Source organism: Pseudomonas sp. QLc11A, from assembly GCF_052112305.1.
GTDB classification, from domain to species: domain Bacteria; phylum Pseudomonadota; class Gammaproteobacteria; order Pseudomonadales; family Pseudomonadaceae; genus Aquipseudomonas; species Aquipseudomonas laurylsulfatiphila.
The window spans coordinates 1-57,671 of the sequence record NZ_JAVAJJ010000026.1 but is presented as its reverse complement, the minus strand read 5'-3'; the positions used below and the strand labels follow the sequence as shown (position 1 = coordinate 57,671).

Below are 57,671 nucleotides of genomic sequence, written 5' to 3'. Positions count from 1 at the left end.
ATGGTCGCCCGCAACTCGGCAGTTTCGACCAGGACGTCCTCAAGCAGCTTGCCTCAACGCTGGATGCCCCGCTGGGCAGCCTGACCCTCAACGATGACGATCTGGACTGGATCGAACTGCATGCCGAGCAGCACTACCAGTCAGCCAGCGACGAACAGCGTGAGTTGCACTGGAAAGACGCCGGCTACTGGTTGTGCTGGCCCCTGCTGCTGTTAGCCTTCTTCAGTGTGCGCAGGGGCTGGAGCGTGAACTGGATGGCTGGACTGCTGCTGGCGGTGGGCCTGGGCCTGCAACCGGCGCCGGCACAGGCCAACGCGCTGACCGATGCCTTTTTCACCCGCGACCAGCAAGGCCGCTGGGCCTTCGAACACCAGCACTACCCTCAGGCGGCGGCGCTGTTCGTCGATCCCTACTGGAAAGGCGTGGCCGCCTACAATGCGGCCGATTTCGACCTGGCACTGGCCAGTTTCGCGCGCCTGAACACACCGCAGGCGTATTTCTACCTGGGCAATATCTACGTGCGCCGGTTCAAGTTCGATCAGGCCATCGCCGCCTATAACCAGGCGCTGAAGTTGCAACCGCAGTTCCCCGAAGCCACGGCCAACCTGGCCCTGGCCATCGCCTTGCAGAAAGACACCGAAAGCGCCGAGAAGAACACACCAGAGGTCAAACCCGACGAAATCAAGATGGACAAGGCGCCGGGTAAAGGGCAAAGCAAAAAGATGGAAACCCAACAAGCGGCCTCGGATGAGCAGTGGCTGCAGAACCTGACCACGTCGCCGGCGAAGTTTCTCAAGCAGAAGTTCAGCTTGCAGGATCAGGCGGGGGCCAAGCCATGAGCTGCCTTCAAGACCGAGTCGCGGCCTTCGCGAGCAAGCCCGCTCCCACATTTGATCCGCGCCCACCACAAATCCCCTGTGGGAGCGGGCTTGCCCGCGAAAGGGCCAGATCGCTCACCACAAAACTCGGCACCTTGCTCCTTTGCCTGATCAGCACTGGCACCCTCGCCGCCGAACCCCAGCTGCGGGTCAGCGCCACCCTGCAACCTGCCGACCCCGTCATGGTCGGCAGCCTGGTCGAACTGCAACTCGATGTCTTCACCGACACCTGGTTCACCAGCGCCCCCACCCTGCCCGACCTGAAGTTACCCGGCGCACTGGTGATGCCACCGGACGGCCATGCCGAGCACATCAACCAGACGATCGACGGCCAATCCTTCAGCGGCATGCGCTACAGCTACCTGATCACGCCGAACCTGGCCCAGGGCTTCGACATTCCGGCGCTGAGGGTACAAGCCACACCGAGCCAGGCCAGCCACGAACTCAGCGCCCAAAGTCAGCCATTGCACTTCAACGCCGCACAGCCGCCGGGATTCCAGCCCGGGGAGGCGGTGCTGGTGGCTCAAGGGCTGCGGTTTACCCAAAAGACCATCCATTCGGCCACGCCGCTGAAGGTCGGCGACAGCATCACCCGGGAACTGACGCTACAGGCCGACGGTGCCCTGGCCATGTCACTGCCGACTCCGACGCTGGACAACATCAAGGGCCTGAGCCGCTACCCGAAAGCAGCGCAAATCCGCAATCTGGATGACGGTCGCGGCAACTTCATCGGCGGCCAGCGCATCGACAGCGTGACGTATCGAATCGATACCGAAGGCCACTACAGCCTGCCGGCCGTCGAACTGAAATGGTGGGATGCCAGCAGCCAGCAAACCCGCACGGCTATGGTGCCTGGCGTGACCTTCGACGCCGCGGCCAACAGCGCCTACAAGCCAGTATTTTCAATCACCGAAGACCTGAAAAAACTCGGCCAGCACAATCGTTTGCACCTTTCCGGGCACTGGTTCGGACTATTGGCACTGGCGTTGGCGGTGGGGGCCCTGGGCTGGTTCAGTCGCCCGCTCGTACGCCGCGCGCACCTCAAGTGGCAGGCCCGCCGCCGCGCCCGGCACGCCGTCTGGCTCGAGTCCGCCGACTACGCGTGGCAGCAGATTCCGGCACAACTGGGGAGCAAACCGACGCAATTGAGCGCCCTGTACCTGTGGACCCGACGCAGCCGCCAGGGCCTGAAACTGACCGGTCTCGGCCCGCGCCTGCAAAGCTTCCTGCGGGCCTGTTACGGCCGCGAAACGGACAAAGAGCAGGCCCTGCGCCAAATCAGGGAATCCTTGTCTACGCTGCATAGTCAGGCCGAGTGCAACAGAGAATCAGTCTCCTCTGCTCTTCATCCGCTCAACCCCGTTCACAAGAAGGGTTTCCCATGACGAATTCGATATCGTTACGCCATCCTCGCGTATTCAGCTTCCTGCTGACCCTGGCCTTGAGCCTGCCGCTGCTGGTCCAGGCAGCCGAACCGCTGCCCTCGTGGAACGACGGGCCGTCGAAAAAGCAGATCATCGAGTTCGTGCAGGCGGTGACCGATCAAAGCAGCAAGGACTTCGTCAAACCTGAAGACCGAATTGCCGTGTTCGATAACGACGGCACCTTGTGGAGCGAGCAGCCGATGTACTTCGAATTGCTGTTCGCCCTCGAAGAAGTCAAACGCACCGCGGCGCAGCACCCGGAATGGAAAACCACCCAACCGTTCCAGGCCGTGCTGGAAAATGACCACAAGGCACTGGCCGCCAGCGGCCTGGAAGGCATGATGAAGATCTTCGGTGCGACCCACACCGGCATGACCAGCGAAGCGTTCGATGACTACGCCAAGACCTGGCTGAGTCAGGCCAGGCATCCGAAAACCGGCAAGCCGTACACCGAAATGATCTTCCAGCCGATGCTGGAGATGCTCGACTACCTGCGCGGTAACGCTTTCAAGACCTACATCGTCTCCGGTGGCGATACGGGGTTCATGCGTGCCTTTGCCGAGAAGGTCTACGGCATTCCACCGGAACAAGTCATCGGCACCACCTTCGTCACCGCGTTCCAGTACAAGGACGGCCAGGCGTCGATCTTGCGCACGCCAAAACTGGCCCACAATGACGATGGCCCAGGCAAGCCGGAAAGCATCGACGCGGTAATCGGTCGTCGTCCCATCCTCGCGTTCGGCAATTCCGACGGTGACCTGCAAATGCTCCAGTGGACCGCCGCCGGTCCCGGCAAACGATTCATGGGACTGGTGCACCATACCGACGCCAAGCGTGAATGGGCTTACGACCGACAGTCGCAGATCGGTCGCCTGGACAAGGCCCTGGACGAAGCGAACAAGCGTGGCTGGACAGTCGTCGACATGGCGTCCGAATGGCGCCGGATCTATCCGTACGACGCCGCCACACCCGAGCAAGTGCAATAAAAAAGCGTGACGCAGGACCGCAATAAACGTTTGTCGCATTCAGCGACGCAGTGAAAAGGAGCCAGTCAGATGACTCGCATAGGTAAGTGGCTACCGAAACTCGCCCTGGTGGCAGCCTCGGTGATGGCGATTTCGGCAACGGCCGGAGCCGCTGAAAAACCCAACATTCTGGTGATCTTCGGCGATGACATCGGCCAGACCAACATCAGCGCCTATTCCATGGGCGTGGTCGGCTACAAGACGCCCAACATCGACCGCATTGCCAAAGAAGGCATGATGTTCACCGACTACTACGCGGAGAACAGCTGCACCGCCGGCCGGTCTTCGTTCATCACTGGCCAGACGCCTTTGCGTACCGGCCTGTCGAAAGTCGGCATCCCAGGCGCACCGGTTGGCCTGCAAAAGCGTGACATCACCATCGCCCAGGCCCTCAAGTCCCAGGGCTACGCCACCGGCCAGTTCGGCAAGAACCACCTGGGCGACAAGGATGAATACCTGCCGACCAACCACGGTTTCGACGAGTTCTTCGGCAACCTGTACCACCTCAACGCCGAAGAAGAGCCTGAGCGTCCGTACTGGCCAAAAGACGATGCCGAGTTCGTCAAGGCCAACACCCCGCGGGGTGTGATCCACAGCTTCGCCGACGGCAAGATCGAAGACACCGGTGCGCTGACCACCAAGCGCATGGAAACCATCGACGATGAAACTACCGCTGCGGCGCAAGCGTTCATCGAGAAACAAGCGAAGGCCGATAAACCGTTCTTCGTCTGGATGAACACCACACGCATGCATTTGTTCACCCACGTGCGCGATTCGATGAAGGGCCAGAGCGGCATGCCCGGCAACGATTACGCCGATGGCATGCTGGAACACGACGGCGATGTCGGCAAACTGCTGAAGACCCTCGATGACCTGAAAATCACCGACAACACCATTGTCGTTTACACCACCGACAACGGCCCGAACCAGTTCTCCTGGCCGGACGCAGCGACCACGCCGTTCCGTAACGAGAAGAACTCCAACTGGGAAGGCGCCTACCGCGTGCCGGCCATTGTGCGCTGGCCGGGCAAGATCAAGGCCGGTGAAGTCTCCAACGAGCTGTTCTCGGGCATGGACTGGTTCCCGACCTTGCTGGCAGCCGCGGGCGAAACCGACGTGAAGGAAAAGCTGCTCAAGGGGTGGGCACCGACCTCGGGTGGCAACAACTTCAAAGTGCACCTGGACGGTTTCAACCAGCTGCCCTACCTGACCGGCCAACAGCCTAAAGGCGAGCGCAAGGAGTTCTACTACTTCAACGACGACGGCGTGCTGGTGTCGATGCGCTTCGGTAACTGGAAAGTGGTGTTCTGCGAACAACGCGAGCCCGGTGGTTTTAAAGTCTGGAGCGAACCGTTCGTGTGCCTGCGCGTACCGAAAATCTTCAACCTGAGGATGGACCCGTATGAACGGGCCGACGTGGTTTCCGACCAGTATTACGATTGGCAGACCAAAAACGTCTACCTCGCCGCGCAAGCCGTACAAAAAGCGGCCGGGTTCCTGCAAACGTTCATCGAATACCCGCCAAGCCAGAAACCGGCGAGCTTCAGCATCGACCAGATCCGCGCTGCGGTAGATGCCAAGATCGCTGAAAAAATGAAAGCTGCACAGTAAGACCGCCAGACCGCCGCTCGCCCTCACCGGCGAGCGGACTTTTTTGTGGCAAACACTATTCTGTGGCGAGGGGGCTTGCCCCCGTTGGGCTGCGAAGCAGTCGCAAACCAGGCGATTTGATTTGCCTGAAACAACGCATGGGGCTGCTTCGCAACCCAACGGGGGCAAGCCCCCTCGCCACATTGGTTTTTGTAAGGTTTGAAATTATCTGACTGACTCAGATCCAGCAGTCACTGTTTTAACGTACCAGTACAAGGCAATCTGCAATGACCTCACGTGTCGCCAGCAAGTCGTCGGCCATACCTGCCCCGCAAGTCGCCTCCCCGGCGCTGTTGATCCCCGCCCTGCTGCTGTTTGTCTCCGGCGCCGCGGCGCTGGTGTATCAGGTGCTGTGGATCAAGCAGCTGTCGTTGGTCGTAGGCGTCGAGGTCTATGCCATCACCACCGGGATCAGCGCGTTCTTTGCCGGACTGGCCTTGGGCGGCTTGCTGTTCGGCCGCTGGGCGGACCGGATGCAGCAACCGGTTGTGCTCTACGCCGGTCTGGAAGTGCTGGTGGCGCTGCTGGGCGTCGCTGCGACCTTCGCCATGAGCCTGGCGGCCAGCCCGTTTGCCTGGCTGGAAGCGCACGTGGGCTTGCTGGCCTGGGTACTGCCGTTCGCATTGGTGGGTATTCCCGCGTTGCTGATGGGCGGCACCTTGCCGGTGCTGGTTCGCTCCCTGGCCGCTGACCCGCAACACCTGGGCAAGGCCGGCGGGCAACTGTATGCGGCGAACACCGCCGGGGCCATCGCCGGCACCCTGCTCGCCGCGTTCGTGCTGGTTGCCACCCTCGGCGTGCGCGGCAGTGCGCTGGCCGCTGCCATGCTGAACCTGCTGGCCGCCGCCGGAGCCCTGTGGTTCCAGCGCCGGCGCGTGGCCCCCGTTGATACGGTAGCGAAACATCACGTTCAAAAAGCCCCCGACCGCCTGGCCCTGTGGCTGTACGCCATTGCCGGTGGCGTAGCGCTGGGCTACGAAGTGGTGTGGTCGCAATCGATCGTGCAATTCATGAGCACCCGTACCTACGCCTTTGCCGTGGTGCTGGCAACCTACCTTACCGGGTTGTTCCTGGGCAGCATGCTGCTGGCCCGTCGGGTCGATCGACTGCGCGATCCCTGGGGGGTGTTCGGTTTGCTGATTGCCGCAGCCGGGGCGATTGCCTTGCTGGAAGTGGCGTTGCTGGGACGCTGGCTGGTGCTCGCCCAGACCCTGGCTGAATCCTGGGTATTGTCATGGGGCGGCAGTGAACTGGCGGGCATGAGCACGCGCTTTGCGGTGGCGGCCTTGAGCATTGTATTTGTACCGACCCTGTTGCTGGGTGCGGCGTTCCCCTTGGCCCTGCGCTTGAGCGTCGGCGGCGCACAGGTGGGGCGCAACGTCGGCGAAGTCGTCGCATTCAATACCCTTGGCGGGATCATCGGCGTGATGCTCTGCGGCTTTGTCCTGATCCCGATGCTGGGCCTGGTACGGACCCTGGGCCTGCTGGCGATGATCGCCGCCGGAATCGCGTACCTCGCCGTGCGCAAGGGTCATGGCGTGAAGAAAGGCCGGCGTCAGGCGGTGGTTGCCATTGGCCTGGTGTCCTTGGCACTGGCTGTGTTCACGCCGGTCAACAAGCTGGCCAGCCTGCTGCCGGGCGCGCGCAATGGCACGCTGACGTTCTACGAAGAAGGCCGTGGCGGGACCGTCGCCGTGGTCACCCAGGGCAAGGGCGAACGGGCGTTCCAGCGTTTGTATATCCAGGGCGTGTCCAATACCGGCGACGCCATGCCGTCCCTGCGTTACATGCGGATTCAGGCGCTGCTGCCCTTGCTGATCCACAACGGTGAACCGCGTTCGGCGCTCGTGATCGGGTTCGGCACCGGCATCACCGCCGGCGCCCTGACCCGCTACCCCGCCCTGGAACATCGCGTGGTCGCCGAACTGCTGCCCTCGGTGGTCAAGGCGGCCCCCTTGTTCAAGGGCAATTTCAATGCCGCGGCCGATCCGGGTGTCGATGTGCGCTTGCGCGACGGTCGCCAGGAACTCTTGCGCAATCCCCAGCGCTACGACCTGATCACCCTTGAACCGCCACCGCCCTCCGCTGCCGGCGTGGTCAACCTGTACTCCCGGGACTTCTACCAACTGGCCGCCAGCCGTTTGCAAAAACAGGGCCTGGTCGCCCAATGGCTGCCGCTGCCGACGCAGAACATCGACGACTCGCGCTCATTGGTGCGCAGCTTCCTCGACGTGTTCCCCTACGCGACCCTGTGGACCAGCGAGTTCCACGAGATGCTGCTGGTGGGTTCGATGGAGCCGATTGAGCTGGATGCAGCGAAGATCAACGCTCGCTTCCAGCAGGACAGCGTCCGCAGCACCTTGCAGGATGTCGGCATCGGCTCGGCTGCGGCGTTGCTCGCCACCTGGGTGACTGATCGCGCGGGGCTTGAACGCTTCGCTGGCGACGCACAACCGGTGACGGACGATCAGCCGCGCATCGAATACGCGCCATGGGTGCGGGCCAAGGAGATCACACGGGTACTGCCGGCCCTGCTCGACTTGCACCAGCCACCAGCACTGCTGAACGCCGATGCCGGGTTCATCGAGCGCATGAACAATCAGCAACAACGACTGATGCAGTTCTACCGGGCGAGCCTGCATGCCTATGAGGGTGACCGTGAGGGTTGGGCCAGGGAGATGCGCGAGGTGATGCGCGGGGATTCCGGGAATCCGTATTACCGGTGGTTTGTCGGGGAGTGATTGGGTGCCTTGGCGGGCAAGCCCGCTCCCACAGGGGACTTGTGGCGCTCACAGATCCAGTGTGGGAGCGGGCTTGCCCGCGAAGGGGCCATCTGCCTCAAAACAATGCCATTTGACAGACGCCGACCCTCCGGCAAAGCTGCATCAAGCCTCAACGCGCGCCTGACGGCAATCGCACCTGGACCATGGAAGTCGTAATGCCGAAAAATAAAAACAAAGCTGCACAGCCAAACCCTGATTCGCAACCGACCCTGATCAACCGTTATCTGTTCCCCGTCACCATCGGCATCCTGTTGCTGACTGTGGCGGGTATTGGCTGGTTTTTGCTGAGCAGTACACCCACGCCGCCCAAGCCGGTCACCGTCAGCCCCCCTGCTGTTCAACCGGCCAAACCGCAACCCGTCGCCATCGCGCCTGCAAAAATGGTCGACGAGCAACAATGCCAGGGTTGCCACGGCGAGCAGGTCAAGGACTGGCAAGGCTCCCATCACCAGTTGGCGATGCAGCAAGCCAACGCGGACACGATGCTCGGCGACTTCAACAACGTCACCTTCAAGGCCGAAAAGGAGACCACGGTGTTCTCGCGCAAAGGCGACGAATACTGGGTCAACACACCGGGCATCGATGGCAGGAATGCCGATTTCAAGGTGGCCTATGCCTTTGGCATCGCCCCCTTGCAGCAGTACCTGATCGAGGTCGGCGAAGGCCGGTTGCAGGCCCTTGGCATTGCCTGGGATACCGAAAAGCACCGCTGGTTTCACCTCTACCCGGGCCAGGGCGTGAACTTCAAGAACCCGCTGCACTGGAGCAAACCGAGCCAGAACGCCAACTTCATGTGCGTCGAATGCCATACCACCGGCTTCAAGCGCAATTTCGACGCGGCAAAAAACACCTTCGACAGCCACTGGAACAGCCTGGGTGTCGGCTGTCAGGCCTGTCATGGCCCCGCATCCAGTCACCTGGAATGGACGGTGAAGAAGACCGATCTGATCCATGCTGGCTTTGCCGTCGACCTCAAGGACAAGAACGCCACCGTCGAACTCGAAACCTGCGCCCGCTGCCACTCGCGCCGCGCGCCTCTGGATGACGGTTACACGGTCGGCAAACGGCTGATGGACGACTACCTCCCGAGCGTCCTGACCCGCGAGCTGTACGCGCTGGATGGCAAGATCAAGGACGAAGTGTTCGAACACGGCTCCTTTGCCCAAAGCAAAATGTTCGACAAGGGCGTGCGTTGCAGCAACTGCCACAACCCGCACAGCACGCAATTGAAAGCGCCAGGCAACGGTGTCTGCCTGCAATGCCACAACACCGCCGGCAAAACCACCGTGGAAGGCGTCGACGGCAAAGGCCTGCAAGCGAAAAACTACGACTCCGTCGAACACACCCGCCACACCATGGGCCAACCGGGTTCGCAGTGCGTGGATTGCCACATGCCCGGCAAGTTCTACATGGGCAATGACTTCCGGCATGACCACAGCTTCAGCATCCCCAACCCTGAGCGGGCAAAGAAACTCGGTACGCCTGATGCCTGCCTGACCTGCCACCAGGGCAAGGCCGGCGACAAGGTCACCGAGCAGTTCAAGCTGTGGAACACCGCCAACGCCAGCGCGGTACAAGCCCCTCGCTACGACGAAAGCCTGTGGCTGATTCGCAACGGTCAGGCCGGTGCCGCACAGGCCTTGATCGAACAACTGCAACGCAGCAACCTGCCGGCGATCCAGCGCGCGACGCTGCTTGGCGAATTGGCGCAGTATCCGAGCGAGCAAGCGTTGAAACTGGCCACCAGGGACCTCAACAACCCGGCGCCGCAAGTCCGTGAGAGCGCCATCCGCGCACTCAGCGCCTTCCTGCCGCCAGCGGAACGTGCGCCACTGCTGACACCCTTGTTGAGTGACCCTGTGAGGGCCGTGCGCATCGCCGCCGCCCGTGACCTGCTCAGTGTCGCGCACAACGGCCTGGGCACGGCCCAGAACAGCTGGGATGCCGCCATCGCCGAATACGAGGCGGTGCAGAAAAACCTGCTCGAACGCGCCGAAGCGAACCTCAACCTGGCGATGCTGTATCAGGCCAGCGGTCGCAACGCAGAAGTCGAAGGATTCCTGCGCACGGCCCTGCAGCGCGATCCGGACTTCTACCCGGCGCTGGTCACCCTGGTGCAGTGGCTGGAGGCCAACGGTCGCAGCCAGGAAAGTCATGCCCTGCTGGCGCAAAGCCTCAAGGACCATCCTGACTCGGGCCTGCTGCAATACACCCAGGGCCTGGCACTGATTCGTGCCGGCCAGGCGGCTCAAGCCATGCCGTACCTGCGCCAGGCCGCGAAGCTGGAACCGCAGAGTGGGCAATTCGGCTACGTACTGGCAGTGGCCCTGCATGACAGCGGCAAGATTGACGAAGCCTGCGCCGAACTGGAACGGCTGTTGAAAGAGCAACCGGCCAACCGTAATGCCCGCTTGTCGCTGATCCAGTATTACCTGGCCAACGGCCAGGAGCCCAAGGCCCAGGTGCTGTTGCAGGGCTGGAAGAAAATGAACATGGGGGATCCGGCGTTGAAATGATCGGGGGGCTGGCTCAAAGGCCTCTCGCGGGCAAGCCTCGCTCCTGGGAAATCAATGTGATCTCCGTAGGAGCGAGCCATTTTGCGGTGTAACAGCCAATCCATTCACTGATCCGCGGATCCCGCAACGGCGAGAATGTTGCAGGGCACTTGATACAGGACATGCTCCGTCGTACTGCCCACCCATTTGCCCAGTCCCTTGCGATGCGCATTTCCCATGACGATCACATCGGCCCGGTGATGCGCTGCAAAGTCGGCCAGTGCTTTGCCAGGTGGCCCTTCAACGAAGTGTTGTCGCTCAGTGGGCACGCCGTAGTGGTCGGCCAGTGCGATAAATGACTTTTGCAGTGACTTGCGCACATCGCTGCTGAAGCCCGGCATCGTCACTGCACCAGCACCTGCGTCGGATATATGTGTCAGCGATAGATCGTAGGCATACAGCAGATGCAGCTCCGCGCTGCATTGCATCGACAATCCGTTCGCCGCCTGGATGATGCGGTCGTTGATGCCAGTGATCTGAGTCTCGGGTTGTGACGGATCGACTGCCGCCACTACCACTCGCGGAAGTGGGCACCTGACTTCGCTGACCAGATGCACAGCCACCGGACATTCGCGCAACAGGTGCCAATCCAGAGGCGTAATGAAAACGCGTTTGAGCGCCGACTCGTGTTGCACGTCCTTGATAACCAGATCCGGCTGCATTTCTGCCACATGCACAAGTATTTCTTGCAGCGCGGTTCGCGTAACAAGCACTTCGGTACTCACCTTGACCCCGTGCCCGCGAATTAGCTCGGCCTCATCCTTGAGCCACTTTTCGTTCTCTTGCTGACAGGCCTCACGAAAACGCGCACCTGCGCTCATCAAACCCAAGAGGTTGGAGTCTTCGATAAACACCGTGATGTGCAGCGCTGCACCAGTGGCTTGGGCAATGGCGATAGCTCGTTCCAACGCCGGGGTGTGGCGCATGGCTGGACCTGCTATCAGAAAGAGTCGTTGATACTGGCTCATGTAACACCTCCAAACGTTCCGGGATATCCAATTCCCCCAGCGCTCTGGCCTGTCACACCACCGACGATTTACTATCGCCTCAACTGTCTGGATCGACACTATCAATATACGCCTGGATTCAATCAATCCCCCACTTCACCGAGTCGACTTTTTCAAAAGCGGCGACGCCATGAACACATTTACTTACAAATACTTCATTTGCATAAAATCGATCTTGCAACTATAGGTGATAAGTTATGGCCCTCGATCGGGCCAAGAGATGCCTAGCCTCAAATGCGCATCAAGCTACCCAGTATTCCTGCCCTCGGTGTTTATCTCGCACTGTCTTGCCTGTTTGTGACCGCATGGTTACTCAATCCTGCCCACACGCATTCGTCCTTTGCGATGAATCCAGTGAAGGCTGTGACCGATCAAGTGGCCAGGCCCATTTATACCAGCCGTTTCGCCTCGTCCGGGCTGGTGGACTTCGTGCACTCCTCGGCCGTAACAGCCTTGCCTGACGGTAGTTTGATGACAGCCTGGTTTGCCGGCTCTCGCGAAGGCGCAGCCGATGTGCAGGTGCGTTCCGCCCGCTTCGACGCGAAAACCGGCGAATGGGGTGCTGAACGGGTATTGGCGACACGGAATTCGACCCAACAGGGCACCCAAAGATACATTCGCAAGCTGGGCAACCCGGTGATTGCACTGGCGCCGGATAAACGCCTGTGGTTGTTCTACGTATCCGTGTCCATGGGCGGCTGGGCCGGCAGTGCAGTCAACGTGATGGTTTCCGACGACTTCGGTGAAAACTGGTCCGCTCCGCGCCAACTGATCACGTCCCCCTTTCTGAACATCAGTACCCTGGTCCGGTCCGCCCCCGTGTTTCATGCCGACGGCTCCATCGGTTTACCGGTCTACCACGAGTTCCTGGGCAAGTTTGCCGAGTACCTCTACTTGAGCGCAGACGGTGATGTGATCGACAAATACCGCATCAGCCACGGCAAGAACTCATTGCAACCCACGGTGGTTCCGCTGGATGGGCAGCGCGGCATCGCCTTGTTGCGTTATGCCGGCAACACCCACCACCGTGTTCTGGCAACCCGCACTGAAGATGCCGGACAAAACTGGAGTGAACCTTATCCGCTCGAGCCATGGAATCCGAACTCCTCGCTGGCGGCCGTCGCAACCCCCGAGCATGGGTTGCTGGTAGCGCTCAATGACCTGCAAGAGGGGCGCTTCAAGCTGAGCCTTTATGGCACCGACGAAAAAATGGACGATTGGCGCTCGTTGCGTGACCTGGACAAATCACCTGATCCGGAAGGAGATCCGTTTTCACCCCAGGCCTACAAAAAAATCATAGGCAATGAGTTCCGCGGTTCCAGTGGCGCGCTGCGCCAACCTCTGGAGGCGCAATTCCTGAACAATCTCGACACACGTGTCTGTAACCCCCGAGGCTGCGAGTTTGAATATGAATATCCATATTTCATCCGCAGCCCGGACGGCATGTATCACCTGGTTTATTCCTGGAACAACACTTTCATCAAGCACGTTACTTTCAACGATGCGTGGCTGTCCGAGCGACTCAAATGATTAACCTTTGGCAAGCCCATGTCTGCTTCGCGATGATCATCTTCCTCTTGCTGCCGTCTTTCGGTTTGAACAGGAGCTGGCGTATCGCGCTGCTGGCCGCCTTGCTGGCCGCCAGCTTCATACCGCTGGACGGGTTGTCGTTGGCCACGTATTTGCGCAGCCACATCGATGACCTTGCGATCACGTCACTGGTGTTCATGGCATGGGGCTGTTTACGTCGGCTGGGCTACCTGCCGCCTGCGCGGCAGGGTAAAACCTGCATTCTGATCATGTTCGCCCTGTTGGCCCTGGTGCTGTACCCGGCAACCCTTGGTCTGAGCGATCTGGATCCTTATCGACTTGGATACAGCCCGCGCCCGATGTTGATTTTCTTCGCACTGCTCACTCTGGGCCTGTTTTACCTGCGCAACAGCCTGGCCGTCGTGATGCTGTCCAGCGCGACCCTGGCCTTCATCGCCGGGATAAAACCTTCGCAAAACTATTGGGATTACCTGATTGATCCACTACTGGGTCTGTTTTGCTGTGCGGCACTTCTGATGCTTTTCACACGCTGGACGTATGGTTGCCTGAACAAACAACCCAGCCCAGTGTTTAAAGCATCCCGAACCGTTTGAGCTTGAACGACAAATTTAACAGGGGAACTTGGATGGGTTGGCTGCAATCGAGACGTTTGCACTATTGGCTAGGCGCAACAGCGATTCTGTTTGCGTTGTTTGCCCTGCTACGGGTGGTGTTCTTTTTCGGCTATTCCGGTTTCGACGCTAATGCCCTGATCAAGGACGAGGCCGTACGGGAAACCCTGGGCATCGGCTTTCGTTTCGATCTGCGCCTGGCCATTCTGGTAATGCTGCCGTTGGCTTTGTTTGCCTGGATTCCTCGCTGGAACCTCATCACAAGCCGCTTGCTGCGCTGGATCGCACGCCTTTACATTTTCGCGGCTCTAGGCGCCCTGCTGCTGATCTACATCATCGATTTCGGGCATTACGCTTACCTGGGCATGAGGATCAACGCCACGGTATTGCGCTTCATCGAGGATGCACAAATATCCCGTGACATGGTCTGGCAGACCTACCCGGTCATCTGGATTTCTCTGGGTTGGCTGGCAACGGTAGCGTTGACGACACTGGCCCTGGTGCATCTGGAGCGTGTGACGCTGGACCGCCCTCGCAAACCGATTCACCCGTTCTCTGCCACATGGGGCGGCGCGTTGATGGTCATGGTGGTATTGCTGGGCATTTTAGGCCGTGTCGAGAACATGAACCTGGAAAACCCTGTGCCATTGCGCTGGAGCGATGCCTTCTTCTCGGGCAATAACCAGACTGCTGCACTGGGGCTCAACCCGGTGATCTTCCTGTATGACACGCTCAAGGTCGGCCAGTCGCGCTATGACGAAGCACAGGTGCGCGAGAACTATTCAGTCATGGCCAACTACCTGGGCGTTGACCAGCCCGATCCGCAAACGCTTAATTTTGTTCGCCACCAGGCACCACAACCCTACAAAGTATCGGGATCACGACCGCCGAACGTGATGTTTGTCATGCTTGAATCCCTGGGCACCAGTGCCGTCGGGGCTTACGGCAACCCGATCAATCCGACCCCCAATCTCGATCGCCTGGCCACGCAGAGCTGGTTCTTCGAGCACTTCTATGTGCCGGTGACCGGCACCGCAAAAACCGTATGGGCCAGCATTTCCGGGGTCCCTGACGTCACGCGTCAAGAGACTGCGACGCGTAACCCGTTGATCACCCGGCAGCACTCCCTGGTCAATGCCTTCACCGGCTACGAGAAGATCTACACCATCGGCGGCAATTCCGGCTGGGCCAATATGAATGCCTTGATTCGACAAAGCATCGACGGCGTTCGCCTGTACGAAGAGCGGGACTGGAAATCCCCGGTGGTGGATGTCTGGGGCATTTCCGATCTGGACCTGTTCAAGGAGACCGACCAGCTCCTGCAGGCGCTGCCCAAGGACAAACCGTTCTTTGCGTATGTACAGACTGCCGGCAACCATCGTCCCTTCACGATTCCCAAGACCAATGATGGATTCGAGGTCAAGCGCCCTACCCTCGAGGAAGTCCAGGCCGCAGGGTCGCGCAGTGTCGAGCAATACAACGCCGTGCGCCTGCTGGACTTCAACATCGGCCGCTTGATGGAAATCGCCAAGGCCGGCGGCTACTACGACAACACCATCTTTGTGCTGTTTGGCGACCACAACACCCGTATCGCGCAGATCCCTTTCCTGGCCCCGGCCTATGAGCAACTGGGCCTGGAAAGCAATGCGGTGCCGATGATCATCCACGCCCCGGGCTTGCTCGGGACACGCAAGGTCCAGGAGGCGGTTGGCTTGGTGGATTTGCTGCCAACAGTGGCGGGCATGGCCGGTCTTGAGTTCCGCAACAGCGGCATGGGTCGTGATATTCAGCAGCCGGCGCCCGAGGGTGAACGCGTGGTACCGCTGGTATTGCGCGAAGGAACGTTCCCGCTGATTGCCGGCGTGACTCAACATTACATGGTGCAAATGGAGCACGACGGCAGCTCGCCAACGCTCCACGACCTTGCCTCGAAGACGCCCCTGGACAACGTGGCCGAGCAAAACCCTGAAGAGTTCAAACGCCTGGTGCAGTTGACCCGCGCCATGCATGAAACCTCAAGGTTAATGCTGTATCAGAACGTGCGACAGTAACTGCTGGCGCCAGCGAGCCCGCGTCTATGGTGCAGATAGACGCGGGTCGCCCTGACCTATGACATCAGCTGCGCTCGCGGGGAATCAGGCTCTGCAGCTGTTGCGCCAGGAAGTTTGCATCGAACTCAAAGGTATCCGGGTCCTTCAAGCCATTGGTCTTGCGCCACTGCCAACCAGTGGATGGCGGCAGGCACACCAGTGACACGCTGCCATAACGCGCTGCGGTAAATCCCATCACGGCAATGGAAATCTGCCCGCCGACACCCATCACCTCCGGCACGAATTCCACCGGCTTGCCAGCAATCACAATGGACAGCTTTTCGCTCTTGAACGTCGATGCCTCGACTGGCACGCTCGGCCCCGATGCAACATAGGCCTCACGGCTTACTTCCAGCAGATGCGGTACCAGCACTGGCTCCAGCCACTGCTGGATCTGATCGAACAGTTCAGCAATGCGCGCCGCCCATTGTGCCGATTGCGACTCGAACAGCTGTTTCTTGTGCGCTTCACTTTCTGCGTAGTGACGAAGCATCTCGCCCAGTTGCTGTACATCGTCCATTGCGGTGATCCTTTGGTTGAAGCAGTACTGCGGACTTTCAGAATGGCAGATGCGCGCTGCCAGCGTACGACTAAAAGCGCGAACGGTATTGGAGGTGGGCTTGCTGATCTGACCCGAACAAAGCACCCTGCCCTTGCTCGACACCACCGAGCTGCAAGCGCAAGCTGCGGTGGCGTTCGCCCTGGGCGAATGACTCAGCCGGCCCTGGGCGGGCGACGCAGGCGCGCCATGCTCAAGGTGTCCACCAGTACACCGTCGCGAACGGCGTAATCACGAAACAGGCCCTCGGTTTCGAAGCTGAACTTGCGGTACAGGGCAATGGCCGCTTCGTTATCGGCATACACCGAAAGCTCGACGCGCTGCAGGTTCATCCAGTTGTCGGCGATATCCAGCGCCGTCGCGAGCAGCTTCGACCCCACGCCCTTGCCCTGCCACCCGACCGCAACACCCATGCCAAAACTGCCGGCATGGCTGCGACGAATGCGTGAGAACTGCTCCAGGCCAATATTGCCGATGACCGTGCCTTGATGCAGGGCCACTACCTTCACCAGGCGTTCGTTATCCGGCGCCAGGCGACTGCGCCAAAGCTCGGTGGACTGGAACGGCATTTGCAGGGTCTGCCGGGCGATGGCGGGATCGTTGTACAGCGCCGTAATGCCTTCGATATGGGATTCGTTGAAGCGCTCGAACGTGATAACGGGTTCGGTGGTCGGCATGGGTGAATCATCCTTGAAGCAGACATGGCCGTTCACTCTATCCCGAACGAAACCTTTGTGGCGAGGGGGCTGCCCCCGTTGGGTTGCGTAGCGACCCCCGACAATCCAATACTCGTTTTCATCCTGCAAACCGCAGTACCCGTTATTGCAGCTTCTACGCAGCCCAACGGGGGCAAGCCCCCTCGCCACAGGGGTAGCAGTCTATTCAAGCCATCTTCACTCGAACCACTCCCGACGCTCGCTGAAGGTGTTCTCGATCAACTCGACGATCATCCGTACCTGCGCGTCCTCCTCGGAACGGGCATTGACCGCCATCCACACCTGACGTCGCATCGGCCGCTCGAACAGGCCCGGCAAGCCCACCAGACCACGGTCGAAATGGCTCATGTAGTGCGGCAGCAGACCGACGCAGGCGCTGCAACGGATCATCTCCAGCATCAGTTCGTAGGACTGTAACTGCACAGCTCCCGCCAGGCGTTGGTCCACCAGCGCATTCCATGGCCGGAAGCTTTCAACCTGGCAGTCCTGCTGCCATTGCACCAGGAGGAAATCGGCCAGTTCCTCCAGGCACTCCGGCCTGGAAGCCACCCGTGAGTAACGCTTGGCAATGTGCGGCAGGTACTCCAGTTGCGCCAGAGACCGGGGTTCGGTGGTGGCAAAGCTCGGCCCCGGTAACGGTGATCCGGTTTCACCCAGCCACACCACCACGTCGGCGCTGACCGCTTGCAGGGACAGTTCGCTGTCGAGGGTCTTGATGTCCAGGCGCACGCTGGCATTGCGCCGCAGCAACGCCACCAGGTCACGCCCGAGAATGTCATGCAGGATCGAATCGGCCACGGCCAGCCGAATCAACGGCTGTTCGATCACCGGCAGATCGCGCTCATGGGCCAGGGCGATCAATTGTGCGTGCAGGCGCAAGCCATCGCGACTGAGGCTCAAACCATTGTCTGACGGGTTGAACAGTGAGCAGCGCAGCTGTGTCTCCAGCAGCGCCAGTTGCCTGCGCAGGCGGGTGGCCTTGATGTTCAGGCTGCGCGCGGCCTGCATGAAACAACCGCAACGGGCACTGACGGTGAAGCACAGCGCCAGTTCGGGGTCGATACCCGCAGCCAACTGGCGCCAGGACGCATTTTTATCGATGACTACACGATACTCGGTAGCGCCCCGGTGGGCGCCGGTTTCCATGACTGACATCGAGGACTCCCTGTCGACATGACACTGACAGTTCCATCCTGCGGATCATTGATGAACCTGCCGTGACAATGGCTCAGGCGCTGGGTGTCTGGCGAAAGCTCACGGCCAGGCGATTCCAGCTGTTGATGGTGGTGACGGCGATGGTCAGGTCGACCATTTCGCTTTCACTGAACTGCTCCCTGGCCAGCGCGTAAACATCGTCTGGTACGTGGCTTTGCGAGAGCAAGGTCACCGCTTCGGTCCAGGCCAGCGCGGCTCTTTCCCGCGGATTGAAAAAGTTGCTGTCGCGCCAGACCACAATGGAATACAGACGGCGGTCGCTTTCGCCGAGGCGCCTTGCATCCACCGAGTGCATGTCGGTGCAGAAGGCACAGCCGTTAAGTTGCGAGGCGCGAATCTTGATCAGGTGCAGCAGGCCCTGCTCGATGCTCAGGCTGCTGGTCAGGGCCTCCATGGCGATCATGGCCTTCATCGCTTTGGGGGACGCGCTGTAGTAATCCAGGCGGGGCTTCATGGCGTTCTCGTGCGGCCTTGAGTTGATTTTCACGGTAAGCGCTGGCGCGCGAGCATGACAGATCCAATTTCGCGATTTCCCCGTGGACCACGGCCTGCAGACCAATTGACGGTTTTTCCACCGCGCAACTTCTGCCGACCGAGCGGATAAGGGTAATCTTGCGCGACGCACACGCGCCTCAACAGCCCCGGAGTCTCGCCGACATGGAACTGCATGTTGTCATCAATGGCCGCAAGGACCTGGCCGGCCAGTTGTATAACCAACTGCGCAGCGCCATCGAGTCCGGACGCCTGGCCGCCGGGACGCAACTGCCGCCCAGCCGTTTGCTGGCCGAACAATTGGGCATTTCACGCAAGACCATTTCCGATACCTACGCCCAGTTGACCTACGAAAACTTCCTCACCGGCGTGGTCGGCAAAGGCACCTACGTCAATGCGCGCTCGTCGAAGGTGCAGCGTAAACAGAACTACACAGAGCTTGGCGGCTTTGAGGTGATCGAATCCTGGCGCAACCTGCCGGTATTCCTGCGTCATCCGACCCTGGAAGGCTCGCTGCGCTACGACTTCATTGGTGGCGCCACCAGCAAGGGCCAGTTTCCCCAGGATGACTGGCGACGCTGCACCTCCCACGCGCTGCGCCAGATTGCCGGCTCCAAGGGCTTGTACAGCCAGCCTGAGGGCTTGCCCGCCCTGCGCAACGCCATTGCGCGGCACATCGCGTTCTCCCGCGGGGTCAATTGCCAGGATGAGGATGTGGTGGTGTGCAACGGCGCGCAGCAGGCGCTGGACCTGATTGCGCGGGTGCTGATCAGTCCGGGCAGCCTGGTCGCCATGGAGGACCCCGGCTACCCGCCGGCGCGGCTGCTGTTCGGCACCCATGGTGCCACGGTGATTGGCGTGCCGGTGGACGCCGAAGGCATTGTGGTGGACCAGATTCCTCGCGGCACGCGCCTGATCTACGTCACCCCGTCGCACCAGTTCCCGCTGGGCATGCCGATGAGTCAGGCGCGCCGGCAAGCACTGCTGGCCAAGGCCCATGAGCTGGGCGCGATCATCATCGAGGACGACTACGACAGCGAATTCCGCTACGAAGGTCGCCCCACCGATTCCCTGCAAAGCATGGATGAACGGGGGATCGTCGCTTACGTCGGGACCTTTTCCAAAACCCTGCTGCCGGAACTGCGGCTTGGCTATGCGATCCTGCCGCCAGCGATCCTGGAGGCCGTGGTGCGCGCCAAACAGCTCACCGACCTGCACACCTCAACCCTGCCGCAATGGGCGCTGGCCAAGTTCATCGCCGAAGGCTGCCTGCTTAAGCACATCCGCCGCTGCCATACGGTCTATGCCGGGCGCCGTGAACGGATCCTGACGCGCATGGCCGGCGACCTCTCACCCTGGCTGGAGGCGGTGCCGTCCACCGCCGGCTTCCACATGGTGGTGATGTGCAAAGTGCCCATGGATATTCCATTGGTGATCGAACTGGCGAAAAAAGTCGAAGTCGGGCTCTATGCCATCGACGGCTTTTTCTATCAGCAAGCGCCCAAGGCCGGGTTTTTCTTCGGTTTTGGCGCCATCGAGACCCTGGACATCGACACCGCCCTGGACCGTGTGCGCGACATTTTGCAGCAGGTGGCCTGACGGATTGGCCTGGGGTTTTATCCGGCGATTGGCTATTGGCGGTCCGCAGGGTCAGGCCTATCCTGCATAGGCGTTAACCCTCAATGAGCAGGATTCGTCCGGCCTGATTCAGGAGTGTGAGCAATGTCCCATGAAGTGATCAATACCGTACAGGTACAGGCCGCCGCCGGCCGCTCGGATGAACTGGGTAAGCAACTGCAAAAGATTGTCGAAACCCTGCGTGAACTACCGGGCTGCGAATCCTATATGGTCGACCGCTGCCCAGAGGACAGCAATCGCTGGACCGTCAGCGCCCGCTGGCAATCGGAAGCGGCCATGAAATCCCATTTCAACTGCCCCGAAGTCCAGGGTTTCATTAGCCTGATCGACAGCCAACTGGCCAATGCCGTGGACTTCAACAGTTTTCCGATCGTCTGAAAACAAGATCAAAGGATCGCAGCCTGCGGCAGCGCCTGCACGGGCTGCGATCTTTGCTTTGGTCCCCTCGCCTTCCGCAATATTGGCTGTTTAACCGCTACCGCTTGCGCACTACTGTGGTTTGCAACAACTAACCACCGCAGGTAAAGAACCATGAACATGTTGCGTTGCTGTGCTGCCTCCCTCGCCGCTCTGGCCATGATTGTGTCCGCTTCGGCCTTTGCCCATGACCCTTCGGAAAAGGTCACCGTTTTGCAGGACCAGATGCTGAAAAATGCTCCCGGCAAAAAGGCTTTGATGATCGAAGTTGACTACCAGCCAGGCCAATCGTCCATCGCCCACAAGCACGACGGCACGGCCATGGCCTATGTGCTTTCGGGGTCGATCACTTCTCAGGTGAAAGGCGAAAAAGCGGTTACCTACAAGGCCGGTGAGTATTGGTACGAACCCGCAGGTTCGGAACACCTGGTCTCGAAAAACGCCAGTACAACCAAACCGGCGAAGCTGTTGGTGTTCATGGTATTGGCCCCCGACGAGAAAGTGTTGATCCCACTGGAAAACTGATGGCTGAACGTACAGCCATAAATAAAAAGGCTCGAATGGCGAATTCGGGCCTTTTTATTTCCCGAGGCAATTAACCGCAAGCTGTTAAGCCAAACAAAACTATTGGCCACCGGATAAGTTCGAACATTGGCTATTTCAATAAAACATCCAGGGTTTAGTCTTGAGTCACTGTCGACACAACGCCGGCAACTTCAACTGTCGACCAAACTGTCTCACTGGAGAAACACCATGAAACTTGCACTTGTCAGTACGTTGACCATAACGGTAGTTTTAACTGGTTGCTCGATCCCGACTGCGCCAACGTCGGTCTCTTCGCTCAATGGCATGTTCACCGAACCGGTAGGCCGCAGTGGTGCCACCCTGATTACCAACGGCAGCCATGTCTCGCTGGGCATCATCTACAGCCAGAATACCCAGACGAACCGTGCCTATCTGCGGGACTACCAGGCCAACGCCGGCACCGGTTTCGGCCAGAGCCTGCTGGTGCAGCCGATTCATGACGCCTATGTAGCCACCTCCAGGCCAGACCTGGCCGTGGATTGGGTCAAGGCCTCCCTGCAACGGCAATTCGGTTCGGTGACTGTGTATCCGGACATGCAGAGCCTCAGGGCAGCGAAACCGGACGTGATGGCGGTGGTCGACACCCGCAGCCAACTGATGACATCGCGCAGTTCAGACATCCAGTCAGATGTCAGTGCAGATTTTTACGACAAGAATTTTAACTATATCGGTACTGCACAAGGGCATGACGCCAAAGCACTCAGTCCCGTGTGGGCTGACTACAAACGTAGTGAAGACATAGTTGCCGACATCCATGAACAACAGAATGTGCAAGTCAGGGCGCTGCAGAAGTTTGACCAGTCGCTCAATAGTTTGCTGAGCAAACCGACTAGCCTGTCGATGATTGACAACACGCCAGAGCAGAACCGCTACTGATGTTATCGCCCCCCCAGACTTTCTGACGCCTAAAGGCACGCTCAAGCTCGCTCCCACAGTAGATCAGGAAATGGGAGCGGGCCGTGTAGCACTGCGAAACAAATAACCAAGGTAAAACAAACCAATTAAAGTTATTTTAAGTTCTGCACGGAACAGCCACCTTTTTAACTTTAAATAATGGATTGATATATGAGCAAAGATCAGGAAAGATCCTTCATAGCGTGCTTGACCTGCGAAGGGAGCCCCATGACTTTTTTCGAAAGGGTATTAAGCGACAGGCATTTTCAGCATGACGACGAAGATGGCCCGCACAAACACTTGATTACGACTGCAGAAGTCTACTTCGCTGATTTACAGAAAATGGTACCCTTGGGCGTCACCCCTAAAAATAAAAACAGCATAGGGATAGTGGTGCATTTCAGGTGCTATGACGACTATTACAACCTGCAAATCCTAAGCGAATCCTACTACAACAACTACTTCAGCAAGAGCACCCAAGGTTTCCTCGGGGCGCTTCCGGCGGCGGGCGATACGACTTCTTTTAACTTACTGAATGACAGCTTCAAGATTGTCACGCTCGATGACTTCGACAGCGATAACCTGACTGTTTACTTGCAAGCACGCAATGCAGGCCTTATCAAAAAAACCCTATGGGGTGGGGAGGTGAACCGTTATTGCTTCCACGACCAAATCGGTCACCAGGTTTCGTTCAAACTGCAAATTCTTGAAAGAAACGTGGCCACCCCTCAAAGCACTACGCCCTACACTTGAAATAGCAGTGTGTGGTGATTTGAACCATTAAAAAAAAGCCCCACATCCTTCGATGCGGGGCTTTTTCATTCAACGCCTGATCAGGCCGCCGGTTCCAGCTCGGCGGCGACGGCGGCAGGCACTACCGCTTGACCGCTCAACGCCAGGTCCAGCAGTTCGCGGTTGGCCACCGCGTACATGGCGTAGTCAGTGCCGCTGGCGGCACGGATTTCCACCAGCATCGCGCGCCAGCGTTCGATCATGCCTTCGTGCTGCGCCATCCACAGGGAAAGCCGTGCTTCCACGTCCTGGGTGCCGTCGCCCTGTTGCAGGACCGAGATGGTGATCGCGCGTTGCTGCCAGTCGACGTCATCGCGGAACGCTTCACGGGCCAGGGCCTGCCAGTTGTTTTCAACCGGCAGAGCGCTGATCTGTTGCATGTACCAGGTGATGTCCAGCGCGCTACCCACGGCGAAGTAAGCCTTGGCCACCTCAGCCGGATCCTGGCCAGTCACGTCGGAAGCCTCGATGATCGGCAGCAGGGTGTACAGGTGCGAGGTACCAGCCACCATACGCGCCAGCAGCTCCGGCACACCGGCTTCGACGTAGGCCTGATAACGGCGCTGCCAGGTTTCACGGATCTCGCCACTGAGCAGCTCGTCGAGCTTCAGGCCCAACTCTTTCAAGTGCGGACCAAAGTGCGCGACGTCACGGGCAGCGTTCTGCTCGTTGCGACGGGCACGCAGGAACCAGCGCGTGGCGCGACGGCCCAGGCGCATCAGCTCGTCCATCAGCTCCAGTTGCACGTCGGCGGCAACCTGGTAGTCCAGGTTTTCGATCTGACGGAACCAGTGCGGGAGATGGAAAATGTCACGCACGATCACGTAGGCGCCGGCCACGTTCGCCGGGCTCATGCCGGTCGACTCTTTGAGTCGTTGAACGAAGGTGATACCCATGTGGTTGACCAGGTCGTTGGCGATCTGGGTGCTGACGATTTCGCGCTTCAGGCGGTGACGGCGCATGGCCACGGAGAACTTGCTCACCAGCGTTGGCGGGAAAGCGGTTTCCATGTCGCGGGTCAGGTAGTCGTCGTCCGGCACCAGGGAGCCCAGCAACTGCTCCTTGAGGTCGATCTTGCTGTAGGAGATCAGTACCGACAGCTCGGCACGGGTCAGGCCATGGCCTTGCGCGACACGCTCGTTGATCGCTTCTTCCGACGGCAGGAACTCAATGGCACGATCCAGCTTGCCGCGGCCTTCCAGATCGTTCATCAGGCGCTTGTACTCGGCAATCCGCGGCAAGGCGCGACGGGCTGCCAGGGACAGGGCCTGGGTCTGCTTGTAGTTGTTGCCCAGTACCAGACCACCGACTTCGTCGGTCATGCTCGCCAGCAACTGGTTACGTTGCTTGTCGGTCATGTCGCCGGCCTGAACCACTTCGTTCAGCAGGATCTTGATGTTCACTTCGTGGTCGGAGCAGTCCACGCCACCGGCGTTGTCGATGAAGTCGGTGTTGGAACCGCCGCCATTGAGGCCGAACTCCACACGACCCAGTTGGGTCATGCCCAGGTTACCGCCCTCGCCCACGACTTTGCAGCGCAGTTCGTTGCCGTTCACGCGCAGTGCATCGTTGGCCTTGTCGCCGACATCGGCGTGGCTTTCGCTGCTGGCCTTGACGTACGTACCGATACCGCCGTTCCACAGCAGATCCACCGGCGCCTTGAGCAAGGCGTTCAGCAGTTCGGTCGGGGTCAGCTTGTCGGCCTCAATGTCGAAACGCTCTTTCATCTGCGGGGAAATCGCGATGCTCTTCGCGCTGCGCGAGAAGATACCGCCGCCTTCGGACATGATGCTGGTGTCGTAGTCCGACCAGGCCGAACGCGGCAGGTCGAACAGGCGCTGACGCTCGGCGAAGCTCGACGCCGGCTCAGGGTTCGGATCGATGAAGATGTGCAGGTGGTTGAACGCCGCGACCAGCTTCAGCTTGTCGGACATCAGCAAGCCGTTGCCGAACACGTCACCGGCCATGTCGCCAACACCGACCACGGTGATGCTGTCTTCCTGGACATTGATGCCGCGCTCGCGGAAGTGGCGCTGTACGCCGACCCACGCGCCCTTGGCGGTGATGCCCATCTTCTTGTGGTCGTAACCTGCCGAGCCGCCGGAGGCAAACGCGTCACCCAGCCAGAAGCCGTAGTCGATGGCGATGCCGTTGGCGATGTCGGAGAAGGTCGCGGTGCCTTTGTCCGCCGCCACGACCAGGTACGGGTCATCGTCGTCATGACGCACGACGTTGGCTGGTGGTACCAGGGCGCCGTCCTTCAGGTTGTCGGTGATGTCCAGCAGACCCGAAATGAAGATGCGGTAGCAGGCGATGCCCTCGGCCGCGATCTCGTCACGGCTGCCGCCCAGTGGCAGGCGACGCGGCAGGAAGCCGCCCTTCGCACCCACCGGCACGATCACCGAGTTCTTCACTTGCTGGGCTTTTACCAGGCCCAGGACTTCGGTACGGAAATCTTCTTCACGGTCGGACCAGCGCAGGCCGCCACGGGCAACGTTGCCGAAGCGCAGGTGCACGCCTTCGACGCGTGGCGAGTACACGAAGATTTCAAACTTCGGTACCGGCTTGGGCAGCTCGGGAATCAAGTGCGGGTTGAACTTGAAGCTGAAGTACGACTTGTTATGGCCGTTGGCATCGGTCTGGTAGAAGTTGGTGCGCAGGGTGGCCTTGATCAGGTCCAGGTAGCGACGCAGGATGCGGTCTTCGTTCAGTACCTGGACGTCATCCAGGGCGCTGAGAATCGCGTGTTCCAGACGCTGTTGCTTGTCGTCCAGGTCATCGCTGGTCAGCTTGCGCGCCAGGTAGAAACGGGTCTTGAACAACCGGGTCAGTTCGCGAGCGATGTCGGTGTGGTTGTTCAGGGTGCTGGCGATGTAACCCAGGTCGAAGCCCAGGCGGATCTGCTTCAGGTAACGGGCGTAGGCACGCAGCAGTGCCACGTCACGCCATGGCAGGCCGGCGGTCAGTACCAGACGGTTGAACGCGTCGTTCTCGGCATCGCCACGCACGATGTGGACGAACGCGTCCTGCAGCGTGTCGTTGAGCTGCTGGATGTCGAGTTCCAGGCCTTCGGCGGCGGTGAACGCGAAGTCGTGAATCCAGAATTCGCGGCCATTGCTGTGACGCAGGTGATACGGGAACTCGCCCAGCACGCGCAGACCGAGGTTTTCCAGGATCGGCAGGACGTCGGACAGTGCCAGTGGGGTATCGGCGTGGTACAGCTTGCAATGCAGCTGGCGCTGACCGGCGACCTGGCCCAGCGGCTGATAGAAGCTCATCACCAGCGGGTTTTTATCGCTCAGGCTCAACAGGTGCTGCATGTCGACCACAGCGGAATGCGCGGCGAAACGCTCGCGGTAACCGGCCGGGAAGCCTTTCGGGAAATCGGCCAGCACGTTGGTGCCCTGGGCTTCACCGAAGCTCTCGACCGTCAGTGCGGCGTAGTCGTCCTGCCAGCTGCGGCAGGCCTGCACCACTTCTTTTTCCAGCAGCAGCGGGTCGATGTCGAGGCGGTTTTTCGGGTCGACGCGCAGGATCAACTGCACGCGGGCCAGCACGGACTCGGAGAAGAAGGTCCAGAACTCGCAGTCGGTGGCTTTCAGGCGATCCATCAGCACTTGCTGGATCTTCTGGCGCACTTCAGTGGAATAGATGTCGCGCGGCACGTAGGCCAGGCAGTAGCAGAAACGGCCGTACGGGTCTTTGCGCAGGAACACGCGAATCTTGTTGCGTTCCTGGATCTGCACGATCGACATCACGGTGCTGAACAGCTCGTCCACCGGAGTCTGGAACAGATCGTCGCGCGGCAGCACTTCGAGCACCTGCGCCAGTTCCTTGCCCAGGTGAGCCTTGGCCTGGAAGCCGGAACGGTGTTCGATTTCCTCGACCTTGCGGCGGATGTACGGGATCACCCGCACGCTCTCGCCATACACCGACGAGGTGTACAGGCCCATGAAACGGCATTCCTTGACGACCTTGCCGTTGGCGTCGATTTCGCGGATCGACACGTAGTCCGGGTAAGCCGGGCGGTGTACACGGCTTGGGTGCGCGGCCTTGGCGAACGACAGCAGGGTCGGTTCGCGCAGGTAGTTCACGGCGTAGTCTTCGATGCGCAGGTCATCGTAGGTCAGGCCGGCACGCAGCAGCTTGGTCAGGCCGAGGAAGGAGTCCTTGTCGTAGACGATATGGCCGCCATCGGCTTCGTCGCTGACCACGAACTCTTCGTAGCCGAGGAAAGTGAAGTGGTTGCCCACCAGCCATTCCAGGAAGCTCTTGATTTCGCTCTTCTCGTCGCCATCGACGGCGAACTGGCTGTTGTCCAGCTTGCTCAGGATCTCCTGGACCTTGGCCTTCATCGGCTCGAAATCGTCGACCGCCACGCGGACTTCACCGAGCACCTGCTCCAGCTCTTTGCTCAGCACATTGAGCTCGGCGGTGTTGGCGCAGCGGTCGATTTCCAGGTACATCAGCGATTCTTGCTGAATGTCCTCGCCCTGGGTGCCCTTGGGCAGGATTTCCAGCAACTCGCCCTTGCTGCCACGACGCACGCTCAGCACGGTGGTTTGCAGGGTATGGATGCTGTAGCCGCGGCGGTTCAGCTCGGTACGCACCGAGTCCACCAGGAATGGCAGGTCGTGGTGCAGCACTTCGACCGCAGTGTGGGTCGACTGCCAGCCATGGCGTTCGTAATCGGGGTTGAAGACGCGCACTTGCGGTTGCGCGTGATCGAAGCGCTCAAGCAGGCGCCATGCAGAAAGGGTGCAGCCAGCAAGGTCGGACAACCGACGCTGGGTCAGCTCGTCAAGGGAAATGATGCCGAAGAATTGTTCAGCGAACAGCGCCACTTGTGGCAGTGCCTGTTCACTGATGTGCTGCGCCAGTGCCGCTTGCAGTTGGTGCTGGAAGTCGGCTTTGCTGGCTGCGGTGAAGAACGCCATCTGTGGTACTCCGCTTGGGCTTGTTATTGATGGAAGCGTCGCGCGAAACCCCTTTCGGGGCTACGTTTCAAAGCTAGCCGTCACCCGGTTCCTGATTCTCGGGCAGAGGAAACAGGGTGACAGGTGGGTGAAGCTGGACGAGACACTCAGGTCACATTCACCTTCCGTGAATGGGCATCTGCAAAAACGACTGGCCACGGGTTGCTCCAATGTCTTTACAGGTATCCATTGGTTGCGCAGCTTAACCAGTGCGACAAGGCCCGTGCTTGCGGTGCTGCGACATATTCGGTCATCGGCACGCTGCTCTAGGCATGCGCATCGAACAACACTAGCAGTCGTACAGGAAAATGACGGCTTTGCACCCGCATTTACGGGACCTTCGTACCAGAAATGACCGGTAACACACTGGTTGTTCGCTACATGAGCATGGCCGCTGGGACGAGCAGAGTTTTTTTTTGGGGGGGGGGGAATGAGGCTTGGTGGCGTCAGGTGCAGTGATCAACGAAGATGAGCGGGTCAAAAGTGCCAGTGAGCACGGGGCCTTCAGTGCTCACTGGCAGTTCAAGATTTCGGCACAGACAACAACACTGCCCTGCAAGTACCTTGTTATGGGCAATCGACCCCTGGCAGCCAAGGCTGTCCATTCGGAGCTGAGTAGATATCCGGTCGCTGGCCACGGCTCCAGTGGTGCTGTTTGTATTTTTTTCCCTCGAACGCCACTTCTTCTCCTTTGACTGCATAAATTTTCTCCACATCCCAGGTCGGGATATCGCCGCACTCACCGCCCCCGGCAGGTGCTTTGATATTGAGATGCTCAGTTAGCGTAGTGGTATGCGTGCCGTCAGAAACGGCTACAGAAAGGGTGCCTCTAGTATCCGCAGTGACTGTCGGCGCTTTGAAGGACATCGATTGCGTATCACCTCTCGAAGGCTCGAATCCGGTGGCGGTCCAAAGATAATTCAGGGGCTTGTTTGCTGGAGACCCCGCATAGACATGTGCGCTGAATGTCTCGCCCGATGCTACTTCCTCTGGCACGGCAAGCCGTCCTGCAGGCGGTTTGTCCTCCAACATTTTCCTGATTGCGACTTCCAGATCGGGTTGAACGCCTATTTCTGTACTATCGCCGTTGATCTGCGGGTAGCCTGTTTCGACGAGGAGTTTACGGAGTTCTTTCGGTGGAATATTGCCTAGCCCCTTGGCACGGGCTACTCCTTGTAACGAGGCAACAACACCGGCAATGATTGGGTTCGCTGAAGAGGTGCCGCTAAACGTATGCGTATAGCCCGTGGTTGGATTGCTCACACTCCAATCCGTCGTTGTGACATTGTAACCCCAGCTAAACAAATCGACGCGACTTCCATATTCGGAATGGCTCGCTCTAAGGCCAGTTTTTGGATCAACAGACCCCGCATAAATTGCACCGCTATCGAAAACATTACGATCATAGTAACCATTGAAAAACGGATGATCCAAATTTATATTACCATTCGCCGCAGCCTCCACCACATGCACGCCTTTTTCTTCAACAAGATAAGCAATAATATCGCGCACCGTTCTATTGTCTTCGATCGGCACAAAACATCTAACCATGCAACCAACCTCACTAAAAGGCTCCTTCTCTCTGATATGAACACCTATCTGCACTACATCACCCTCACTTAGCTTATCCGCCAACTGGAGCAATCTGTCCGTACCCCAGTGCAAATAACCGAGATTTACATAGGGAACAATCCCAGTAGTGCCAAAGCCATTTTCCCGTGATGCAATAATGCCTGCACTGGCCGTATCATGAGAGCCTGTTACGGCCCCGACATCAATTTCCAGATTAGCTTTTGGTAAATCAACATGTTCCTCCGCCCAGCGATTTATTTCTGCGGAGATCACTTGCATATCGCGGCCTTTTCCACCCAAAACCTTCCAGGCTTCAACCGCATTCACGCCACCAATCTTATAAGGGGTTACTGTAGCTTTGCCTTGCAGATAGTTTTGTTGACCCGTGAAATCAGGAATATTTTTGCTCGCGAGTTTTTTAATAGGCTTACCGTTATCTTCATGCATCCCTTCTACACGTGGCTCAAACTCGGCGCTTTCGACCAAAGGATTCTGTCTTAATTTATCAAGCAATGACTCAGCCTGATTTTCAGTCAGTTTATGGGTATCAACCATGAAATAACGATCCAATCGATGTCTCTGCAGCGCCTGTAATTGAGCAATGGTTCTCTCTCGGGAAGGTGGAACCAGCGGCCGCATATCAGGCGCAAGAAGCTTGAGTGTCTTTAACGAATCACCATGACTTTCCGAAGATAAAACACCGCGCTTAACCAATATCATTACACGCGAATAATCAGGAGCGGCCGCATTCACCAGCAAAGGCAACGAAGCAACACAGAACAACATGACACCCAGCCATTTACTCATCGACTTCATGTCTACACCTCGCAACGGTTGCAAAAATCAATAAAGCACTTTCCAGCAACACCAGCACTGGCCCATGCAACACAGAACAAACTCGACTGCTATTCATTGATTGCTCGACCCACAGTGAATGCTGCAAACCGAAGAGTGGCTACTGTCAAAAATAACAGTGCCGACGACTGGTCACATAGACTGAAGGCAATTTGCCCTGAGACGTCTCGTTGTAGTTGCTATCGCTACGCAAAAGGGTCTGTAGCCGAGCAGGATTTTTTAAAGGCTGGCAGAATTGTGCCCTTGTCTGTCTTCGCAGCGCTCGTCGAGCCAGGAAATCCCCATGAAAATGAAAACCGCCCTCTTGATCGTCAACCCATGCGATGACGAAGAAGACAACATGGCCATGCTTTGCTGCCATAGCGACAAGGGCGAAATGTTCCTGATGAGCCGTTACCCGGATGAGGACGAACTGGAAATCACCCTCGACGGCGAACCCTCGACCCTGGAGGGCGTGAAAGTCACCCTTAGCCCTTCCCTGTTGAAGATTGAAATTGCGGCGGCAGATGCTGATGTGCTGAATGGGGATGATGTACTGGAAATCACCTTTGATGCCGACATGACAGATCTGTCTGAGGTGGATGAAACCTTGCAGAACATTCTCAAGGGTACTGGCACCTATATCAGCCAGATTTGATGGTGCCTTAGCGGGCGCCTTCGCGAGCAGGCTCGCTCCCACAGTCGACCGCGCTCTTCCAACAAGAATGCGATCAAATGTGGGAGCGGGCTTGCTCGCGAAGAGGCCCGAAAGAACACCACCAGCCTGAAACCCGCAGAAAGTTCCTACAACGATTGCCAGCCATTTCCTGCACTTTGCACAAAATGCCGTTAGTCGCCGCCCCCCGCGATGGATTAAAGTAACGCCCCCAGCCCTGGCGCATTTTCGAACGTCCTCGGCCACCCTTTTGCAGGAACAGTCATCGATGGAACATCGTGAAGCGCTGCTCGCGCTGCGAACCTTTCTTTCAACGCAGATTCTCGGCCAGGAAAAACTCATCGAGCGCTTGCTCATTGCCCTGCTCGCTGACGGCCACATGCTGGTCGAGGGCGCCCCTGGCCTGGCCAAGACCAAGGCCATCAAAGAACTCGCCGAAGGCATCGAGGCCCAGTTCCACCGCATCCAGTTCACCCCTGACCTGTTGCCGGCCGACATTACCGGTACGGAAATCTACCGCCCGGAAACCGGCAGCTTCGTGTTCCAGCAAGGGCCGATCTTCCACAACCTGGTACTGGCGGACGAAATCAACCGCGCCCCGGCCAAGGTTCAGTCGGCCTTGCTCGAAGCCATGGGCGAGCGGCAAGTCAGTGTCGGGCGCAGTACCTATGAACTGTCGCCGCTGTTCCTGGTGATGGCCACGCAAAACCCCATCGAACAGGAAGGTACCTATCCGCTGCCGGAAGCCCAACTTGACCGGTTCCTGATGCACGTGAAAATCGGTTTTCCCGATGCCGCTGTTGAGCGCCGGATTCTGCAGCAAGCCCGTGGAGAAGCCCTGAACGGCGAAGCGAAGCCTGAGCGTCGGGTTACTCAACAGACGATTTTTGTCGCGCGCAAGGAAATCCTCGGTTTGTATATGGCCGACGCCGTGGAGGAATACCTGGTGCAGCTGGTCATGGCCACCCGCATCCCGGCCAAGTTCGACCCGGAGATGGCCGAGTGGATCGCCTATGGCGCCAGCCCTCGCGGTTCGATTGCCCTGGACCGCTGCGCCCGTGCCCACGCCTGGCTGGCCGGCCGCGACTTCGTCAGCCCCGAAGACATCCAGGCCGTGCTGTTCGACGTGTTGCGCCATCGCATCATTCTTTCCTTTGAAGCCGAAGCCGCTGGCATCGATCAGGACCGGGTGGTCCAGCGGATTCTCGACGTCGTAGCCGTCGCTTGACCCCGATGAACGCCAGCCTGCCGCCCGAGCCGGGCATCCGTGTCAGCCTCGCCGACCTGATCGAGATGCGCCATCGCGTGCGTGAAGTGCAGCTTTTCTCCACGCCGAGCCAGCGCAGTCCGCTGATCGGCCTGCACCACTCCAAACTGCGCGGACGTGGCGTCGACTTCGATCAGGTGCGGGTCTATCAGGCCGGCGACGATGTGCGCACCATTGACTGGCGCGTGACTGCCCGCACCCAGGAACCCCACACCAAGCTGTTCCACGAAGAACGTGAGCGACCGATCTTCATCATGGTCGAACAAAGCCGCCGGCTGTTTTTCGGCTCGGGCCTGATGTTCAAGTCAGTGCTCGCCGCCCAGGCCGCGAGCCTGATCGGTTGGGCCGCCCTGGGGCACAACGACCGGGTCGGCGGGCTGGTGTATGGCGACAACGAGCACTACGAAATCAAGCCTCGGCGCAGCAAGCAAAGCCTGCTGCAGTTGCTCAACCGGCTGGTGCGGGTCAATCAGTCGCTCAATAGCGAAAGCGAGCCGGACCGCGACGCCTTTGGCATTGCCCTGCGCCGTGCCCGGGAAGTGTCGCGCCCTGGCAGTCTGGTGATCGTGATCTGCGACGAACGCGCCCTTTCGGACAGCGCCGAGCAACAGCTGAGCCTGTTATCGCGCCACTGCGACCTGTTGCTGCTGCCGTTGTCCGATCCGCTGGATCATGCCCTGCCCGCCGCAGGTCTGTTGCGTTTCGCCGAACGCGGCGCACAACTGGAACTCGACACGCTGAATTTCGATCTGCGCCAGACTTACCGGGCCCAGGCCGAAGCACGTATCGCCCGCTGGGAACTGCTCGCGCAGAAACTACGGGTGCTGATGATGCCGTTGAGCACTCAGAGCGAGATGGTCGAGCAATTGCGCGAATACCTGAACCCACAGAAACCGGGGAAAGGCCGATGAGCAGCCTTGATCAACTGCAACCGCTGATATCCCCGCCAACGGTGCAATTCTGGCCTCCGGCACCGGGTTGGTGGTTACTGCTGCTCGTGATCCCGCTGATCGGTCTGGGCCTGTGGAAGCTGCGTCGCTTCATTCCACACAAACGTCCCGTGGTACGTGCCGAACAGCCGCTTGACCCGGTACGCCTTGCGGCCCTGGCCGAGCTGGCACTGATGCCCAAGCCTTACGACGGTGCGCCGGCCGGTGCCTGGCTGCAGCAACTCAACGGCTTGCTCAAGCGCCTGTGCCGCAACCATTATCCTTACAGCCAGAGCCACACCCTCAACGGCCGCAAATGGCTGGCGTTCCTCGACAATCGCTGCCCGGCGGCCGGCCTGACCCGCTGGATGGTGCTTGTCGAAGGCGCCTACAAACCCGAATGCAAACTCGACGACAAGGCCATCGCCGGCCTGACCCAAGCCGTCGAAACGTGGATTCGCAAACATGTTTGAATTCGCCTGGCCGTGGATTTTTGCCCTTGCGCCGCTGCCGTGGCTGATGCGCATCCTATTGCCGGTGGCCGACAGTGGTGAACCGGCACTCAAGGTCAGCTTCCTCAGCGATCTGGAAGGCCTCGCCGGGCGACGCGCCCGGGCCAACCTGCCAGCCTGGCGCCAGCAGGCCCCGTTCATCCTGCTATGGCTGTTGCTGCTGGTCGCGGCGGCTCGCCCGCAGTGGCTCGGCGAGCCCTTGCCGATTGCCGCCAGCGGCCGTGACCTGCTGGTGGCAGTGGACGTTTCCGGGTCCATGGATTTCCCTGACATGCAATGGCAGGACGAAGACATCAGTCGCCTGTCACTGGTCCAGCATCTGCTCGGCGACTTTCTCGAAAGCCGCGAAGGTGACCGGGTCGGGCTGATCCTGTTCGGCAGCCAGGCCTACCTGCAGGCACCGCTGACCTTCGACCGCCACACCGTGCGCGTCTGGCTCGACGAGGCGCGCATCGGCATCGCCGGCAAAAACACCGCCATCGGCGATGCCATCGGCTTGGCCCTCAAGCGCCTGCGCTTGCGTCCGGCCACCAGCCGCGTGCTGATTCTGGTGACCGATGGCGCCAACAATGGCGGTGAAATCGACCCCCTCACCGCTGCGCGACTCGCCGCCAAGGAAGGCGTGAAAATCTACCCGATCGGCATCGGCGCCGATCCCGAGCAAAGTGGCACGGTCGGCTTTCTCGGCGTCAATCCGAGCCTGGACCTGGACGAACCGTCCCTCAAGGCCATCGCCGAGGCTACGGGTGGCCAGTATTTCCGTGCTCGCGACGGCAAAGAGCTGCAGACAATCAAGGACACCCTTGACCAACTGGAGCCCGTGGCCCAGCAACCCACCCAGGCCCGCCCGACTCAAGCGTTGTACCACTGGCCACTAGCCCTGGCGCTGTGGTTGAGCATGCTCCTGGTGGCCCCCGTGCTCTGGCCGGACAACCCCTTGCAACGCCTGTTTACCAAGGACCTGTTCTTGCAAACCCAACTGCTGCCTGACTGGCGCCAGCGCCTTAAACGCCTGCGCCTGCGGAGGCGTCGATGAGTGCGCTGTGGCCGTACTGGTTCCGCCCCTGGTGGCTGCTGTTGCTGCCGGTGCTTGGCTGGTTGCTCTGGCAACTCTGGCACCGCAAGAAGCGCGCCGGGCGCTGGCAAATGATTCTGCCACCGGCCTTTCACGCCGCACTGCTCAGTGGCGGCAGTGGCCGTGACAGTAAACTGCCCTGGATCGCCCTCGGTCTGGCATGGCTGTTGACCGTGCTCGCCCTGCTCGGTCCGGGCTGGCAGCGTGTCGAGCAGACCAGCCAAAAGCCCGCCGACCCGCTGGTGGTGGTTCTCGAACTGACCCCGGAAATGCTCGCCACCGACGTCATGCCCAACCGCCTCGAACAGGCTCGACGCAAGTTGTTCGATCTGCTGCAGATTCGCAGCGACGCGCAAACCGCCATCGTCGTCTACGCCGGCAGTGCCCACACGCTGGTACCGCTGTCGGATGATCTTTCCACCAGCCGCAATCTGCTGGACGCACTGAAACCGTCGTTGATGCCAGAGGCCGGGCATCGCGCCGATCTGGCGGTGACCAAAGCCCTGGCGCTGCTCGAACAAGCGGCGCTGGGCGACGGCCGGATCCTGCTGATCGGTTCGTCCTTGACCGAACAGGAACGGCTGGGCATTCGTCACGCGCTCAACGGCAAATCGACTCAATTTCTGATGCTTGGCATCGGCACCGCCGAAGGCTCGCCCATCACCCAGGAGGACGGCAGTTTCCTCAAGGATGAACAAGGGGCCATTCTCGTGCCGCGCCTGGACGAGCCAGGCTTGAAAAGTTTTGCCAACGACCTGGATGGAGGCTTTCGCCAGGCACGCCTTGACGACAGTGACCTGCATGCCCTTGGCCTGTTCGACGGCCCACGCCACCTGCGCAACGACGGTCAGACCCTGCGCCTGGACACTTGGGCCGATCAGGGTTACTGGCTGTTGCTACCGCTCCTGTTGCTGGCGGCCTGCGCGGGACGTCGCGGCTGGCTGCTGTGCCTGCCTCTTCTATTGGCGCTGCCTCAACCGAGCTACGCCTTCGACCTCGTCGACCTGTGGTTGCGTCCCGATCAACAAGGCGTGCACCTGCTCAAGCAAAAACGCCCGGCCGAAGCCGCGCGGCGCTTCGAAGACCACCAGTGGCAAGGCGTGGCGCTCTATGAAGCTGCAGACTATGCCCGCGCCGCCGAGCGGTTCGCAGAAGGCAACGATGCCCACGCCCACTACAATCGAGGCAATGCCCTGGCCAAAAGCGGTGAGCTGGAGGCGGCCCTGGACGCGTACGAACAGGCTCTGGAACGTCAACCGGATTTGCGCCCGGCGCTGACCAACAAGGCGCTGGTGGAGGAGCTGCTCAAGCAGAAAAACAGCCCGCCCGCCCCGGAACCGGACCCGTCTGCCAGCGACGAACCCCAGGCCATGCAACAACAGACTCCACCCGGTGTTTCATCGCTGTTTTCGGAAAACGGTGAGCCGCAGGCGCAGGAGCCGCCGGCCGACTCCAACACCGCGCAACCGCCGGTGTCGCCGCCCAGACCGGGTGCCAATGAAGTGCCCGGCAGCGAGTTGGGCGACGAACAACACACCACGCCGCCCTTGCGCCCTGCCACCGACAGTATCGAAGGTGAACAGCGTCAGGCACTGGAGCAGTGGTTGCGGCAGATCCCGGATGACCCCGGTGAGCTGCTGCGGCGAAAATTCTGGTACGAACAGCAGCAACATCAGGATCAGGAAAAAACTCGATGACCCGCTTCACCGTTTTATTGCTCGCGCTGATGCACGGCCTGTTGTTCTGCACTGTCCAGGCACAGGCTGCAGAGCTGGCCGCCAGTGTGGACCGCACTCGCCTGAGCTCAGGCGAGACGGTCGAGCTGACCCTGGAGTCCACCGACGTGACACAGTTCGGCAAACCCGACCTGACACCCCTGGAGCCGTTGTTCGAAGTGCGCGGCACCCGCCAGGTCAACCAGCTGAACACCCTCAGCGGCGAGAACCAGGCCGCCACGCGCTGGATCATCACCCTCCTGCCGCGGCAAAACGGCAGTGTCGTGATTGCGCCCCTGCAACTGGGCGAACTGCAGAGCCAGCCGATCACCCTGCAAGTGGTCGAGAGCGAAACACCGGACACCCCGAACAAACGCGCCCCGGTGTTCATCGATGCCAGCCTCGATCAAACCAGCGTGTACGTTCAGGCCCAGGCCGTCCTGACCCTGCGCATCTACCACTCGGTGTCGCTGTACGACGACAGCAGCCTGCCACCCTTGCAGATACCTGACGCACGCATCGAACAATTGGGCGACTCACGCACCTACGAAAAAGACATCGATGGCCTGCGCCACGGTGTGATCGAAATGCGCTACGCGATCTACCCGCAACACAGTGGCGAACTGATCATTCCGGCACAGATCTTCAACGCTGCGCTGGTCGACGCACAACCGGTACAGGACAGCGCCGCCCAGGGGCCGAAATCCGGCAAGCTGATGCGCGTCACCTCGACCGAACTGCTGTTGACGGTCAAGGCCAAACCCACCACCTGGCCGGACGATGCACCCTGGCTGCCTGCGCGCAGCCTGACCCTGAGCGAAAGCTGGAACCCGGAACCGGACCACACCCAGGTCGGCGATTCACTGACCCGCAGCCTGACGGTGACGGCCGAAGGCTTGTCCAGCAGCCAACTGCCACCGCTGCCCGGCACCGATGTCGGCGGGCTGCGCCGCTACCCGGATCAACCGGTGTTCGGCAACCAGAACAGCGAACGCGGCCTGGTCGGCAGCCGTGAAGACCGCGAGGCCCTGGTGCCGACACGGACCGGCGCCATCGAGCTGCCCACCGTCGACGTGGTCTGGTGGAACACTTTCGAAGACCATCTGGAACACAGCAGCCTGCCTGCCCGCACGCTACACGTGGCGGCCAACCCGAGCCTGGTGGTCGACACCCCGGCCGGCGCGTCTGCGGTCCAGGCCAGCGCCGACAGCGAAGCCCTATGGCGCTGGAAACTCAGCACCTTGTTCCTGGCCTGCACCACCCTGCTCGGCTTCGGCCTCTGGTGGCGTGGCCGCTGGCAACCGGCGGTGGCGCGCACCGCCCAAACCGGCCCGAGCCCGCGCACCGTACTCGACGACCTCAAGCGCGCCTGCCTGGCCAATGATTCCCACGCCACCCGCCAGGCCCTCGACGCCTGGGCCCGGCAACAACCGGAAACCCTGGCCGACATGGCCGCCCGCTTCGTGCCCCTGTCCAACGCCCTCGACGGCTTGAACGGCGCGCTCTACAGCGAAACCGGCCAGTACTGGCAAGGTGACGAGCTGTGGCGGGCGATCAAGGCGATCCCGATGGCCGAACGGGTGCAGGACCCGGTCGGCGACAGTGGGTTGCCGCCGCTTTATCCGAAATAGAACCCTTCGCCGGCAAGGATGCATTTGTGGCGAGGGAGCTTGCCTGTGGCGAGGGGGCTTGCCCCCGTTCGGTCGCGAAGCGGCCGTAAATCCGGGCAGCTCGGTGTGACAGAAAAACTTGGGGCCGCTTCGCAGCCCAACGGGGGCAAGCCCCCTCGCCACAGAGCATTCCATCGCGCGACCGGGCATTTTTACCAGTAAACTCTCCCCCCTTTCGCCGCCTTCATTTTTCACGCGGCCATCACCTATTTTTGTACCGGAGTCCGCCTTGCGCTTGTTTCACACCTCCGACTGGCACCTGGGGCAAAACCTGCACGGCCAGGATCGCGATTTCGAACATGGCTGTTTTCTTGACTGGCTGTTACGCCAGCTGAAGCTGGATCAGCCGGATGTGCTGTTGATCGCCGGCGATATCTTCGACACGGTCAACCCGCCGGTCAAAGCCCAGGAGCGGCTCTACGACTTCATCGTCAGCGCCCACGAGCAGCAGCCGTCGCTGACCATCGTGATGATTGCCGGCAACCATGATTCCGGCTCGCGGATCGAACTGCCCGCGCCCTTGATGCGGCGCTTGCGCACCCATGCACTCGGTCGTGTGCTGTGGCTGGACGACGGGCAGCTGGATGCCGAGCGCCTGTTGCTGCCGTTGCCTGACGCCAGTGGTGAAGTCACCGCCTGGTGCCTGGCACTGCCGTTCCTGCGCCCGGCGGAAGTCACCGGCGCGCACTTGGGCGACAACTACCTGCGCGGGATCGGCCAGGTGCACGAATGGCTGATCGAAGCGGCCAACGCCAAGCGCACACCAGGCCAGGCACTGATCGCCATCAGCCACGCGCACATGGCGGGCGGCTCGGTGTCGGAAGACTCCGAGCGCAGCCTGATCATCGGCAACGCCGAAGCCCTGCCCGCCAGCCTGTTCGGGCCGAGCATCAGCTACGTTGCCCTGGGCCACCTGCACAAACCGCAGAAGGTCAACGGCGAGGAGCGCATCCGCTACAGCGGCTCGCCGATTCCGCTGTCGTTCTCCGAGATCAGCTATCAGCACCAGATTCTCGACATCAGGCTCGACGGCGAAACCCTGGTCAGCGTCGAGCCCAAACTGATTCCCCGCGCGGTCAACCTGCAACGCATCGGCCCGGCGCCCTTGAGCGAGATCCTGCTGCAGCTGGCGGACCTGCCGGACATCGACCTGTTGGCCGACATCCAGCGCCAACCGTGGCTGGAGGTGCGGGTGCGCCTCGATGAGCCGCAGCCCGACCTGCGCAATCAAGTGGAAACCGCCCTGCAAGGCAAGGCCGTGCGCCTGGTGCGCATCGCCGCCGAGTACGCTGGCAACGGCAGCCGTGACGGTGCCGATGAGGGCAGCACGCTGATCGAACTGGACCAGCTCACGCCCCAAGAGCTGTTCAGCCGTGCCTGGCAGGACAACTACGGCAGCGAGGTCGACGAGCAAACCCTCAAGGACTTTGCCGAGCTGTTGCAGGACGTGCAGATGGAGAGCGAACAACCATGAAAATTCTCGCGATCCGCCTGAAAAACCTCGCCTCCCTGGCCGGGCCCTTTGAAATCGACTTCACCGCCGAACCCCTGGCCAGTGCCGGACTGTTTGCCATCACCGGCCCCACAGGTGCCGGTAAAAGCACGTTGCTCGATGCTTTGTGCCTGGCGCTGTTTGGCGCCGTTCCACGCCTGAACAACACCGGCCGCGACGCGAAAGTGCCGGACGCCGACGGCGAAATCGGCACCGGCGACCCGCGAACCCTGCTGCGGCGCGGCACCGGTGAAGGCTATGCGGAAGTGGATTTCGTCGGAGTCGACGGCCGCCGCTACCGCGCTCGCTGGGAAGCCAATCGCGCCCGGGACAAGGCCGCCGGCAAACTGCAGGCCAGCCGCCAGAGCTTGCGTGACATCGATCAGGACCAGTTGCTGGCCAGCCAGAAAGGCGAATACAAGGCTCAGCTCGAAGCCGCGCTGGGGCTGAACTTCGAACAGTTCACCCGCGCCGTGCTGCTGGCGCAAAGCGAGTTCAGCGCATTCCTCAAGGCCGACGACAACGACCGCAGCGAACTGCTGGAGAAACTCACCGACACGGCGCTCTACACCCGACTCGGTCGTCGCGCCTTCGACAAGACCAAGGAGGCTCGCGAGGTTCACAAGCTGCTGCAGGATCAAGCCAGCGGAGTGACGCCGCTGGCACCGCAGGCCCGTGCGGAACTGGATGAGCGCTTCAATGCCGCGCAGCAACAGCAGAAGTTGCAGCAGGCACAACTCAAACAGCTTGAGCAGCAGCACACCTGGCTCAAGGAGCTGCGTCAGTTGCAGGACATTCAACTCGCAGCGACCGAGCAACTTCACAGTGCCCAACAGCACTGGGAAGGTTTGGCCGGCGAACGCTTGAAGCTGACACGGCTGGAACAACTCGGCCCACAACGGCACCAGTTCGCCCGCAAAACCAAGCTCGATGCACTGCTGACGCCACTGGCCGCACAGGTTGCTGACCATACCCGGCAGCAGCAGGAGCTGACTGAACGCCAGACGTTGCTGGAGCAAAACCTCTCTGCCACACAAATCGCCCTGAGCGAAGCCCAACAACGACAAACCGAAAGGGCTCCGCTACTGCGCCAGGCCTTCGAAGAACAAAGCACCCTCGCCCGCCTGGCCAGGGACGCCGCCCTCAGCGCCGACGCGAAGCACACCGCAGAACAAGCCTGCATCCAGGGCCAAAGCGCCATTCAAGCCTTGCTGGAAAAGCAGAACCAGGTTGCCGAACGTTTGCAGCGTATCGCCACCGAGCTTGAACAAAGCGCCCATCTGGCGCCGCTCAGCGACGCGTGGAATGCCTATCGGGATCGCCTGCAACAGTTGATGTTGATCGGCAACCGCTTGAACAAAGGCCAGGCCGAGCTGGCGACTCTTGAACAAAACGCCACCCGCAACGGCGAAGAACTCGCCTTGCAAAAGCAGCAACTTGAAGTGCTGTTCAAGGAGGCCGGTGCGGAGCCGGACGCCGTGGCCGAGCAGATCGGCATCCTCGGCAACCTGTTGCAGGACAACCGTAAACAGCTGCGCGCCATCGAAGACCTGACGCGGCTGTGGGCCAGCCAGCAGGAACTGGACAAGCGCAGTACCGAACTGCAACAGCGTCAGCTCACCGCGCAACAGGAACGTGAGCGCCTGACTCAGGACGGGGTGAAAACCAAAGCCGAACTGACGGTTGCCGAACAAACCTTCAACGTCACCCGGGAACTGCTGGAACGCCAACGTCTGGCCCGCAGTGCGAGTGTCGAAGAGTTGCGCACGCAGTTGCAGGACGACCAGCCGTGCCCGGTCTGCGGCAGTCACGAGCATCCTTACCATCAGCCCGAAGCGCTGCTGCAAAGCCTCGGTCGCCACGATGAAAACGAACAGACCCGCGCGCAGCAAGCGGTCGACCAGCTCAAGGAAAAGCTCACCGAACTGCGCGCCGAAGTGGTGGGCGTCATCGCCCGGCAAAAGGAGCAGCTGCAACAACAGGAGCAACTGGACGCCCAACAACAAGCCTTGGCTCCGAGCCTCGACGCTCACCCACTGGCTGCACAGCTTCTGGACCAGGACGCCGAAAAGCGCGACGCCTGGTTGACCCGGCAAAACGATCAGTTGAACCAGAGCATCACTCAAGACGAACAGCGTCAACGCGCCCTGCTCACCCTGCAGCAGGACGCCGCGCGCCTGACCCAGCAATTGCGCCACGCCGAAACCGCGCATCAGCAAGCGGCCCAGCACCTGAGCAACCAGCAGCGCGAACTGGGCAGCGATCGTCAACGGCTCAACGAGGAACTCGCCGCATTCGGCAGCCTTCTACCGGCCGAAACCCTCGAAGCGCTACGGGTGGAGCCTGCTGCGACGTTCATGCAGCTGGATCGGCAGATCGCCGAACGCCTCACACAGCTCGATCAGCAGAAAGAAGAACTTGCCGAGCAGCAACAGCGTCAACAGACGCTTGAGAAAGAACAGGATCGCCAGCAAACCCGCGTGCAACAACAGCAAATCGCCGAGCAGCAATTCAGTGCACTGGCCGAACAGCAACGGGCTTGCCAGCACCAGCTTGCACAACTGCTGGGCGAGCACGGCAGCGCCGAGCAGTGGCAGCAAGGGCTGGAAAACGCCGTAGAGCAAGCACGCAGTGCCCAGGCAACAACGGCGCAGGAGCTGCAGCAGGTATGTACGCAACGGGTGCAGATCGCCGCCGAACTCAAGGCGCAGCAGGAGCGTTTGCAAGCGCTGGAAAACGAAGATCGCGATCTCACCGACAAGATCGCCGACTGGCGCGCCCGGCATCCTGAGCTGGATGACGGTGGCCTCGAAGACTTGCTGCGGGTCGACGACACGCAAGTCAGCGAACTGCGCCAACGCTTGCAACACAACGAAAAAGCCATCGAACAGGCCAAGGTGCTGCTTCAAGAGCGTGATCAGCGCTTGCTTGATCATCAAGCCCAGCACAACGGCCATCTCGATGCCGAGCAACTCGCCACCGCCCTCACCGACCTGCAACATCAGTTCGCCGTCAGCGAGCAGCACTGTGCCGAACTGCGCGCCGAGCAGGTCGAAGACCAGCGCCGGCAGAACGCCAATCAGGCCCTGGCCCAACAGATTGCCGACGCCTACAACGAGTATCAACGCTGGGCACGCCTGAATGCGTTGATCGGGTCCGCCACCGGCGACACCTTCCGCAAGATCGCCCAGGCCTACAACCTCGACCTGCTGGTGCATCACGCCAACGTGCAATTGCGCCAACTGGTGCGCCGTTATCGCCTCAAGCGCGGCGGCAGCATGCTCGGGTTGCTGGTGATGGACACCGAAATGGGTGACGAACTGCGTTCGGTGCATTCGCTGTCCGGTGGCGAGACCTTCCTGGTATCGCTGGCACTGGCCCTCGGCCTGGCCTCGATGGCATCGAGCACGCTGAAAATCGAGTCGCTGTTCATCGACGAAGGCTTCGGCAGCCTCGATCCGGAGTCCCTGCAACTGGCCATGGACGCCCTCGACGGCTTGCAGGCACAAGGCCGCAAGGTCGCGGTGATTTCCCACGTACAGGAAATGCATGAACGGATTCCGGTGCAGATTCAGGTCCGCCGCCAGGGCAACGGCCTGAGCACCCTGGAGGTGAAATGAACAGGCTGTATTCCTTCCGCCGCTGCCCCTACGCCATGCGTGCACGAATGGCCCTGCGTTATTCGGCAGTGGCCGTGGACATCGTCGAAGTCAGCCTGAAGGCCAAGCCCGCCGAGATGCTCGCGCTGTCGGGCAAAGGCACGGTGCCGGTGCTGAGCGCCGATGGCCGGGTGATCGACGAAAGCCTCGACATCATGCGCTGGGCCCTGGCACAGAACGATCCGCAAGACTGGTTGCTCAAGGATGATCCTGATGCAGCGGCACAGATCGCCCCGCTGATCGAACAGAACGATCAAGTGTTCAAGGTGCACTTGAACCGCTACAAGTACGCCGAGCGTTATCCCGAGCAACCTATGGAGGTTTATCGCGCCGAGGGCGAGGTGTTTTTGCAAAGGCTGGATGAGTTGCTGGAGGGACGCGACTATTTGCTGGCCGACCATCCAAGCCTGGCCGACGTGGCGCTGATGCCCTTCGTGCGCCAGTTCGCCCACGTCGACCGCGAATGGTTTGCGCAGACGCCGTATCGGCGGTTGCAGGACTGGTTGCAGCGGTTTCTGGAGTCTGAACTGTTTACCAGTGTGATGCGCAAGTAAGCACGACCCCTGTGGCGAGGGGGCTTGCCCCCGTTGGGCTGCGAAGCAGCCCCAAGCTTTTTCTGGTCATCCGGATTTACGGCCGCTTCGCGACCGAACGGGGGCAAGCCCCCTCGCCACAGGCAAGCCCCCTCGCCACAAAGGATTCAGTGACCAGCAGGGTTCAAGCCAACACCCCACACATCCCGATCGCCGAGCAATCCACCTGGAACGGCCCGAAAACCACCCCTTCATTCCTGATCGGCGGATTACCGGCCAGCATGCCCTGCGCATTGGCATTTTCGATGTTGCGGGCAATGTTGTGATTGGCTTCGATGGCGCGTGCCACCGAGCCCGCCGAGCCCTGTCCGATCCCCAGCAGGGAGGATCCGTTGGTCATGAACGCCAGGAAGGCGATGACCCAAAGTCTGTGCCCTTTCATGCGCCGGCGACTCCTGCGAGTTCAGCCTGATCAACGCTGGCGTTTTGCGCACGGTGGTCAAACTGGATGCCGGGATGAGCGACCTGGATCGGTGCTTCGAAGCTGGATTGTGACTGGGCTGACAGGCTGACCAACAGCACCATGGCAAGGTACAGGCCGATCGCTACATAAGCACCGAGTTTGGCAGAAGTGAGAATTGCGCTGGCCATGATGTTCTCCGCAGGCATGTTTCAATGCCCACAGAATCGATCAAAACAGCCTGGGTAACCACTCAGGGTTATCCATAGTGATCATCAGCTTCGTTGATCATCAAGCCAGACTATTTCAGTCTTCAATAAAACTCATCAAGCGCTCGCGCGCAGCATCCGGTTCACCGGAAACAGCGTCGGATGCCGACAAAATAGGGGTGGAATAGAGAAACAGAAGAACCAATGCCAGACGCGTCACCATGCTGCCGATCCTTGCCGTGAGGAGGAGTCAAAAAATCAGCGTCAATTTAAACGCATGGCCATGTGATATCAAGCGCGACATTGATAGCAAAATGATGCTGTCGCAAATGCGTTATGCAGGAGCGACATCACTCTGATCGTTTTCGACACCTGCTTCTCAGCATCAGGCGCTTCGATCATCAATGACTTCGCTCCTGCATAAAGGCAGGGGGGGAAGTTCAGGCTTGGGTCTTGTGATCCAGCGCGGCGTAGAAGTTGGCGCTCTGTTGCAGGTATTTCTGGGTGTAGCTCTGGGTGTGGGCTTTTTTGTCGCTGATTTCAACGTTGGCACTGGCTGGCAGCGCAACGGTGGCAGAAATGGCGGAAGCGGCGATGACAGAGAAGATGTTGAAGTTCATGGCGGTATTCCTCGGATTCAGTTGGCTTGCTTGCCCGGTGGGGCCGTGAAGCAAACTTAACCCTCGAGGGTTCGCACCTTGAAATGCTTTGTAGCAGTACCAGATATCAGCGTCATTGATAAAAGCAGGCAGGCCCCATCAACCGGGGCCTGCGGCTTATTGACGCAGCAGAAACTTCAGGTCGCTGGGGGCGTCCATCGGCAGTTTTTGCACGGTTTTACCCAACAGACCGCTCTTGGCGTCGCGTTCGACGACGACAATCTGGTTGCTCTTCTGGTTGGCGACCAACAGGAATTTGCCGTTCGGATCAAGGCTGAACTCCCGTGGATGATCGCCTTCTACCGCCCGGCGTTGCAGCTCGGTAAGGTGTCCGGTTAGCGGATCAATGGCAAACACCAGCAGTTGATTGGCCGTGCCACGGTTGCTGACGTAGAGGAACTTGCCATCGGCCGAGGCATGCAACGCGGCGGCCGCCTTGTCCGAGACGGGTTGCCCGGCAGCCAGGTCGACCATCTGCGTCTGCTCTAGCGTGCCGTCGTGGTAATCGAACACCGCCACCTGAGCGCTCATTTCCATGGTCAGCCAGGCGTGTTTGCCATCGGCGCTGAACAGCAAATGCCGCGGCCCGCTACCGGGCGGCAGTTGCACGAACGCCGGGTTGGCCGGGGTCAATGGCAGCTGCGGATTGGCCTTGGGGTCGAAACGGTAGGCAAACACCTTGTCGGCGCCCAGGTCGTTGGAGAACACGTACTTACCGTCCGGCGACGGGACGGTCGAATGCACGTGGGCCGAGGCCTGGCGCTCGGGATTGACCCAGCTCGCCGGGTGGCTGCTCATCTGCACCACAGGTTTGAGCGTGCCATCGGCCGCCACCGGCACCACCGCGAGGGTACCGCCGGGGTCTTCGGCCACCGAGTAATTGCTGACAAACAAATGGCTGCCATCGACGCTGAGACTGGAATGGGTCGGCTCGTTGCCCAGGCTTTGCACCTGGTTGATCAGGCTCAGCACGTGGGTCTTGGGATCAATCGCGTAAGTGCTGACGCGCCCGAGCGGATCAGCCTGGCCCGGACCGTTTTCGTTGACCACGAACAGGTGTCGCTGGTCTTTCGACAGGGTCAACCACGATGGATTTTCGCTTTTCACCACTTGCAAGGGCTTGGCGTTGATCTGCCCGGTGGTGCTGTCGAACGCCAGGCGGTAGATCCCCTGGCTTTGCCCGGCGGTGTAAGAGCCCACCAGCAGTTGATAGTCCTCGGCGGATGCGGCCTGGACGCCCATCGCGCCGATGCTGCCGGCCATCAACAGTGGCCAGAGGTTACGCATCGTCCTGGTCATCATCTTCGTTATCACAGCCGACGATATCGCCCAGGCACACCAAACGGTGTTCGCCCGAGTCACCGGTGATCAACCAGCTTTGCAGCGAGGTGTCGAAGGTCGCGGCCTGGACCTGCGCCGGGGTGAACTCCCAGTGTTTGGCCGCACGGCCATCCATGCATTCAATGTGCAGATTATCGAACTCGTCGAGGGCGAATTCGAAGGCATGCAGCCCGTCGATTTCCACCATTCCGCAGTGTTCGAGGGCATTGAGCAAGGTGTCGGTTGGGGCAGTCATGGCAATCAGTCTTTGAATGGGAAAGCGCCAATGATAGCTCATGCACCCGACCAAAGTTTCACACAAACCTGTGGGAGCGGGCTTGCCCGCGATGGCGGTCAATCAGTCGACAACGATGTTGCTGACCCTCCGCTATCGCGGGCAAGCCCGCACACAGGGATTGTGGTCAGCCGTTAGAGGGCGTCGCGCGATGGTTGCCCATCCACCAGTCGCTGGATGCGCAGCGGATTGCCGTTCTTCAGCGCGTCCGGCAGCAAACTGTCCGGGTAGTTCTGGAAACACACCGGGCGCAGGAAACGATCGATGGCCAGTGTGCCCACCGATGTACCGCGCGCATCGGACGTTGCCGGGTAAGGCCCGCCGTGGACCATCGAATCGCAGACTTCCACACCAGTCGGATAGCCATTGAGCAGGATGCGTCCGACCTTCTGCTCCAGCAATGCCGTCAGCCCGGCGAACTGCTCGAAGTCTTGCGGCTCGCCAATGACGGTGGCGGTCAATTGGCCGTGCAGGCCGTTCAGGGCGGCCGTCAGTTGCGCCTGATCCGCGACCTCGACCACCACGGTGGTTGGCCCGAACACTTCCTCTTGCAGGACTTCATCGCCATCGAGCAGCAGACGGACATCGGCCTTGAACAGCTGCGGTTGGGCCTGATTGCCCTGTTGCGGATTGCCGGCCAGGTGTTCAATTCCCGGATGCGCCAGCAGTTTTTGCAAGCCTTGACCATAGCTGCCCAGGGTACCGGCATTGAGCATGGTTTGCGCCGGCTGGTCGCCCATCAACCCGGCCACTTGCTGCACAAAGGCACTGAACGACGCCGAGCGAATGCCGATTAGCAGACCCGGATTGGTGCAGAACTGCCCGCAGCCCTGCACCACCGAGGCAGTGAGGTCCCGGGCGACCGTGTCGGCCCGCGCCTGCAATGCCTGGGGCAAGACGATCACCGGGTTGATGCTCGACATCTCGGCGAACACCGGAATCGGTTGCGCACGTGCCGCGGCCATGTCGCACAGGGCCCGACCACCCTTGAGCGAACCGGTGAACCCCACGGCCCGGATGGCCGGATGCTTGACCAGTGCCTCGCCGACACCCCCGCCGTAGATCATGTTGAACACGCCGGCCGGCATACCCGTTTTTTCGGCAGCGCGAATGATCGCATCCGCCACCTGCTCGGCCGTGGCCATGTGGCCGCTATGGGCCTTGAACACCACCGGGCACCCGGCGGCCAGCGCCGAGGCGGTATCGCCGCCAGCGGTGGAGAACGCCAGCGGAAAGTTGCTGGCACCAAACACCGCCACAGGTCCCAGGCCGATGCGGTACTGACGCAGGTCCGGACGCGGCAACGGCTGACGCTCCGGCAATGCCCGGTCGATTCGCGCGCCGTAGAAATCACCGCGACGCAGCACTTTGGCGAACAGGCGCATCTGCCCGCTGGTACGCCCACGCTCGCCTTGAATCCGCCCTGCGGGCAACGCCGTTTCGCGGCAGACGATAGCGACAAAATCATCACCGAGGGCGTCCAGTTCATCGGCGATGGCATCGAGAAACTGCGCCCGTCGCTCCGCGCTCAGGCTGCGATAGGCCGGATAGGCGATCGCTGCTGCGTGGGCCGCCGCATCGACTTCCTGGGGTGTCGCCTGATAAAAATCGTGGGGCAAGTCTTCGCCGGTGCTGGCATCTACGCTGTGCAACTTGACGCTGCCGGCGGCGCTGCGTAGGCCGCCGATGTAGTTGTGACCAAGAATCCGGGTCATGGGTAAGTCCTCAAAGTGTGCCGACGGTGCCAGGTTCGAAAGCCGCCGCGACCGGGGCGATGCCGTTGATCAATGGTGCGCCGAACTCGGCCTGGGTGATCTCGAACACATCACCCGGGCGGGTGCGAATGCCGTCGGCAAAGGACAGGGTCGCGGTGCCGAAGAAGTGAATGTGCACGTCCCCCGGGCGCAGGAACTGGCTGTACTTGAAATGATGGAATTCCAGGTTGGCGAGGCTGTGGCACATGTTCGCCTCGCCACTGAGGAACTCGTTCTGCCACAGCACTTCGCCGTTGCGCAGGATGCGGCTGGTGCCCGCCAGATGCTGCGGCAACTCGCCCACCCGCAGTTCCGGGCCGTAGCTGCAGCTACGCAGTTTCGAATGGGCCAGGTACAGGTAGTTCTTGCGCTCCATGACGTGGTCGGAGAACTCGTTGCCCACGGCAAAACCCAGGCGATACGGCTTGGCGTCGTGACCGATCACGTACAGGCCGGCGATCTCCGGTTCTTCACCGGCATCTTCGGCAAACGGTGGCAATGGAAACGGCTGGCCTGGCCTTACGACGATGCTGCCATCGCCTTTGTAGAACCATTCCGGTTGCACGCCGGCTTCATCCGCCGCCGGCTTGCCGCCCTCCACGCCCCATTTGAAAATGCGCATGGTGTCAGTCATCGCAGTTTCGTCGCCGCTTTGCTGGTGCATCTTGTCCCGGGCCGACGCACTGCCCAGATGGGTCAGGCCCGTACCGCTGACCAGCATGTGCGCGGGGTCAGCATGATCCAGCGGCGGCAGGATGCGCCGTTGCGTCAGCAGATCGGCATAGTCATGGCTGATGCCCAGCCCCAGGCTCTGCACCTGTTGCTCAAGGCTCGCGCCCGCTTCAATCGCCGCCAGTGCCAGGTCGCGAACAGTGCGCGCGTCTTGCACTTCACGGACCAGGTCGTTGTCGACCACACCGACACGGCGTTCGCCGTTACTCAATTCGAATTGAACCAAACGCATGAATTTTCTCCTGTTAACCCAGAACCCGGGCAAACACGCCCCCCTGTGGGAGCGGGCTTGCCCGCGATGACGGCGGCACATTCAACATTGATGTGCCAGACAGATTGCTATCGCGGGCAAGCCCGCTCCCACAGAGTCCGTGGTGAATTACTGTTTCCTGTCAGGTACGGGTGGCCCCACGCGCACTCGCCGCAAACTCCTCGGCCGGCAACACGTGCTTGCGCTCCAGCAAGCGATACACCACACCCGTCAACACCAGCCCGAACACCATCACGCACGACAGGAAATACAGGCCCGAAGCCAGGTTGCCGGTGTATTCCTTGAGTGCGCCGATCACGAATGGACCGAGGTAGCCGCCGAGGTTGCCCACCGAGTTGATCAAGGCGATCCCCGCTGCCGCACTGGCGCCGGCAAAGAAGCGGCCCGGCAAGGTCCAGAACACCGCCGTGCAGGAGAACAACGCGAACGCCACAAGGCACAGCGCCGCCAGTTGCAGCACCGGCACCGACAGCCAGGCGCTGAGAAACAGACCGATCGCACCCAGCACGTAAAGCACGGCGAGGTGGCCGTAGCGGTCATTCAAGCGGTCGGAACTGCGCGGAATGATCAGCAGGCCGACGATGCCGAAGATGTACGGCACAGCGGAAACGAAACCGGTCACCAGGTCGCTGCCGCCAAACTGCTTGATCAGGGTCGGCAACCATAAGCCGAGGCCATAGATGCTCAGGGTCACCGGCAGGTAGAACAGCGCCAACAACAGGACGCGCTTGTCCTTGAGGGCGTGCAGCGGATTGCCGTGACGGGTCTGGCCGTAGGCGTCCAGGTCCTTTTTCAGCTCGCCGCTCAGCCAGTCTTTTTCCGCCTGGTCCATCCACTTCACTTGCTGCGGGCCGTCCGGCAACCAGCGCAGCACAGGCCAGGTCAGCAGGATCGCCGGGATGCCAATGACAATGAACAGCCACTGCCAGCCGTGCAGCCCGAGCACGCCGTCCATACCCAGCAGGCCGCCGGACACGGGGCCTGTGATCATCATCGCAATGGGTTGCGAGAGGATGAACAGCCCCAGGATCTTGCCGCGATGGCGCACCGGGAACCATTGGGTGATGTAGTACAGAACACCCGGGAAGAATCCGGCCTCGGCGGCGCCAAGCAAAAAGCGCATCACATAGAAACTGTTCGGCCCCTGGACGAAGGCCATGCCGATGGTGATGGCGCCCCAGGTGAGCATGATCCGCGCGAACCAGCGCCGTGCGCCAAAGCGGTCGAGCATCAGGTTGCTGGGGATTTCCAGCAGGAAGTAGCCGATGAAGAACAGCCCGGCACCAAGTCCGTAGGCCGCATCGCCCAGACCGATGTCCGCGCCCATGTGCAGTTTGGCGAAGCCCACTGCGGAGCGGTCCACGTAGGCGATCAGGTACAGCAGGATCAGGAAGGGAATCAGTTTCAGCGTGATGCGACGGATAAGCCGCAGTTCCTGGCTCATGAGATCGGTCTCCGATTGTTGTTGTTATGGAACCTCGGGGGACGCCTCTCGCGAAAAATTCGCCAGGGCCATCCCTCCGTTTGAGCGAACTATATAGTAATACTATTTACTCAACAACACTTCCAAACATCGCAAATTGAGCTTATGTTACGCCTCAGCTCGAACAATATAGTCATACAATAAGAGAACCGATCATGTCTGATAAGAAACCCACCCTGCGCTCCGCCCAATGGTTTGGCACGGCCGACAAGAACGGCTTCATGTACCGCAGCTGGATGAAGAATCAGGGCATCGCCGACCACCAGTTCCATGGCAAGCCGATCATCGGCATCTGCAACACCTGGTCGGAACTGACTCCGTGCAACGCGCATTTCCGCCAGATTGCCGAGCACGTCAAACGCGGCGTGATCGAGGCCGGCGGCTTCCCGGTGGAGTTCCCGGTGTTCTCCAACGGCGAATCCAACCTGCGTCCTACCGCCATGCTCACCCGTAACCTGGCGAGCATGGACGTGGAAGAAGCCATTCGTGGCAACCCGATCGATGGCGTGGTGCTGCTGACCGGTTGCGACAAAACCACCCCGGCACTGCTGATGGGCGCCGCCAGTTGCGACGTACCGGCCATCGTCGTCACCGGCGGGCCGATGCTCAACGGCAAGCACAAGGGCAAGGACATCGGCTCCGGCACCGTGGTCTGGCAGCTCAGCGAACAGGTCAAGGCCGGCACCATCAGCATCGACGACTTCCTCGCGGCCGAGGGCGGCATGTCCCGCTCGGCCGGCACCTGCAACACCATGGGCACGGCCTCGACCATGGCCTGCATGGCCGAAGCACTGGGCACCTCCCTGCCCCACAACGCCGCGATCCCGGCCGTGGATGCGCGCCGTTATGTGTTGGCGCACATGTCCGGCATGCGCGCCGTGGAGATGGTGCGCGAAGACCTGAAACTGTCGAAGATCCTCACCAGGGAAGCCTTCGAAAACGCCATTCGCGTCAACGCCGCCATTGGCGGTTCGACCAACGCGGTGATTCACCTCAAAGCCATCGCCGGGCGCATTGGCGTGGAACTGGACCTCGACGACTGGACCCGCATCGGTCGCGGCATGCCGACCATCGTCGACCTGCAACCGTCGGGACGCTTCCTGATGGAAGAGTTCTATTACGCCGGTGGCTTGCCGGCCGTGCTTCGTCGCCTCGGCGAAGCCAACCTGATCCCGAATCCGAATGCCCTGACCGTCAACGGCAAATCCATCGGCGAGAACACCAAAGACGCGCCGATTTATGGCGAGGACGAAGTGATCCGCACCCTCGACAACCCGATCCGCGCCGATGGCGGCATCTGCGTCTTGCGCGGCAACCTGGCACCGCTGGGCGCGGTGCTCAAGCCGTCCGCCGCCACGCCGGCACTGATGCAGCATCGCGGTCGCGCGGTAGTGTTCGAGAACTTCGACATGTACAAGGCGCGGATCAACGACCCGGAACTGGACGTGGATGCCAACTCGATCCTGGTGATGAAGAACTGCGGGCCGAAGGGTTATCCGGGCATGGCCGAAGTGGGCAACATGGGTTTGCCAGCCAAGCTGCTGGCCCAGGGTGTGACCGACATGGTGCGCATTTCCGATGCGCGCATGAGCGGCACCGCGTACGGCACTGTTGTCCTCCACGTCGCCCCCGAAGCTGCTGCCGGTGGACCGCTGGCCGCAGTGAAAGAAGGCGACTGGATCGAACTCGATTGCGCCAGCGGCCGTTTGCACCTGGATATTCCCGATGCTGAACTGGCCGCGCGCATGGCCGACCTGCAACCGCCGCAGAATCTGATCGTCGGGGGATATCGTCAGCTGTACATCGACCATGTGCTGCAAGCGGACCAGGGTTGCGACTTCGACTTCCTGGTCGGTTGCCGTGGGGCTGAAGTACCGCGTCACTCCCACTGACACCACCCTCCCCCTGTAGGAGCGAGCTTGCTCGCGATGGACGTGAACGATAACGCGTGCGGTCTGTAAGCAAGCGCCGTCTTGAAATCCATCGTCGGAACGCCGCCCGGAGCAAGCTCGCTCCTACATTTGATTTTGCACCTGCCTCAAGTTCGTGCCGCGCCTGCTATCATGCGCGACACCTATTCGCACAGGACCGCGTCGCTCCCCATGGATTACCGCAAACCCTCCGACCGCAAAAGCATGCACTCGCGCATCGTCCAGGAACTGGGCATGCAGATCGTCTCGGGACGTTTCCTGCCGGACGACAAACTGCCCGCCGAAGCGCTGTTGTGCGAAGAGTATGCGGTCAGCCGGCCGGTGCTGCGCGAAGCCACCCGAGTATTGGTTGCCAAGGGTCTGGTGTATTCCCGCCCGCGCGTCGGGACTGTGGTCAAGCCGCGCAAGGACTGGCACATGCTCGATCCGGACGTGCTGCACTGGCTGATGCAGAGCAGTCCGCAGAACCAGTTTTTCGACCTGCTGACCAGTGTGCGCAGCATCATCGAACCGGCCGCTGCCGCCCTCGCCGCGCAATTCGCCACCGAGGCGGACATCGCGTCCATCGGTGAGGCCTACCAGCGCATGGAAGCCGCGCCGACACCGGAGGCGCTGTTGCAGCCGGACCTGGACTTCCACAGTCGCATCGCCGACGCCACCCACAACGACTTGCTGGCCAATCTGTGCAACATGCTCTCGGTGGCGATTGCCGAAGCCTTGAAGCATTCGAACCAGCGACCGAACCTGCATGAACTGGCGCTGCCGCGGCACAAGGCGATTCTCACCGCCATCGAGAACCGTGATGCTCTGGGCGCACGGCATGCGACGCTGGTGCAGCTCGATGATGCGCGTAGCGCGTTGAATGTGGTGTTGGGTAGCGATCCTGCCTGATCACCGTCCCCTTGCAGGAGCGAGCTTGCTCGCGATAAACCGCAGAGCACCGCGGGGCACCTGCCAACCAGCGTTTTCGTTGACGACCATCGCGAGCAAGCTCGCTCCTACAGGGGCTGGTGCGAATTTGAGATAAAAAAAAGCCGCAACCAAGGTTGCGGCTTTTTCACATCTTCATGGATCAGTGAGCAAACAACGAGTTGCCCTTCTGCCCCGCCAGTTTCTCCGGCTTGATCAGGAACCGCGCCAGTGCCGGCAACAGCCACAGCGCACCGAACATGTTCCACAGCAGCATGAAGGTCAGCATCAGACCCATGTCGGCCTGGAACTTGATGGCCGAGAAGATCCAGGTGCACACGCCGATCGCCAGGCACAGACCGGTGAACAGCACGGCCTTGCCGGTGGACTTCAGCGTCTGGTAGTACGCCTCTTGCAGCGGCAGGCCGGCACGCAGGAAGCTTTCCAGGCGGCTGTAGATGTAGATGCCGTAGTCCACGCCAATCCCCACCCCGAGCGCCACGACCGGCAGGGTCGCCACTTTCACGCCGATGCCCATGAAGGCCATCAGGGCGTTGCCGAGCACCGAGGTCAGCACCAGCGGCAGCACGATGCACAAGGTCGCCGCCCATGAACGGAAGGTGATCATGCACATGACCGCCACGCAGATGTACACCAGGATCAGGATGGTCAGTTCGGACTTCTTGATCACCTCGTTGGTGGCCGCCTCGATCCCGGCGTTACCGGCAGCGAGGATGAACTCCAGGCCTTCCTTGTTGTTTTCCTTTGCGAACTCCTGCACCGCATGCACCGCGCGATCCAGGGTTTCGGCCTTGTGATCGTTGAGAAACACCAGCACCGGCGCCAGGGAGCAACTGTTGTTGTACAGGCCGTCGGCGCGGGCGATGGAGTTGTTCAGCACATCAGGGTTACGCGACAGGGTTTCCCATTTCAGGTTGCCCTCGTTCATGCCCTTGATCATTTGCTTGGACACGGTCACCAGGGAGATCGCCGACTGCACGCCCTCGGTGTTCTGCATCTTCCACATCAGCTCGTCGATCGGCGCCATGGCTTCATAGCGCGAGCAGCCTTCGGACTTGGTCTTGACCATCACCACCAGCACGTCGGAACTGGTCGAGTAGTTGTTGATGATGAAGTTGTTGTCCTTGTTGTAGCGCGAGTCCGGACGCAGCTCCGGGGCACCCTGGTCGAGGTCGCCGATTTTCAGGTTCTGGCTGTACCACAGGCCGCCGCCGAAGGCGATCAGTGCCAGCAGAATGGAAACCGGTGCGACTTTGGCGCTGGCAAAATTCGCCAGCAGGCGCCAGAACGGATGTTCACGGGTTGCGTCTTTCTTGCTGCGGTCCACGGCACGCTTGCTGATGCCGACATAGGAAATCGCCACTGGCAGCAGGATCAGGTTGGTGAACACGATCACCGCCACGCCGATGGACGCGCCAATCGCCAGCTCGCGGATCACGCCGATATCGATGATCAGCAGCGTGATGAAACCCACGGCATCGGCAAGGATCGCGATCATCCCCGGCAGGAACAATTGACGGAAGGTGCGGCGCGCCGCCGTCAGGGCGTTGTCCGCCTCGCTCGATTGCAGGGCGATCCCGTTGATCTTCTGCACGCCGTGGGAAATACCGATGGCGAAGATCAGGAACGGCACCAGCATCGAATAGGGGTCGAGCCCGAAGCCGAAGAAGTGCATCAGGCCCAGCTGCCAGATCACGGCCACCAGCGTCGTGCTCAACACGGCGACGGTACTGCGCAGGCAGTTGGTGAACCACAGCAGGAGGATCAGGGTGATGACGAAGGCGATACCGAAGAACATCACGACCATCACCAAGCCATCGATCAGGTCACCGACCTTCTTGGCGAAACCGACGATGTGGATCTTCACATTCGGGTTCTGCGCTTCGAACTTGGTGCGGATCTTGTCTTCAAGCTCGTGGGAGAACTTGCGATAGTCCAGCGCCAGCAGCTTGCCCTGGTCCTGCGGGTCCGGGTAGGACTCCAGCAACGGAATGTCGACGATGCTCGACTTGAAATCGTTGGACACCAGGCGCCCGACCTGACCGGACTTGAGCACGTTGTTGCGCAGCAAATCGAGACTGGCCTGGGAGCCGTTGTAGCTCTGCGGGATCACTTCCCCGCCGGCGAAGCCCTCTTCCGTCACTTCGGTCCAGCGAATGCTGGGGCTCCACAGCGATTTCAGACCGGAACGGTCGACACCGGAGATGTAGAACACCTCGTCGTTGATCTGACGCAGGGTCTCCATGTACTCCTTGGAGAAGATGTCGCCATCGGTGGCTTCCACCGAGATCCGCACGGTGTTGCCAAGGTTCGCCAGATCGTTGCGGTGCTCCATCATCTTCTGGATGAAAGGATGCTCCAGCGGGATCATTTTTTCGAAGCTGGTGGACGGACGGATCAGCGTCGCCTGCCAGAACAGGAAAATACTGACCAGCAGGCAGATCGTGATCACTGCCGGACGGTTGTTGAAGATCAGGCGCTCGAGGAACGTCGCCTTGTCCTGGTGATGTGTACTCAAGGAAGTCATAGCTCCGCCTTCTTATTATTAACCCGGCTCATTTGCCCGACTCGGTACCGTTTGGCGAGGTGACGCGAACGCCGCCCTGCCCGGCCAGAACCAGATTGCCATTGCCTGCTGCAGTCACTGCCGAGACCGAAATACGGTCCGCACGGTTGACCACCTTGAAGGTTTCGCCATTGTCACTGCTGCGAATCACCGAGCCGCCGTTGCCGACGATCACGATCGAACCATCGTCGAGCAGCGTGCCGCCGGACAGCCCGAACTCCAGGTCGCCGCGCTCAGCCTTGAGCTCGACTTGCTCCCAAGTGCTGCCGAAATCCGTGGAGCGGTACAGGTTGCCGCGCAGTCCGTAGGCCAGCAACGTATTGGCCTGCGCCGTGCCGATCACGCCAAACAGCGAACCTTCGTACGGACCCTCGAGCTTTTCCCAGGTCTGGCCCCAATCAGCGGAGCGGAACATGCTGCCCTGCTCACCGACGATGAACAGCCCAGCGTCCTTGACCGCGGCGATCGCGTTCAGGTGGTACTGGTCTTCGTTGTCAAGGCGGTCGCTGGCATCTTCCCAATGCTTGCCACCATCGGTGGTTTCCATCAGCGAGCCATAAGCGCCCACGGCAAAGCCGCTGTCGACGTCCTTGAACCAGACATCGAGCAGCGGCGATTCACGATTCAGATCTTCGAATTGCTTGGTCCAGGTCGCGCCGCCGTCCTCGCTGGCGAGGATCTGCGCGTCATGGCCGACGGCCCAGCCGTGCTTGTCATCGACAAAAAACACCGACGTCAGCAGGGCCCGGGTCGGCACCTTGGCCTGGGTCCAGGTCGCGCCCTGGTCATCGGAATACAGGATGTGCCCACGATCCCCGACCGCCACCAGGCGCTTGCCGGCGTGGACGACATCGAGCATCAGGCTTTTGGCAGCCTTGGCCGATTCAATGGAATAAACAACATCGGATGCTGGCGCCGCCGCGGCCAGCACAGGTGCCGACAGCATGGCAGAGCCCAACAGCGAGAGCGCTGTAGCCAGCAACGCTAATTTGCGCAGTGCCGGCGGGCGGCAGATACCCACACCCATGACAGGCTCACTCATAGACCTTCTCCCATTATTATTGTTAGGTCGTTCAACCTTTCTGGGCGCCGCAAGGGTGCGTGCCTGGACCGGTTGTTTCAGAGCATAGTCCTGAAACCCGCCATCCAGAGCCCCTTCGGAAGCTGGCTTATCCTATCGGTGTTTTTTAACGTCTGACAATCGACGCCACGTTATGTTTTGTTAACCGGGGGGGATGGGGGGGTGTTCTGAATGGTTGGGTATCAGGT

General features: G+C 60.4%; 44 protein-coding genes and 1 pseudogene (1 of these 45 running past the window's edge). 27 read left to right on the top strand and 18 right to left on the bottom strand.

Going from position 1 to position 57,671, the window contains the following annotated elements; translation table 11 throughout:
• From Q8X48_RS28000 to Q8X48_RS27975, 6 genes are all read left to right on the top strand, one after another.
• On the top strand, window positions 1-839 hold the 3' portion of the coding sequence (locus tag Q8X48_RS28000; protein WP_407802442.1) for a VWA domain-containing protein. Its footprint begins 742 nt before the window's first position; only the last 839 of its 1,581 coding nucleotides appear in the window; the start codon falls outside the window, past its left edge; it ends in the stop codon at window positions 837-839.
• A complete protein-coding gene (locus tag Q8X48_RS27995) occupies window positions 836-2,263 on the top strand; it encodes a hypothetical protein (RefSeq protein ID WP_407802441.1) in 1,428 nt (475 codons plus the stop codon). Before Q8X48_RS28000 ends, Q8X48_RS27995 begins: the two co-directional genes overlap by 4 nt.
• A complete protein-coding gene (locus tag Q8X48_RS27990) occupies window positions 2,260-3,288 on the top strand; it encodes an HAD family hydrolase (RefSeq protein WP_407802440.1) in 1,029 nt (342 codons plus the stop codon). Before Q8X48_RS27995 ends, Q8X48_RS27990 begins: the two co-directional genes overlap by 4 nt.
• Before the next feature lie 69 nt (window positions 3,289-3,357).
• Entirely contained in the window at window positions 3,358-4,938 is a 1,581-nt protein-coding gene (locus tag Q8X48_RS27985; protein WP_095967039.1) for an arylsulfatase, read from the top strand.
• Window positions 4,939-5,204: 266 nt separating this feature from the next.
• Window positions 5,205-7,718, top strand: coding sequence for a fused MFS/spermidine synthase (locus Q8X48_RS27980; RefSeq protein ID WP_407802439.1), 2,514 nt, complete (start codon window positions 5,205-5,207; stop codon window positions 7,716-7,718).
• A gap of 197 nt (window positions 7,719-7,915) precedes the next feature.
• Window positions 7,916-10,276, top strand: coding sequence for a tetratricopeptide repeat protein (locus Q8X48_RS27975; RefSeq protein ID WP_407802438.1), 2,361 nt, complete (start codon window positions 7,916-7,918; stop codon window positions 10,274-10,276).
• A gap of 104 nt (window positions 10,277-10,380) precedes the next feature.
• On the opposite strand, the gene Q8X48_RS27970 is transcribed toward Q8X48_RS27975, so the two are convergent.
• Entirely contained in the window at window positions 10,381-11,283 is a 903-nt protein-coding gene (locus tag Q8X48_RS27970) for a universal stress protein (RefSeq protein ID WP_015095326.1), read from the bottom strand.
• 273 nt (window positions 11,284-11,556) lie between these two features.
• Between Q8X48_RS27970 and Q8X48_RS27965 the strand changes: the two genes are divergently transcribed.
• The 3 genes from Q8X48_RS27965 to Q8X48_RS27955 are packed head-to-tail and all read left to right on the top strand — an operon-like array spanning window position 11,557 to window position 15,535.
• On the top strand, window positions 11,557-12,852 hold the full coding sequence (locus Q8X48_RS27965; RefSeq protein WP_407802437.1) for a sialidase family protein: 1,296 nt from the start codon (window positions 11,557-11,559) through the stop codon (window positions 12,850-12,852).
• Entirely contained in the window at window positions 12,849-13,466 is a 618-nt protein-coding gene (locus Q8X48_RS27960; RefSeq protein ID WP_407802436.1) for a hypothetical protein, read from the top strand. The genes Q8X48_RS27965 and Q8X48_RS27960 overlap by 4 nt, the downstream gene beginning before the upstream one ends.
• Window positions 13,467-13,498: 32 nt before the next feature.
• Window positions 13,499-15,535 carry an LTA synthase family protein gene (locus Q8X48_RS27955; RefSeq protein ID WP_407802435.1) on the top strand — a complete coding sequence of 679 codons (2,037 nt, stop codon included), beginning with the start codon at window positions 13,499-13,501 and terminating at the stop codon, window positions 15,533-15,535.
• Window positions 15,536-15,599: 64 nt separating this feature from the next.
• On the opposite strand, the gene Q8X48_RS27950 is transcribed toward Q8X48_RS27955, so the two are convergent.
• Entirely contained in the window at window positions 15,600-16,094 is a 495-nt protein-coding gene (locus tag Q8X48_RS27950; RefSeq protein ID WP_407802434.1) for a hypothetical protein, read from the bottom strand.
• A gap of 91 nt (window positions 16,095-16,185) precedes the next feature.
• Between Q8X48_RS27950 and Q8X48_RS27945 the strand changes: the two are divergent.
• Window positions 16,186-16,287: pseudogene (locus Q8X48_RS27945) on the top strand (aspartate/glutamate racemase); the annotation flags it as partial.
• Between the two features lies 1 nt (window position 16,288).
• Here Q8X48_RS27945 and Q8X48_RS27940 read toward each other — a convergent pair.
• The 3 genes from Q8X48_RS27940 to Q8X48_RS27930 form a co-directional block, all read right to left on the bottom strand.
• Window positions 16,289-16,810 (bottom strand): GNAT family N-acetyltransferase, encoded by a 522-nt coding sequence (locus Q8X48_RS27940; RefSeq protein ID WP_407802433.1) that lies wholly within the window; start codon window positions 16,808-16,810, stop codon window positions 16,289-16,291.
• A 216-nt stretch (window positions 16,811-17,026) separates the two neighbouring features.
• Window positions 17,027-18,004, bottom strand: a complete 978-nt coding sequence (locus Q8X48_RS27935) for a LysR substrate-binding domain-containing protein (RefSeq protein ID WP_407802432.1) — start codon at window positions 18,002-18,004, stop codon at window positions 17,027-17,029.
• Between the two features lie 73 nt (window positions 18,005-18,077).
• A complete protein-coding gene (locus tag Q8X48_RS27930; protein WP_218484419.1) occupies window positions 18,078-18,518 on the bottom strand; it encodes a carboxymuconolactone decarboxylase family protein in 441 nt (146 codons plus the stop codon).
• Between the two features lie 203 nt (window positions 18,519-18,721).
• Between Q8X48_RS27930 and pdxR the strand changes: the two genes are divergently transcribed.
• The 5 genes from pdxR to Q8X48_RS27905 all read left to right on the top strand — a co-directional run bounded on the left by pdxR (window position 18,722) and on the right by Q8X48_RS27905 (window position 22,843).
• Window positions 18,722-20,155 carry a MocR-like pyridoxine biosynthesis transcription factor PdxR gene (gene pdxR / locus Q8X48_RS27925; protein ID WP_407802431.1) on the top strand — a complete coding sequence of 478 codons (1,434 nt, stop codon included), beginning with the start codon at window positions 18,722-18,724 and terminating at the stop codon, window positions 20,153-20,155.
• A gap of 123 nt (window positions 20,156-20,278) precedes the next feature.
• On the top strand, window positions 20,279-20,572 hold the full coding sequence (locus Q8X48_RS27920; protein WP_095967027.1) for a putative quinol monooxygenase: 294 nt from the start codon (window positions 20,279-20,281) through the stop codon (window positions 20,570-20,572).
• 153 nt (window positions 20,573-20,725) lie between these two features.
• A complete protein-coding gene (locus tag Q8X48_RS27915; RefSeq protein ID WP_102673584.1) occupies window positions 20,726-21,136 on the top strand; it encodes a cupin domain-containing protein in 411 nt (136 codons plus the stop codon).
• A gap of 228 nt (window positions 21,137-21,364) precedes the next feature.
• Window positions 21,365-22,072: an ATPase gene (locus Q8X48_RS27910; protein ID WP_126046023.1), complete on the top strand. Its 708-nt coding sequence runs from the start codon at window positions 21,365-21,367 to the stop codon at window positions 22,070-22,072.
• 246 nt (window positions 22,073-22,318) lie between these two features.
• Entirely contained in the window at window positions 22,319-22,843 is a 525-nt protein-coding gene (locus Q8X48_RS27905; RefSeq protein ID WP_407802430.1) for a hypothetical protein, read from the top strand.
• Window positions 22,844-22,923: 80 nt separating this feature from the next.
• Here Q8X48_RS27905 and Q8X48_RS27900 read toward each other — a convergent pair whose 3' ends face one another.
• Both Q8X48_RS27900 and Q8X48_RS27895 read right to left on the bottom strand, forming a co-directional pair.
• Window positions 22,924-27,819, bottom strand: coding sequence for an NAD-glutamate dehydrogenase (locus tag Q8X48_RS27900; protein ID WP_126046025.1), 4,896 nt, complete (start codon window positions 27,817-27,819; stop codon window positions 22,924-22,926).
• A gap of 606 nt (window positions 27,820-28,425) precedes the next feature.
• Entirely contained in the window at window positions 28,426-30,246 is a 1,821-nt protein-coding gene (locus Q8X48_RS27895) for a S8 family serine peptidase (RefSeq protein ID WP_407802429.1), read from the bottom strand.
• Between the two features lie 322 nt (window positions 30,247-30,568).
• Between Q8X48_RS27895 and Q8X48_RS27890 the strand changes: the two genes are divergently transcribed.
• From Q8X48_RS27890 to Q8X48_RS27845, 10 genes are all read left to right on the top strand, one after another.
• A complete protein-coding gene (locus Q8X48_RS27890; RefSeq protein ID WP_015095341.1) occupies window positions 30,569-30,922 on the top strand; it encodes a hypothetical protein in 354 nt (117 codons plus the stop codon).
• Window positions 30,923-31,208: 286 nt separating this feature from the next.
• Window positions 31,209-32,168, top strand: a complete 960-nt coding sequence (locus tag Q8X48_RS27885) for an AAA family ATPase (RefSeq protein ID WP_015095342.1) — start codon at window positions 31,209-31,211, stop codon at window positions 32,166-32,168.
• Between the two features lie 5 nt (window positions 32,169-32,173).
• Window positions 32,174-33,118, top strand: a complete 945-nt coding sequence (locus Q8X48_RS27880; protein ID WP_007979925.1) for a DUF58 domain-containing protein — start codon at window positions 32,174-32,176, stop codon at window positions 33,116-33,118.
• Entirely contained in the window at window positions 33,115-33,609 is a 495-nt protein-coding gene (locus Q8X48_RS27875; RefSeq protein ID WP_407802428.1) for a DUF4381 domain-containing protein, read from the top strand. Before Q8X48_RS27880 ends, Q8X48_RS27875 begins: the two co-directional genes overlap by 4 nt.
• Window positions 33,602-34,684, top strand: a complete 1,083-nt coding sequence (locus tag Q8X48_RS27870; RefSeq protein WP_407802798.1) for a vWA domain-containing protein — start codon at window positions 33,602-33,604, stop codon at window positions 34,682-34,684. The genes Q8X48_RS27875 and Q8X48_RS27870 overlap by 8 nt, the downstream gene beginning before the upstream one ends.
• Complete coding sequence (locus Q8X48_RS27865; RefSeq protein ID WP_407802608.1) at window positions 34,681-36,420, top strand: VWA domain-containing protein; 1,740 nt, start codon at window positions 34,681-34,683, stop codon at window positions 36,418-36,420. The genes Q8X48_RS27870 and Q8X48_RS27865 overlap by 4 nt, the downstream gene beginning before the upstream one ends.
• Window positions 36,417-38,069 (top strand): BatD family protein, encoded by a 1,653-nt coding sequence (locus Q8X48_RS27860; protein WP_217835355.1) that lies wholly within the window; start codon window positions 36,417-36,419, stop codon window positions 38,067-38,069. Before Q8X48_RS27865 ends, Q8X48_RS27860 begins: the two co-directional genes overlap by 4 nt.
• Window positions 38,070-38,337: 268 nt before the next feature.
• On the top strand, window positions 38,338-39,582 hold the full coding sequence (locus tag Q8X48_RS27855) for an exonuclease SbcCD subunit D C-terminal domain-containing protein (RefSeq protein ID WP_407802607.1): 1,245 nt from the start codon (window positions 38,338-38,340) through the stop codon (window positions 39,580-39,582).
• Window positions 39,579-43,220, top strand: coding sequence for an AAA family ATPase (locus Q8X48_RS27850; RefSeq protein ID WP_407802606.1), 3,642 nt, complete (start codon window positions 39,579-39,581; stop codon window positions 43,218-43,220). Before Q8X48_RS27855 ends, Q8X48_RS27850 begins: the two co-directional genes overlap by 4 nt.
• A complete protein-coding gene (locus Q8X48_RS27845; protein ID WP_407802605.1) occupies window positions 43,217-43,813 on the top strand; it encodes a glutathione S-transferase in 597 nt (198 codons plus the stop codon). Before Q8X48_RS27850 ends, Q8X48_RS27845 begins: the two co-directional genes overlap by 4 nt.
• A gap of 163 nt (window positions 43,814-43,976) precedes the next feature.
• Here Q8X48_RS27845 and Q8X48_RS27840 read toward each other — a convergent pair whose 3' ends face one another.
• The 9 genes from Q8X48_RS27840 to Q8X48_RS27800 all read right to left on the bottom strand — a co-directional run bounded on the left by Q8X48_RS27840 (window position 43,977) and on the right by Q8X48_RS27800 (window position 50,936).
• Window positions 43,977-44,234 (bottom strand): hypothetical protein, encoded by a 258-nt coding sequence (locus Q8X48_RS27840; RefSeq protein WP_007979945.1) that lies wholly within the window; start codon window positions 44,232-44,234, stop codon window positions 43,977-43,979.
• A complete protein-coding gene (locus Q8X48_RS27835; protein ID WP_095967104.1) occupies window positions 44,231-44,443 on the bottom strand; it encodes a hypothetical protein in 213 nt (70 codons plus the stop codon). The genes Q8X48_RS27840 and Q8X48_RS27835 overlap by 4 nt, the downstream gene beginning before the upstream one ends.
• 115 nt (window positions 44,444-44,558) lie before the next feature.
• Window positions 44,559-44,684 carry a hypothetical protein gene (locus Q8X48_RS27830; RefSeq protein WP_007979948.1) on the bottom strand — a complete coding sequence of 42 codons (126 nt, stop codon included), beginning with the start codon at window positions 44,682-44,684 and terminating at the stop codon, window positions 44,559-44,561.
• 217 nt (window positions 44,685-44,901) lie between these two features.
• Complete coding sequence (locus tag Q8X48_RS27825; RefSeq protein ID WP_007979950.1) at window positions 44,902-45,081, bottom strand: hypothetical protein; 180 nt, start codon at window positions 45,079-45,081, stop codon at window positions 44,902-44,904.
• A 156-nt stretch (window positions 45,082-45,237) separates the two neighbouring features.
• Entirely contained in the window at window positions 45,238-46,407 is a 1,170-nt protein-coding gene (locus Q8X48_RS27820; RefSeq protein WP_407802604.1) for a lactonase family protein, read from the bottom strand.
• Complete coding sequence (locus Q8X48_RS27815) at window positions 46,400-46,738, bottom strand: DUF5629 family protein (RefSeq protein ID WP_015095354.1); 339 nt, start codon at window positions 46,736-46,738, stop codon at window positions 46,400-46,402. The genes Q8X48_RS27820 and Q8X48_RS27815 overlap by 8 nt, the downstream gene beginning before the upstream one ends.
• 131 nt (window positions 46,739-46,869) lie before the next feature.
• Window positions 46,870-48,450: an aldehyde dehydrogenase (NADP(+)) gene (locus Q8X48_RS27810; RefSeq protein ID WP_407802603.1), complete on the bottom strand. Its 1,581-nt coding sequence runs from the start codon at window positions 48,448-48,450 to the stop codon at window positions 46,870-46,872.
• Between the two features lie 10 nt (window positions 48,451-48,460).
• Window positions 48,461-49,453 carry an AraD1 family protein gene (gene araD1, locus Q8X48_RS27805; protein ID WP_407802602.1) on the bottom strand — a complete coding sequence of 331 codons (993 nt, stop codon included), beginning with the start codon at window positions 49,451-49,453 and terminating at the stop codon, window positions 48,461-48,463.
• A 160-nt stretch (window positions 49,454-49,613) separates the two neighbouring features.
• The gene (locus Q8X48_RS27800) at window positions 49,614-50,936 is read right to left on the bottom strand and encodes an MFS transporter (RefSeq protein WP_407802601.1); all 1,323 of its coding nucleotides are present in this window, start codon (window positions 50,934-50,936) and stop codon (window positions 49,614-49,616) included.
• A 194-nt stretch (window positions 50,937-51,130) separates the two neighbouring features.
• Here Q8X48_RS27800 and Q8X48_RS27795 point away from each other — a divergent pair, with 194 nt between their 5' ends.
• Together Q8X48_RS27795 and Q8X48_RS27790 are read left to right on the top strand one after the other, a co-directional pair.
• Window positions 51,131-52,867 carry an IlvD/Edd family dehydratase gene (locus Q8X48_RS27795; RefSeq protein WP_007979961.1) on the top strand — a complete coding sequence of 579 codons (1,737 nt, stop codon included), beginning with the start codon at window positions 51,131-51,133 and terminating at the stop codon, window positions 52,865-52,867.
• A 210-nt stretch (window positions 52,868-53,077) separates the two neighbouring features.
• Window positions 53,078-53,797 (top strand): FadR/GntR family transcriptional regulator, encoded by a 720-nt coding sequence (locus Q8X48_RS27790; RefSeq protein WP_032829613.1) that lies wholly within the window; start codon window positions 53,078-53,080, stop codon window positions 53,795-53,797.
• Window positions 53,798-53,978: 181 nt separating this feature from the next.
• Here Q8X48_RS27790 and Q8X48_RS27785 read toward each other — a convergent pair whose 3' ends face one another.
• Both Q8X48_RS27785 and Q8X48_RS27780 read right to left on the bottom strand, forming a co-directional pair.
• Window positions 53,979-56,363 carry an efflux RND transporter permease subunit gene (locus Q8X48_RS27785; RefSeq protein ID WP_126046042.1) on the bottom strand — a complete coding sequence of 795 codons (2,385 nt, stop codon included), beginning with the start codon at window positions 56,361-56,363 and terminating at the stop codon, window positions 53,979-53,981.
• Between the two features lie 28 nt (window positions 56,364-56,391).
• Window positions 56,392-57,444: a WD40/YVTN/BNR-like repeat-containing protein gene (locus Q8X48_RS27780; RefSeq protein ID WP_015095361.1), complete on the bottom strand. Its 1,053-nt coding sequence runs from the start codon at window positions 57,442-57,444 to the stop codon at window positions 56,392-56,394.
• Window positions 57,445-57,671: the final 227 nt, after the last annotated feature.

Excerpts from the sequence above, each read along its gene's own strand:
- Q8X48_RS27995 (WP_407802441.1), top strand. The coding sequence starts at position 836 with ATGAGCTGCCTTCAAGACCGAGTCGCGGCCTTCGCGAGCAAGCCCGCT.
- Q8X48_RS27990 (WP_407802440.1), top strand. The coding sequence starts at position 2,260 with ATGACGAATTCGATATCGTTACGCCATCCTCGCGTATTCAGCTTCCTG.
- Q8X48_RS27985 (WP_095967039.1), top strand. The coding sequence starts at position 3,358 with ATGACTCGCATAGGTAAGTGGCTACCGAAACTCGCCCTGGTGGCAGCC.
- Q8X48_RS27980 (WP_407802439.1), top strand. The coding sequence starts at position 5,205 with ATGACCTCACGTGTCGCCAGCAAGTCGTCGGCCATACCTGCCCCGCAA.
- Q8X48_RS27975 (WP_407802438.1), top strand. The coding sequence starts at position 7,916 with ATGCCGAAAAATAAAAACAAAGCTGCACAGCCAAACCCTGATTCGCAA.
- Q8X48_RS27970 (WP_015095326.1), bottom strand. The coding sequence starts at position 11,283 with ATGAGCCAGTATCAACGACTCTTTCTGATAGCAGGTCCAGCCATGCGC.
- Q8X48_RS27965 (WP_407802437.1), top strand. The coding sequence starts at position 11,557 with ATGCGCATCAAGCTACCCAGTATTCCTGCCCTCGGTGTTTATCTCGCA.
- Q8X48_RS27960 (WP_407802436.1), top strand. The coding sequence starts at position 12,849 with ATGATTAACCTTTGGCAAGCCCATGTCTGCTTCGCGATGATCATCTTC.
- Q8X48_RS27955 (WP_407802435.1), top strand. The coding sequence starts at position 13,499 with ATGGGTTGGCTGCAATCGAGACGTTTGCACTATTGGCTAGGCGCAACA.
- Q8X48_RS27950 (WP_407802434.1), bottom strand. The coding sequence starts at position 16,094 with ATGGACGATGTACAGCAACTGGGCGAGATGCTTCGTCACTACGCAGAA.
- Q8X48_RS27940 (WP_407802433.1), bottom strand. The coding sequence starts at position 16,810 with ATGCCGACCACCGAACCCGTTATCACGTTCGAGCGCTTCAACGAATCC.
- Q8X48_RS27935 (WP_407802432.1), bottom strand. The coding sequence starts at position 18,004 with ATGTCAGTCATGGAAACCGGCGCCCACCGGGGCGCTACCGAGTATCGT.
- Q8X48_RS27930 (WP_218484419.1), bottom strand. The coding sequence starts at position 18,518 with ATGAAGCCCCGCCTGGATTACTACAGCGCGTCCCCCAAAGCGATGAAG.
- pdxR (WP_407802431.1), top strand. The coding sequence starts at position 18,722 with ATGGAACTGCATGTTGTCATCAATGGCCGCAAGGACCTGGCCGGCCAG.
- Q8X48_RS27920 (WP_095967027.1), top strand. The coding sequence starts at position 20,279 with ATGTCCCATGAAGTGATCAATACCGTACAGGTACAGGCCGCCGCCGGC.
- Q8X48_RS27915 (WP_102673584.1), top strand. The coding sequence starts at position 20,726 with ATGAACATGTTGCGTTGCTGTGCTGCCTCCCTCGCCGCTCTGGCCATG.
- Q8X48_RS27910 (WP_126046023.1), top strand. The coding sequence starts at position 21,365 with ATGAAACTTGCACTTGTCAGTACGTTGACCATAACGGTAGTTTTAACT.
- Q8X48_RS27905 (WP_407802430.1), top strand. The coding sequence starts at position 22,319 with ATGACTTTTTTCGAAAGGGTATTAAGCGACAGGCATTTTCAGCATGAC.
- Q8X48_RS27900 (WP_126046025.1), bottom strand. The coding sequence starts at position 27,819 with ATGGCGTTCTTCACCGCAGCCAGCAAAGCCGACTTCCAGCACCAACTG.
- Q8X48_RS27895 (WP_407802429.1), bottom strand. The coding sequence starts at position 30,246 with ATGAAGTCGATGAGTAAATGGCTGGGTGTCATGTTGTTCTGTGTTGCT.
- Q8X48_RS27890 (WP_015095341.1), top strand. The coding sequence starts at position 30,569 with ATGAAAATGAAAACCGCCCTCTTGATCGTCAACCCATGCGATGACGAA.
- Q8X48_RS27885 (WP_015095342.1), top strand. The coding sequence starts at position 31,209 with ATGGAACATCGTGAAGCGCTGCTCGCGCTGCGAACCTTTCTTTCAACG.
- Q8X48_RS27880 (WP_007979925.1), top strand. The coding sequence starts at position 32,174 with ATGAACGCCAGCCTGCCGCCCGAGCCGGGCATCCGTGTCAGCCTCGCC.
- Q8X48_RS27875 (WP_407802428.1), top strand. The coding sequence starts at position 33,115 with ATGAGCAGCCTTGATCAACTGCAACCGCTGATATCCCCGCCAACGGTG.
- Q8X48_RS27870 (WP_407802798.1), top strand. The coding sequence starts at position 33,602 with ATGTTTGAATTCGCCTGGCCGTGGATTTTTGCCCTTGCGCCGCTGCCG.
- Q8X48_RS27865 (WP_407802608.1), top strand. The coding sequence starts at position 34,681 with ATGAGTGCGCTGTGGCCGTACTGGTTCCGCCCCTGGTGGCTGCTGTTG.
- Q8X48_RS27860 (WP_217835355.1), top strand. The coding sequence starts at position 36,417 with ATGACCCGCTTCACCGTTTTATTGCTCGCGCTGATGCACGGCCTGTTG.
- Q8X48_RS27850 (WP_407802606.1), top strand. The coding sequence starts at position 39,579 with ATGAAAATTCTCGCGATCCGCCTGAAAAACCTCGCCTCCCTGGCCGGG.
- Q8X48_RS27845 (WP_407802605.1), top strand. The coding sequence starts at position 43,217 with ATGAACAGGCTGTATTCCTTCCGCCGCTGCCCCTACGCCATGCGTGCA.
- Q8X48_RS27840 (WP_007979945.1), bottom strand. The coding sequence starts at position 44,234 with ATGAAAGGGCACAGACTTTGGGTCATCGCCTTCCTGGCGTTCATGACC.
- Q8X48_RS27835 (WP_095967104.1), bottom strand. The coding sequence starts at position 44,443 with ATGGCCAGCGCAATTCTCACTTCTGCCAAACTCGGTGCTTATGTAGCG.
- Q8X48_RS27830 (WP_007979948.1), bottom strand. The coding sequence starts at position 44,684 with ATGGTGACGCGTCTGGCATTGGTTCTTCTGTTTCTCTATTCCACCCCT.
- Q8X48_RS27825 (WP_007979950.1), bottom strand. The coding sequence starts at position 45,081 with ATGAACTTCAACATCTTCTCTGTCATCGCCGCTTCCGCCATTTCTGCC.
- Q8X48_RS27820 (WP_407802604.1), bottom strand. The coding sequence starts at position 46,407 with ATGCGTAACCTCTGGCCACTGTTGATGGCCGGCAGCATCGGCGCGATG.
- Q8X48_RS27815 (WP_015095354.1), bottom strand. The coding sequence starts at position 46,738 with ATGAGCTATCATTGGCGCTTTCCCATTCAAAGACTGATTGCCATGACT.
- Q8X48_RS27810 (WP_407802603.1), bottom strand. The coding sequence starts at position 48,450 with ATGACCCGGATTCTTGGTCACAACTACATCGGCGGCCTACGCAGCGCC.
- araD1 (WP_407802602.1), bottom strand. The coding sequence starts at position 49,453 with ATGCGTTTGGTTCAATTCGAATTGAGTAACGGCGAACGCCGTGTCGGT.
- Q8X48_RS27800 (WP_407802601.1), bottom strand. The coding sequence starts at position 50,936 with ATGAGCCAGGAACTGCGGCTTATCCGTCGCATCACGCTGAAACTGATT.
- Q8X48_RS27795 (WP_007979961.1), top strand. The coding sequence starts at position 51,131 with ATGTCTGATAAGAAACCCACCCTGCGCTCCGCCCAATGGTTTGGCACG.
- Q8X48_RS27790 (WP_032829613.1), top strand. The coding sequence starts at position 53,078 with ATGGATTACCGCAAACCCTCCGACCGCAAAAGCATGCACTCGCGCATC.
- Q8X48_RS27785 (WP_126046042.1), bottom strand. The coding sequence starts at position 56,363 with ATGACTTCCTTGAGTACACATCACCAGGACAAGGCGACGTTCCTCGAG.
- Q8X48_RS27780 (WP_015095361.1), bottom strand. The coding sequence starts at position 57,444 with ATGAGTGAGCCTGTCATGGGTGTGGGTATCTGCCGCCCGCCGGCACTG.